A 50,201-nucleotide genomic window follows, 5' to 3' on the forward strand; every position below is an offset into this window, starting at 1 on the left:
GGCATGCCGGAAGTTCATCGAGGACCTCGCCACCCGACTTGCGGCGTGACAGGAGGGGCGGTTTCGATGGCGTTTCTCTTCAATTCCGATGCAGCACGCAGCGCTGTTTTTCGCGATGTCTTCGCGAGAGAGCTGCCGGATTTGGAGTTCTTCCATTGCAGCGAAGAGGTTGACCCCGAGAAGATCCGCTATCTCATCACCTGGACCCTACCTGACGACATCTCACGCTACCGCAAACTGGAAGTGCTGTTTTCCATTGGTGCGGGCGTCGATCAGTTTAGGGCGGATATCGTGCCTGGCCACGTGAAAGTGGTTCGCATGGTCGAGGACGGCATCATCCGCATGATGCAGGAGTACGTCGCTCTCGGCGTATTGGCACTTCACCGCCACCTTCCAGCCTACCTCGACCAACAGAAAAGGCAGGCCTGGACGGGTATTTCGGCGCGCCAAGCCCATGAATGTCGAGTTGGCGTTCTGGGGCTCGGCATGCTGGCACAGGCGGCCTTCGAGCGCCTCAAGCCCTTCCAGTTCCAGCTTGCCGGGTGGAGCCGCAGCGAAAAGCGGATCGAGGGCGTCACCTGCTTTCACGGCGAGGATCAGTTGGCCGCCCTTCTGAAGCAAACGGATATTCTCGTCTGTCTGCTGCCGCTGACGGAACAAACGCGCGGCATGCTCAATGCGCAGCTCTTCGCCCTGGTGCCCGCTGGGGCGCGTCTGCTGCATGTCGGCCGCGGCCAGCAACTCGACCAGATCGCGCTGATCGAGGCGCTCGACAGCGACCGACTTGCGGCGGCAATGCTCGACGTCACCGATCCGGAGCCACTGCCGAAAAACCATGCACTGTGGTCGCATCCTAAGGTGATCATCACCCCGCACATCGCGTCCGTGACCCAGCCGCACACGGCGGCGCAATCGGTCGTCGAAAACATCCGGCGCCACCGCGCCGGGGAAGAACTGATCGGCCTTGTCGATCGGACACTTGGCTACTAACAGGAACCTCACATGTCACTGCTCATCAAAATCGACACGAATCCCTCCTTCGCGCCCAAAGAGTCGCTGCCGCTGCCGGAGCGGCTGATCTCCGGCAATCCATCCTTCAAGAGCTGGCCTCAGGACGTCTCGAAGGCGGAGAAGGTGCTGAGCGGTGTGTGGGAAGCGACGCCCGGCGTGACGCATTCCATCAAAGGCACGACCTTCGAATTCTGCCACATCCTTTCAGGTGTGATCGAGATCGAGGAAAAGGGCGGAGAGACCACGACCTACGGCGCCGGCGACAGCTTCGTGATGAAACCCGGCTTCGTCGGCGTCTGGCGCACGATCGAGACGGTGCGCAAGATCTACGTCGTCGTGAACGACTGATCGCCGTGATCCGGGTCGGGCCGCCTCTGGCACGCCGTAGCCGCGGAACGATCGACTTCCAAAAGGTCGCTTCGCGCGATTCGACGCCGTCAGGCGGCTCATCCTCGATCAAAAATGCGGTGCGCGGCCCACTATCCTACCGGCAGGCCGGAGGAGACGGGACGCGGCTGGAACATTGGTGGCCCTGTGGCCGTCCGATCGCGCCCCGGGACCGAACTCACCTACCGAACTTATCAGTGCTTGCATGTCGATTCATAGGACGGCGTCGATGAAATCCTACCCCATAGCCCTCATTCCCGGTGACGGCATCGGCAAGGTCGTGACGGACGCCGCGTGGCAGGTGCTGCAGGCGGCCGCCGGTCGTGGCGGTTTCGCGCTGGAGGGCACAAGCTTCCCATGGTCGTGCGCCTATTACCTTGAGACGGGCGCAATGATGCCGCCGCACGGCATCGAGACACTGCGAAAATTCGATGCGATCCTCCTCGGCGCTGTAGGCTGGCCCGCGGAAGTGCCCGATTCGGTATCGCTGCATGGACTGCTGCTGCCCATCCGGAAAACCTTCACGCAATATGCCAACATAAGGCCGCACAGGTTGTTGCCGGGAGTCGAGGGCCCCCTCCGCTCGGAGGGCTTCGACATCCTTTGCATCCGCGAGAACACGGAAGGCGAATACTCAGGCGCCGGCGGACGCGTCCATTCCGGCACGGCCAACGAGGTCGCGATCGAGACGGCGATCTTCACGCGTGCGGGGGTCGAACGGATCCTCCGTTTCGGCTTCGAACAGGCGCGGGCGCGCCGGAAGAAGCTCGCATCGGTCACGAAATCCAATGCGCAGAAACATTCCATGGTGTTCTGGGATGAGGTCACGCGCGAGGTAGCGAAGGGCTATCCCGATGTGGAGGTCTCGCATTACCACATCGACGCCATGGCCGCACGCATGGTCCTGGCGCCGGAAAGCCTCGACGTGATCGTCGCCTCGAACTTGTTCGGCGACATCCTCACGGATGTCGGAGCAGCCATCCAGGGCGGGCTGGGTTATGCCGCCGCTGCCAACATCAATCCTGATCGCAACGCGCCTTCCATGTTCGAGCCGGTCCATGGTTCGGCGCCGGACATCGCGCATCTCGGCATCGCCAATCCGATCGCCGCAATCTGGTCCGGCGCGATGATGCTCGATCATCTGGGCGAAGGGCATGCGGCGTCCGAAATGATGTCGGCGATCGAGTCCGTGACCGAGCGGGGCATCGGGACGGTCGCTGGCAAGGATACCACGGAAACGATCACGCGCGCGGTACTAGCGTCATTGACGTGAAAGGACAGAGGAAAAGACCATGAACGTAATGACGAAGATTGGCGTCCTGAAGGACGCGGACCTGTTCCGCCAGCGCGCATTGATAGGTGACGTCTGGCAACATGCTCACAGCCAGGCAACGGTCGAGGTGATCGATCCTGCCAGTCTCGAAGTGCTGGGAACGGTCCCCGACATGGGCCGAAACGAGACCCGTGCTGCCATTGACGCGGCCGCCGAGGCGTTCAAGGGTTGGAGGGCGCGCACACACGCCGAACGCGCCACCCTTCTGGAGCGCTGGCACGACCTGATGCTGGAGAACGCAGAAGATCTGGCGCACCTCCTGACATTGGAACAAGGCAAACCGCTTGCCGAGGCACGTGGCGAAATCCGCTATGGCGCCTCCTTCGTCAAATGGTTCGCGGAAGAGGCACGCCGGATCGGCGGCTCGACCATACCATCACCAACCGCCGATCGCCGCATTCTTGTACTGAAGGAACCGGTCGGCGTCTGCGCTATCATCACCCCGTGGAATTTTCCGAACGCGATGATCACCCGTAAGGTTGCGCCGGCCCTTGCCGCCGGCTGCACCGTGGTCATCAAGCCGTCGGAATTCACGCCGTTCTCGGCGCTGGCGCTCGGCGTTCTGGCGGAGCGAGCAGGCATTCCGGCAGGCGCGATCAACATCGTCACCGGCATGCCGGCAGAGATAGGCAAGGAACTGATGGCCAACGAGACGGTGCGCAAGATTTCCTTCACCGGCTCCACGCGCGTCGGCGCTCTGCTGATGAAGGGCGCGGCCGATAGCATTAAGCGGCTCAGCCTTGAGCTCGGCGGCAACGCGCCGTTCATTGTCTTCGATGACGCGGATCTCGATCTCGCCGTCGAAGGTGCGGTAAACTCGAAGTTCCGCAATGGCGGCCAGACCTGCGTCTGCGCCAACCGGATTCTCGTGCAGGCTGGCGTCTATGAGGCGTTTGCCGCAAAGCTAGCCAGCCGGGTCGCAGATATGAAGGTTGGCCCCGGAACTGATGAAGGCGTTGCCATCGGGCCGATGATCAACCGTGCCGCCATCGAGAAGATCGAGCGGCACGTTGCCGATGCCCTCGAGAAAGGCGCAAGGATCATCGGCCAGAGGGATATGGTGCCAGAGGGCCGGCAGTACGCCCGTCCCATTTTGCTCGGCGACGCGACAACCGAAATGCTCCTGGCATCGGAAGAGACGTTCGGCCCCGTCGCCCCGCTCTTCCGTTTCCAGACCGAGGACGAAGCCATCGCGATCGCGAACGGCACACCCTTTGGCCTGGCCGCCTACTTTTACACGGAAAACCTCAAGCGGTCTTGGCGTGTCGCCGAAGCGCTGGAGTTCGGCATGATCGGACTCAACACCGGGCTGATCTCGACAGAAGTCGCGCCATTCGGCGGGGTGAAGCAGTCGGGGCTCGGACGCGAGGGTTCCCAGCTCGGTATTGAAGAGTATCTCGAGGTCAAGGCACTTCACGTCGGCGGGCTGAACTAGAGACTTTGCCCAGCATCAACAGCGCGATTACCAATGAGAAAGGGGCGGTTCGACCGCCCCTTTCTCATTTCGAAATTTCAGATGCTGCGACAGGCGGAAGACCAGCCTCAAGCGATCTTACGAATGGGCTCCAGGCCGACGGCGGCGGCGAGCCCGCCGATATCCTTGACCTCGGTGTATTCGTAGAACGGGTTAGCCGGCTCGTGGCCGCGGTTCACCCAGACCTTGCTCTTGATGCCCAGATCGTAGGCGGTCATCAGGTCGTAGCGGAACGAGGAGGAGACATGGGTGATGTCCTCCGGTCCGCAGCCAAGTTTGTCGAGCATGTATTCGAAGCCCTTCATCTGTGGCTTGTAGGCACCGGTCTCCTCAGCGGTGATGACCATGTGAAACGGCGCGCCCAGCTTCTCGACATTGGACATGATCTGGCTCTTCATCGCGTTCGACAGGATCACCAGCGGGATCTCCTTGGCGACTTTGGCCAAGCCAGCCGGCACATCCGGATGCGGGCCCCATGTCGGTACTTCTTCATAGATACGCTGGGCGTCTTCCGGGCGGAATGGAACAGCGTTGCGCTTGCACGTACGCTCGATGGCATTGTGCACGACCTCGGCGTAGGGCTTCCAGGCACCTAGAACCTCGTCCAGGCGATACGCAGCGAAGTCCTTGATGAACTGCGTCATTGCAACCGCGGATAGTTGCGAGCCGTAGACGCGCTTCGCGGCACCTGCCATGTCGAAATTGGTCAACGTACCGTAGCAGTCGAAGGTGATGTATTTCGGTCTGAACTTGGTCATAGCGACCATCCTCCTATCTCTCGGCACAGCGTGCCTGTACCGCAAGCACCATAGTTAGCCGCGTGGAAGACTAGTCGCCGCATTTCACGCGATCCGAAGCAGATCGTTTTGTATTCCATCGCTGCTTTGGCAGAGAGTTGCGCTGGGTATTTCTTCGAGCTTTTGGCGGCACACAGCCTGTCGGCCGCCGGTCGGCAGAAGATGCGGCGGGAGCGGCAAACCCTAGTGAAAACGCGTAGCGCATGGCCCCGCGTCGGGAGCAACTGCTGTCTTCGGCGGCTTAGCCTATGCACCTCAGGCTTTCGGTTGATCTGGAGGAAGAAATGCTTGCGAATTCGCTGATCGAACTTGATCGCGCGCATCTGGTGCACCCGGTCGCGTCCTATCGCAGTCATGAGGCGATGGGTGTGCGGGTGCTGAAATCAGCCAGGGGTGCGACGGTGACCGACGCAACGGGACACACGCTCCTCGATGGCTTCGCTGGGCTGTGGTGCGTCAATGTCGGGTACGGGCAGGACAGCATCGTCGAGGCCGCGACGAAACAGCTGCGGGAGCTTCCTTACGCGACGGGCTATTTCGGGCTGGGCTCAGAACCGGCCATTCGTCTCGCCGCCAGGCTCGCCGAACTGGCGCCCGGCGACTTGAACCACATCTATTTCACGCTCGGCGGCTCCGACGCGGTCGATAGCACGATCCGCTTCATCCGCTACTACTATCACGCCAAGGGAACGCCGCAGAAGGACCAGTTCATCTCGGTCGAGAACGGCTACCACGGCTCTTCGACGGCGGGTTCCGGCCTCACCGCGCTGCCGGTCTTCCATGCAGGTTTCGGGGTGCCTTACGACTGGCAGCATAAGATCCCGTCGCATTATGCCTATCGCAATCCGGTCGGCTCCGATCCTCAGGCCGTCATTGACGCTTCGGTCGCGGCCCTTCGGGCCAAGATCGCGGATATCGGCGCGGATCGCGTGGCCGCCTTCTATGTGGAGCCGATCCAGGGCTCGGGCGGTGTGCTTGTTCCGCCGGCGGGCTGGCTGAAGGCCATGCGCGCGGTCTGCACGGAAAACGGCGTTTTGTTCGTCGCCGACGAGGTCATCACCGGCTTCGGCCGCACCGGTCCGCTATTCGCCTGCGAGGAGGACGATGTGGTTCCGGATCTTATGACGACCGCGAAGGGGTTGACCTCTGGCTACGTTCCGATGGGAGCAGTCTTCATGTCCGACCACGTATACAACGCCATCGCGGACGGGGCCGGCAAGGCGCTGGTCGGCCATGGCTACACCTATTCCGCTCACCCCGTGAGCGCAGCGGTCGCCCTCGAATGCCTGCGCCTCTACGAGGAAGGTCTGCTGGACAACGGGCGAAAGGCCGGAAAGCGACTGATGGCGGGTCTTCGCTCGCTCGATGACCACCCGCTGGTCGGCGACGTACGCGGTCGCGGCATGCTGGCCGCGGTCGAACTGGTCACCGACAAGGAGCGTAAGACGCCCTTGCCTCCGGAGGCCGATCCGGCGCGCCGCATATTCGACCGTGCGTGGGAGAACGGCCTTGTTATCCGCGCCTTCGCCAACGGCGTCCTGGGTTATGCGCCGCCGCTCTGCTGCACGGATGAGGATATTGACGGGATCATCGAACGCACGCGGCAGACGCTCAACCAGACGCTCGAAGACAAGGACCTGCGGGCAGTGATGAGAGAATGACTGGTCGCGCGGCTGCCCTTAGGCGGGGCAGCCACTCCCTCATTGGTCGAATATTGCATCAAGCGGCAGGTGCGCCTTCACAACTGGCGACTTCAGCACGACAAAGCTGAAGTACTTGTCGATGCCGATATCCATCTCAATCAGCCGCTCCATGATCGTCTGGTACTCCGTGATTCCCGCCGTGATGAACTTAACGAGATAGTCGTAGCCGCCTGAAACGAGATGGCATTCGATAACGGAATCGATCTTTTCGACCGTCGCAAGAAACCGTGCGAAGTCGTTCTGGCGATGGTTCCTGAGCGTGATCTCAGTGAAGACGGTTAGTGTTTGCCCAAGCTTGGAGACATCGATCTGGGCTGAATAGCCGATGATGAAGCCCTCCGCCTGAAGCTTCTTCATCCGCATTAGGCAGGGACTCGGTGAAAGGTGGACGAGTTCAGCCAGCTCGACATTGGATATGCGCCCGTTCTTTTGCAATTCGGACAGGATCCTGACGTCGATCTTGTCGAGCTTCATCTCAGACCTCAAACGTTCGAGCCGTGGATCGCCCGGCACACGGCATGCGTCACTTCCTGCGTGGTGGCATCGCCACCTACGTCCCGTGTCAGCACATCTTTGGCCGTTACAGCTTCCACGGCTCGCATCAATCGGGCGGCTGCTTCATCCTCGCCCAGGTGCTCGAGCATTTGGGCGGCGGTCCAGAATGTGGCGACAGGGTTGGCAATCACCTTGCCGGTAATATCGAATGCAGAGCCATGGATGGGCTCGAACATCGAGGGATAACGCCGCTCCGGATCAATGTTGGCTGTCGGCGCCACGCCGAGGCTGCCCGCGAGGGCGCCGGCCAGATCGGACAGAATATCCGCGTGGAGATTGGTAGCGACGATAGTGTCGAGGCTCTGCGGCTTAAGTGTCATGCGCACTGTCATAGCATCAACCAACATCTTGTCCCACGTGACATCGGGGAACTCCCGCGCGACCTCGGCGGCGATTTCGTCCCACATTACCATGCCGTGTCGTTGCGCGTTCGATTTGGTGACGACGGTCAAAAGCTTTCGCGGCCGACACTGGGCGAGCCGGAACGCGTAGCGCATGATGCGCGTCACACCGGCACGGGTGAAGATCGCGACCTCGGTCCCGACCTCCTCAGGTAGACCCCGGTGAGCTCGCCCGCCGTGGCCGGAGTATTCGCCCTCGGAATTTTCGCGTACGATCACCCAATCCAGATCGCCGGGGCCGACGGCGGCGAGCGGCGAGGAAATCCCAGGCAGGATCCTGGTCGGCCGCACATTCGCGTATTGGTCGAAGCCCTGGCAGATCGGCAGCCTCAAACCCCAAAGCGTGATGTCGTCGGGCACATCCGGAGCGCCGACGGCACCGAAGAAAATCGCATCAAAACATTTCAGTTGTGCCACCCCGTTTTCGGGCATCATGCGGCCGTGGGTCTTGTAGTAGTCCGAGCCCCAGTCGAAGTGCTCGACCCGAAGCTTGAATTCCCCGCAGCGTTGCTCGAGCGCCTCGAGCACCTGGAGGCCGGCGGTTATGACTTCCGGGCCGATCCCGTCGGCTGGAATGGCGGCGATGTTATATTCGCGCATAAAGACGCCTCCGTGGTATGGTTCAGAATTCCGCGACCTTGCCCCAGGCGGCCGTCTTCAGACGCTCTGGCCGGTACGGACGCGGATCGACGATCGGCCTGCTGCCTGTGATAGTGTCAGCAATCCTATGTCCCGCGCCAGGCTAATGGTGACGCGTCGAAACTCGGGGATCAACGCGCAGGCGCGCCTGCGCGCAAAGTCGCTCCACTTCAACCAGTCTGCCAGCTCGCTCTCATCCTGCGAGAGATAAAAGAGCCCGCAGCGCCGGAAGCCGGTGTCCTCGCCTGTCTCGTACGCCGCCTTCTCCCAGAGATCGACGCTCTTCGTCATCGGCAGTTCGCGCGCGTCGCGATTCTGCTGGCGGCACCAGCCCCAATTACGGCTGGGCTTTTCGGAGGCCACGCGCCCCTTCTCCAGCAGGGCGACGCCGCCGCCGCGACGCGCGAGATAGTATGCCGCAAACACGCCCACCACGCCGCCGCCGATGACGACGACGTCCGCCTCCCGGGGCAAGGACGGAGTGGACTTAATGGCCATGAGCGGCGCGGGCATGAAGGGGCTCCGATGTTGAAGCATCCTAACCTGTGGTCAGAAGTGGCAGGCTCCGGAGTTTGTGCCTGGACGAAAATATCCTGCCGTTAGCCGCCTACGTGACAGGCATTTGTTTCGCGAAAAGCTTCCGCCTGACCGGTCCAAGCAGGTCACACTTCGTGCAGCCGCGTCACCTGCATAGGCTTTCGCGGCACAACTGTCCCTTAGTCCAGTACCTTTGCCGACGCTGCGATGGGCGGCAGGGATACCAACCAATCAATGGCATTACGATGCCAGGCGCGAACTTCCAGATGAACGACATAGAGGTATGATCCAGGTTTCTGTGCTGGAACAGGTCCAGAGTGAAATGCCGATCTGGACGGCTCATTCAGAAGTTCCTGCTGCCAGGGGGCCAAGTTTCGATGACTCTGCGGAACCAGAACATTCAGACTGGCTAAAGAACGGAGCAACCCATCCCTGATGGTGGGACAGGCTCCAGAGGGCTTCCAATAGGCGGGCTTTGCCTCGAGGAGTTCTCCAAGAAAAGGGAACAGCGTCCGCTCTGCGTACTGAATCACGGCAAGGGAGCCGCAAGGATGAAAAGGATCCGCCTTTCGCAGTCGCAGGCCAGCGAGCGCCGAGACGCCGAACGATGGCCGCTGTGGTGACCTTCTGCTCAAAGGGCGATGATGCGGTCAGAAACAGAGTAGGCCCACTCCGTTGAAAAGGGAGGTGATCGCAATGGCCGCAAGCATCCAACCTGCAGCAGCCCTCGATGTGGTGCTTTCGGTGCGGGACCTCACGGTGACCTTGCCGCAAGGCATGGAGCGGCCCCACGCCGTCAAGAACATCTCCTTTGACCTGAAGCGCGGCCAGATTCTGTGCATCATCGGCGAGTCCGGGTCGGGCAAGTCGGTAACCGCCAACGCCATCATGGGGCTTCTTCCCCGAGTGATCCGCGTCGCCTCCGGTGCCATCTATGTGGATGGTACGAACATCATAGGAATGCCGTCCGAAAAGCTGCGCAGCATGCGCGGCCGGGTCGTTTCGATGATTTTTCAAGATCCGCTCTCGGCCCTCAATCCACTGATGACTGTGGGTGCGCAGATCGACGAGGTCATGGCGGCGCATGACGTCGGCACCCCGAAGTCCCGCCGCGCCCGCGCTCTCGGGTTGCTGACCGAGGTGGGGCTGCCCGACCCGGAACTCATGTACCACCAGTATCCGTTCCGCCTTTCCGGCGGGCAGCGGCAGCGTGTGATGATTGCGATGGCGCTCGCACTTGAGCCGACGGTCTTGATCGCGGACGAACCGACGACTGCGCTTGACGTGACCACCCAGGCGCAGATCCTGGAACTGATCCGCGAGATTCAGCGCCGCAAGGGAATGAGCGTGATGTTCATCACCCACGATTTCGGCGTGGTGGCCGAAATCGCGGACAGCGTGGTGGTGATGGAGAAGGGCCACATTGTCGAGCACGGCAGCGCCCAACAGGTCCTGAAATCGCCCAGCCATCCCTACACGCGTCGCCTCATCGCGGCCGTCCCGCATCTTACCGGCGAGGACCGTGTTCCTCTGGCGCCAGCCGATAAAGTGCCGATCCTCAAGGTCGAAGGCCTGGTGAAAACGTATCGCAGCGGCAGTGCGCTGTTCGGGTCGCAGCGGATCGTCCCGGCGGTGAACGAGGTATCGTTCGATCTGGCGCCGGGGCGCACGTTGGGGATCGTCGGCGAGAGCGGTTCCGGCAAATCGTCGCTGGGCCGGCTTCTGATCAAGCTGCTGGGTAGCGACGGCGGCGGTATTCTCTTTGAGGGTCGAGATATCGCGGCGCTTTCCGAAACCGAGTTTCGCCCGCTGCGCCCGCGGATCCAGATGATCTTCCAGGATCCGTTCGCGTCGCTCAACCCGCGCGCGACTGTCGGTCACATCCTTACTGTTGGCCCAGTTGCGCACGGCACGCCCTATGCGCAAGTGCGTGAGGAGGCCAAGGCGCTGTTAGCTCATGTCGGGCTCGATGCCGGCGCCTTCAGCCGGTACCCGCATGAATTTTCCGGTGGTCAGCGCCAGCGCATAGGCATCGCGCGGGCGCTGATGTTCAAGCCAAGGCTGCTGATCGCCGATGAGGCGGTCTCGGCCCTCGATGTATCGATTCAGGCGCAGATCCTGCAGCTTCTGGACCAGATCCAGAGGGAGACCGGCGTATCGATGATCTTCATCACACACGATCTGCGCGTCGCCAGCCAGATTTGCGATGAGATCGCGGTGATGCAGAAAGGGCGCATCGTGGAACGCGGACCGCCCTCGCAAATCTTCCTGGACCCGCAATCGGCCTACACGCGCGAGCTGGTGGCCGCGATTCCGGGGGAGCAGCCTGGCAAAACCTGCCCGGCCGCAGCAAACGGATGAGAAGTAACGGCGCCTGTCGCCACAATGGAGGAACCCACCATGAGACAACCGACCACCACATCTAACTACTCGCGCCGCGACGCGCTACGCATGATGGCGATAGGCGGGGCTGCGAGTCTCATTGCGCCTAACCTGCTCGGTAAGCCTGCGTTCGCGGGCACCACCACCAAGCCAACCGGTCGCGTTGTCGTCGGCCTTTCGCAGGAGCCGACCGTCTTCAATCCTTTGATGGCACATATCGAAGTAGACGACGCCGTGCATTTCTCCGTGTTCGACGCGCTGGTCCGCATGGACCCTGAAGGCGTGCTTCAGCCGAATCTTGCGGCCGAGGTACCAAGCCAGAAGAACGGCGGTATTTCGGAGGACGGGCTCAACTGGCGCGTGCGTCTGCGCGACAATGTCCGATGGCATGACGGAGAGCCCTTCACGGCCGAGGACGTGAAATTCACCCTTGAACTCATCACGAATCCGAAATTTCGGGCTTGGCGTACGAGCGGCCATTCGCTCGTAGAGGACATCAAAGTGGTTTCGCCTACCGAGATCACCTGGAGGATGAAAGAGGCTTTCGCGCCCTATCTTTCGTTCCTGGCCGAAACCTTCATGGTGCCCAAGCACATTCTGGAGAAGGAGGCCGATCCCAATACAGCTGCGTTCAACCAGGTGCCGATCGGCACCGGCGCGTTCAAATGGAATCAGCGCGTTGCCGGCGACCATATCGAACTCGTCGCCAACCCCGATTATGTCGGCGATGGCCCTTATGTCGAGCAGCTCGTTTTCAAGTATATCCCCGATATGACCGTGCTCTACACGCAGTTCAAGAGCGGCGACGTAGACCTGGTCGATCAGTCCTACATCACTGCCGACCACTACGCTGAAGCCCGCGAACTTCCCGACCGCGTTGTGACGCTGGAGACCGGGGCATCCCTGGAGTCCATCTATCTCAATTTGGGCCGTCCGCAGTTCAAGGACCTGGCAGTGCGCCAGGCGCTCTACGCCGCAATGGACAGGAAAGCCATCGTCGACACGATCTACTACGGCGTGGGCACGCTCACCGAGACCTTCATGCCGAAGGAGTCCTATTACTACAATCCGAACCTTCCGGTGCAGGAGTTCAATCTCGACCGCGCGCGCCAGATTCTAGATGAGGCCGGCTGGGTTCCGGGACCGGATGGAATTCGAGCCAAGGACGGAGTGCGACTGTCCTTCACCAACTCAACCACGTCTGGCAACAATCTGCGCGAGCAGACGCAGCAATTCCTACAGCAGACGTTCGCCGAGATCGGTGTGGAAATGAAGATCTCGAACCTGCCGCCCGCAGTCATGTGGGGCGAATTCTGGCTGAAGTCGCAATTCGACACAGCTATGGTGGGGGTCACCTATCTGATTGCCGCGGACCCGGATGCCACTAATCGCCTTCATACGAAGGCAATCGCCGCTCAAGGCGGGCACGGCTCGAACACCGGCCAATATTCCAATCCTGAGGTCGATGCCCTTCTCGAAAAGGGTGCTCGCATCTTCGATCCTGAGGAGCGGCGCGGGATCTATAACCGCGTGCAGGAAATAGTGCGTCATGATCTGCCCTTCCTGCCGCTGTCGGCCCTTACGAACGTGCTCGGACGCAAGAAGGGACTGGACGGTTTCGAGCCCAATGCCAATACGCGCACCGCGTCGTGGCATGCCGCAAGCTGGCGGTGGAAGGCTTAATCGCGCCCTTGCCGCCGCCCGATTTTCGCGCGGGCGGCGGTAACAGACCGAACTGCAAATGCATCATGGAGGACTGGAATGCGCGGCTTCCTGCTCAATCGCCTCTCGCAGAGCCTGGTGCTGCTTGTGATCGTTTCGATCATCGGCTTCGGCATTTTGAACCTCCTTCCTGGGGGCCCGCTGGCGCAATTTGGGCTTGATCCTGGAATGACCCAGCAGGATATCGAGCGCCTCAAGGGGCTGCTGGGCCTTGATCGCCCAATATGGATTCAATATCTGGACTGGGCATGGCGACTGGTGCATGGCGATTGGGGTCACTCCTTCCGCGACGGGGCGCCGGTATTGCAAGTCATTGGCAGCCACCTGTTTGCGACGCTGCTGCTGATGGGGTCCTCAACGGTGATTGCTATCTCCGTTGGCGCCTGGATCGGAATCCGTGGCGCCACGCGCCGCTATTCACTATTCGATTATCTCGCAACTGTCGGCGCCATGGTGGCACTGTCGGTCCCTACCTTCTGGTTTGGACTGGTCGGTATCTACGTCTTTTCCCTGAAGTTGGGCTGGCTGCCAGCGGGCAATATGTCCGAGATCGGCGATGACTCGATCCTTGGCTACCTCCACCATCTGATCCTGCCAAGTGTCGTGCTGTCGCTGGTCCATGTCGCGATCTGGAGCCGCTACATGAGGACGGCGACCCTCGACGCCATTAGCCAGGACTTCGTCAAGACGGCTCGGGCCAAGGGGTTGAGTGAACGCCGGATTCTGATGAAGCATGTCGTCGGGAACGCACTCTTGCCGATGATTACGCTGGCGGGGATGCAGCTTCCCAGCATCCTGACTGGCGCGCTGGTGACCGAAACCGTCTTTACCTGGCCAGGAATGGGAAGGTTGTTCCTCGATAGCCTGGGTTACAGCGACTATCCGGTTGTCATGGGGCTGCTGATGTTCTCCGCTCTCCTGGTCATCCTGTGCAACCTGATCGCTGACGTCGTGGTCGCCCTCGTCGACCCGCGCATCCGTCTCGCGTAAGCGGCGCCCCAAGAGGAGATCGCCAAAATGACCGCTCTCTCCATGAATGCAGGACCGAGCCGCTGGTGGCACAGCCGCGCCGCACGTCGCTTCATGAGCCATCACCTGGCCTTGCTGGGACTGGCCCTCATCACCCTGCTGACGCTGGCCTGCGTCCTCGGGCCCCATCTCCTGCCCTACGATTCGTTGTATATCGACCTGCGAGCCCGCTTTTCTCCCCCGCTGACCGGTTACCACTTTCTAGGCACCGACCCCCTCGGCCGCGATCTTGCGGCAAGACTTCTAATGGCGGGGCGAATCTCACTGCTGGTGGGCTTCTTCGCCATGCTGTTGTCGACAGTCATCGGTACTCTGGTGGGGGTCATTGCGGGTTATCGTGGCGGGTGGATCGGCGCCTCGCTGATGCGTACGGTCGACGGCTTCCTGTCCTTCCCTTCGATCTTCATACTGCTGGCCTTGGCAGCCGCCCTGAAGCCAAGCCCCGCCATGATCACCGTCGTCATCGCCCTCACAAGCTGGATGGAAGTGGCCAGGATCGTGGAGGCCGAGGTCCATTCACTGCGTGAGCGCGAGTTTGTGCTGGCTGGGCGGATGCTGGGATTGAGCGGAACCCACATCATGTTCCGCGAGATCCTCCCCAACGCCATGGGTCCTATCATTGTCGCCGCCACCCTCACGGTCGCCCGCGCGATTCTCATGGAGTCCTACATCAGCTTTCTTGGCTACGGAATCCAGCCGCCTCTGCCGAGCTGGGGTAACATGCTGAACGGCGCCCAGCAGTATCTGGCAAGCGCGCCGTGGCTGGCGATCATCCCTGGGGCCGCCATCACCATAGCGGTGACCAGCTTCAATTTCATCGGCGACGGCCTGCGAGATGCCCTCGACGTGAGGGACGATCGTGTCTGATCTCATCGCCGCACGCGGCCCAATGCCGATCCTTACGAAACGGAAAGCTACTCAGATGCAATGGTCCAAAGTCGCGGACAAGAACACGCCATACTGGTGGGAAGCCGCGCCCGTCGGGGCGCTGCCCTCACAGCCCCTGGCCAGGAGGCTGGACGTGGCGATTGTGGGCGCCGGCTACGCTGGTCTCTCGGCCGGGCTCGTGCTGGCCCGAGAAGGGCGTTCGGTTGCAGCTTTCGATGCCATGAACCCTGGCGAAGGAGCCTCGTCGCGCAACGGAGGGATCACCAGCGGATCGATCCGACCGGACCATGCCACGATCACCAGGCGTTTTGGCGAGGCCAAAGCCAAGGCGATTGAGGCCGAAGGCAAGCTCGCGCGCGAGTTCCTCTATGACTTGATCAAGACCGAGGCGCTCGACTGCGATTTCAAGCTGGTCGGCCGGTTCACGGGTGCTATCGGATATGACCAGTACGAGAAGATGGCCCGCGGCGCCGAGGCGCTGGCGAAGAGGCTAGGGATCGAATCTTACGCTGTTCCGCATGGCGAGCAGGGCAACTACATCGGCACCGACTTCTACCGAGGCGGGACGGTTCGGATGGACATTGGCGGTTTGCACCCGGCTAAGTTGCACGCCGAGCTCCTACGGATTGCCTTGGCTTCCGGGCTGACAGTCCACTCACGAACGCCCGTGATTTCCATCGAGAAAGATGGGTCCGGGTTCCGTGTCGCGACATCGGCCGGGACTGTTCAGGCTCGGCAGGTGCTGGTCTGCACCAACGGCTATACCGACGCCGCCGATCCATTCCTTCGCCGACGGCTGGTGCCGGTTCGCAGCCGAATTATCGCCACCGAGGAACTACCGCCTGAATTGATGGCGCGGCTGATGCCCAGGCTGATGATGATGGGCGAGAACCGGGAGCTGGGCTTCTACTATCGTCCTTCGCCTGACGGCACGCGCATTCTGCTCGGTGGGCGAGACAGTTCCCGCGGCAACAGCGATCCGACCGCCCCGACCGTCCGCCTTCGCAATGGTCTGGTAGAGCTCTTCCCAGAGCTGGAGAAGGTTCGCTTTTCGCACAGCTGGTTCGGCAACGTGGCCATGAATCGCGACATGCTGCCCCGCATCTTCGAGAAGGATGGCGTCGTTTATGCCACCGGCTTTTGCGGTTCCGGGGTGGTCTGGGCACCGTGGGTCGGTACGCGTGCCGCCTACAAGCTGATCGGCCGCGCGCCGGAAGCCAGCACGGCTTTCGATTTCCGACCGCCGGCTTCCATCCCTTTCTACAGGGGCGATCCCTGGTTCTTGCCGGCGATCATCAAAGGTTATGGCTTGCAGGACAAGATCGCCTGGTGGCGGGCCCGCCGCTGAAAGCCGAGGCGACGATCGTGGGCATGAGGAAAAGCATCACATGCACTACATCTCAACGCGCGGCCATCCCGAACGCAGGTCGTTCCGCGACATCCTGCTGGAAGGTCTGGCGCCCGATGGCGGGCTCTATGTGCCCGAGACTTACCCGATTGTGGACAATGCCATGCTGGATCGGTGGCGGGGCTTGTCGTATTCCGAGCTCGCCTTCGAAATCCTGTCGCTCTACATCGACGATATTCCACCTGGGGATCTGAAGGCCATCTGCGCGAAGACCTATACGCCCGAGCTTTTCAGGAGCGATCGGATCACACCCGTGCGCGCGCTCGGGATGGGGCCTTCACGTCGCGGCACTGTCGAACGGCCCAACCCTGGCGTTCAAGGACATGGCCATGCAGTTGCTTGGCAACCTGCTTGAATATGAACTAGCCCGTCGGGGCGAGGAATTGAACATCCTCGGGGCGACCAGCGGCGACACGGGAAGCGCGGCGGAATATGCCATGCGCGGCAAGACGGGCATCCGTGTCTTCATGATGTCGCCGCACGGACGCATGAGCGCCTTCCAGCAGGCCCAGATGTTCAGCCTGCTTGACGAAAACATCTACAACATCGCCATCGAAGGAGTGTTCGACGATTGCCAGGACATCGTAAAAGCGGTGTCTGGCGATGCCGGCTTCAAGAGGCGCCACCGGATCGGCGCCGTCAATTCGATCAACTGGGCCCGGCTGGTGGCTCAAGTGGTCTATTACTTCTCCGCCTATTTTCAGGTGACCGAAGAGAATTCCTCACAGGTCGACTTCGCCGTTCCCTCGGGCAATTTCGGGAACGTCTGCGCCGGGCATGTCGCACGCATGATGGGTCTTCCCATATCCCGTCTCGTGGTTGCGACCAATGAGAACGATGTGCTCGATGAATTCTTCCGCACCGGCGTTTATCGGTTGCGAGGCCCTGCGGACACCTATGAAACCTCAAGCCCTTCGATGGATATCTCGAAAGCGTCGAACCTCGAGCGTTTCGTGTTCGACCTGCTCGGTCGCGATGCCGGCCGGACGAAATCGCTGTTTGACGATCAATTGCGGAAATGCGGCTCGTTCGATTTAAGCGGGGGCTCCGCCTTTGCGCAGGCGGAGGATCGTTTCGGTTTCCGCAGCGGGAAAAGCAGCCATGCCGACCGGTTGGAGACGATCCGTGATGTTTGGCAGCGTTTCAATACGCTGATCGATCCGCATACGGCAGATGGGGTGAAGGTCGCGAGCCGACATTCCGTGGCGGGCGTGCCAATGATCGTGCTCGAGACAGCTCTGCCGGCCAAATTTGCCACGACTATCCGGGAGGCTTTGGGCCGGGAGCCCGATCGTCCGGACCGGTTCGATGGCATCGAGCAATTGGCCAGGCGGTTCAAACTGCTTCCCGCCGATGTGCAGACCGTAAAGACCTTTATCGCCGAAGCACTGCAGGCTGCGGCCCGCTGAACAGCCGCTTCGGCAATCCAGAACCGCTTTTTCGCCATGGCTGTGTATACCGAGCTGTCAGTTGACGAAGTCGTAGCGTTCTTTCGGGCGCTGGGTCTGGGCTGGCCGCATTCAGTTCGCGGCATCACGACCGGAATTGAAAACACGAACCACTTCAAGGCCCTCAAGCGCGACCCAACACACTTGCTAGCAGATTGCGGCGGCTTCTGCCTAACAGGGACTCGCCCGGGCTTGAGCAGATCGGATCAATCAAGCGGTCAAAAACCCGATCATGTCACGAAATCCCAGATGATTTCGGCACATTCTGTCGAGCGAACGATGGGATGAAAGGCTGATCGGAACTTTGCTTCCGCATTCTTGGCAGCCGAGGCTGGTTAGAACATGTCGCCCCGAGTCGAACGCATTCACAGCGATGAGCGTCTTCCGGCCGCCGCCGACGTCGTCATCGTCGGCGGCGGCATCCTCGGCTCTACGGCCGCCTATTTCCTGGCGAAGCGTGGCCTCTCCGTGGCGCTGCTCGAGAAGGGCCACATCGCCTGTGAACAATCGAGCCGAAATTGGGGTTGGTGCCGCCAGCAGAACCGCGACCGGCGCGAACTGCCGCTCTCAGTGATCTCCATGAGATTGTGGGACGAGCTCACGCGCGATATCAATCGGGACCTCGGATTTCGACGCTGCGGTCTTGTCTATGCCACCCAAGACGAGGCTGTGCTCGCCGGCTGGGAAAGGTGGCGCGAGGCCGCCAGGGAGTACGAGGTCGACACCCGCGTGCTGAGCCGGGCGGAGGTGGCCGAGCGCGTCCCCGAAGCGCGCGGCAAATGGGTCGGCGGGACCTATTCGGAACGGGACGGCAAGGCCGAACCTGCGCTCGCGGCGCCGGCTATCGCCGATGGGGCCAGAGCTCTGGGCGCCACGATCCACCAGGGATGCGCCGCGCGGGCGTTCGACTTGGCCACTGGCAAGATTGCGGGCGTGCACACGGAGAAAGGCTACATCAGAACCAGCGCGGTGCTGTGCGCCGCCGGCGCCTGGTCCTCGCGCTTCCTGAGACCGCTCGGAATCACTTTTCCCCAAGCGAGCATCCGACAGACCGCGTTGCGTTCCACCCCGACAATCAACATAGGCGAGGCAGTCTCCACACCCTACTGCACGATTACGCGCCGACTTGACGGTAGCTATACGCTTGCGATCAGCGGCAAGGCGAACCTCGAAATCACGCCACAGGCTATCCGGTATGGACGGGAATTCATGCCGCAGTTCTTGCGCCGACTGAAGAACGTCAGGCTCGGCATCGGCAGATCGTTCCTTTCGGGGCCGGATTCGATGCCGGCGCTCCTGACCAAAGACGATCGGATCTTTGAAAGGAATCGCGTGCTGGATCCACCGCCCTTGAAGTGGCTGGTGAGCCAAGTGGTCGAGAGTGTGCGAAAAACCTTCCCGCAACTCGGCGAAATAGAGATCGATAGCGCCTGGGGCGGTTTCGTCGATTGCACGCCGGACGCGGTGCCTGTGGTGTCGCAGGTGGACTCGGTGAAAGGCCTCGTCCTCGCGGCGGGCTGCTCGGGCCACGGCTTCGGTTTGGGCCCCGGGCTTGGCTATCTGGCCGCAGAGCTTGTCGTAAACAGCACGCCTTGCGTCGATCCTACACCGTTCCGCCTGTCGCGTCTGATAGACGGCTCAAAGCTGGATATTGCCGCCATCTGAAGGCCGGCCGAAAGTCCCGATGCGCACCCAGCAAAGCCAAGGTGTCCGCAGACGGTTGAGCGGAATCGCCAAGTCCCGCACTGTCAGGCCTGCCGACGCATGGGTAGTGTCTCAGTTTGAAATTTTGACCAGGTACCGTCATCGCCGACCCAGCATCGCGCCGCAGGTCAAACTCCTATATGCTTACCCGAAAGCATGTGGAGTGCGATGTCAACCAAGTTGGTAACGGCGGAAACGGGTTCGATGCGTTCGTATTTGTCGCGCTCGCTGTTTTCGTTGTGGGCGTCGCGCTGACCCGATTCTTCACAGGATTCTACTGAATGCCAACCGGTCGCCCGGCATGTCCGGCGGCTCTTTCCCGAGAAGGTGGGGCCAGTCATGAGCCCTCAGCTGATGCCCGCGTTTGCATCAGGAGAATATGTCGCCCTGGGTTCAAAGACCCGGCCAGACGCTTGGTCGCATTGGCTCTCTATCCACTCCTCGGCGCCGCGCCCCAGGGAAATCCGGTTCTACGACCACCACTTCCTAATTATTGAAGCCGCAGCGGCGGGGTTGGGCGTCGCCCTCAGCCCCATGGTCCTTGCAACCGACGACATAGAGAGAGAACGGCTCATCGCACCGGCCGGCTTCGATCCCGACGGAAGCCACTACGGGCTCATATGGATAGGCCCGACTGAACTGTCTGGCAAAGCTGACGATCTTGCTCGATGCTGGACGCAGAACGCAATATTTCGTTTGGCTGAAAAGGTATGTGGTCGACGTCGGTCAAAGCCCCAGGCGAGATCACCGGCGCAGCTTAGCGCGGATCAGAGCGCCGGCCATGTAGAGGTCCTGCAGTGAGATACCAGAACTGTCAAAGACCGTGATTTCGTCTTGGAAGCGACGTCCGGGTGCACGCTCTTCAATGACGTCGCCGATAGATGTTACGCTAAGCACGCCGGCGCCGATGTCGTCACGGACGTGCTGGAACTCGCCAATCTGGAGGGACTGCGAGGGCAGGTCGCAGAACAGGCTTGCCCTCGCCAGCAGTTCGCCCGGCAATTCGCGCTTGCCGGGCGCGTCCGAGCCCATGCTGACGACATGGGTTCCGGGTTTCACCCAGGCGGCATCGAACAGAGGTTCGCGTGAGGGTGTCGCCGTCACGACAATGTCAGCTGCACGCACGGCTTCTTCGGCCGGTCCGGCGCGTGCAGTCAGCCCGTGATCCCCGATCCGGTCTACGAACGCGTCGCGGCGTGGCGAGGGAGTGGCCACGACCAACACGGTCTCGATGGGGCGGATGCGAGCAAGGGCTGTCACCTCGAAACCCGCCTGATTGCCTGCGCCGAAGATCGCTAGGACCTTAGCTTGCCTCCGCGCGAGAAGGTCCGCCGCAACCGCGTCGGCGGCGGCGGTCCTATAGGCATTGACCTTACCCGCCTCGACCACCGCGCTGAGGCGTCCTGTCTCCTGATCGAGCAGCACGATAGTGGAGTTGTGACGGGGAAGGCCACGTGCCGGATTGCGCGACCAGAAGGAGCCAATTTTTGCGCCGGTAAGGTCGTTCGACGAACCGGATTTGATTGAGAAGGTATTGGTCCCCTCCGGGGTACGTCCGAGAACTGCGGGGAAGACCAGGCTCTGTTTCGAAGCGGCAGCAACAAGCGCCCTCCGCACGGCGTCGAAAGCCAGTTCATGGGTGACCAGGGCGGCTGTTTCCTCCTCGTTGATGTAGATCATCCCGAATACCTCCTTAGGAATAAGCGGTTCATCGTTGGGGCGTGTTGCGACTGTGCGCTTGTGAGCGCTTGGATCGGGTCCGGCGCAGGCGCAATACGGACCGCCGAACGATGAAAGCGAGGCGGTACGAGGCACCGGATATACTTCGCCGCTTTGCGCAGTTTGGTATGCCGAGAAATGGTCCAAAACGAATAATCTCGCTGATCTGAACGGGCAAAACAGCGGCGAAATCTGCGCGCCGGACGTCACCTTGAGGTTTGGTCTCTGGGTAAATCGAAGGCGTCTTGCGCATGGCTGTTGGGATTAATAGTGACATCGTCGGCGATCCAAGCGAGCTGACCCCGTTCGCGAACAGCCATGTGCCGGGCGCACTGAAGCTGTCGCAGGAAATGGGCTGGCCTTACCGCAGCGAGGACTGGGAGTTTGCCGCCAAGGTGGGCGAGGGCCTTGTCCTTGAGCGTGCAGGCGAGGTGATCGGTACGGCCATGTGGTGGAACTACGGGCGGGCCTATGCTTCAGCCGGGATGATCATCGTCACCCGCTCCGCGCAAGGTGGCGGCAATGGCTCGCGGCTCTTCAACGCGTTGCTTGAGGCGACGGAAGGTCGCAATGTGCTGCTAAATTCGACCGAAGAGGGGCTTTCGCTATACAGGCGACGCGGCTTCACCGTGTGGGGTACCGTGCTTCAGCACCAGGGCCAACTAAACGTCCCCGTCTCCGCGAACACTTCCCCCGACGTCAGGCCGGCGACGGCATCAGACCTGCCGGCACTCCGCGCCTTCGACGAACGGGCCACCGGAATGCCCCGTGGGGCAATGGTGGTTGCGCTTGCCGACGCGGGCGACGTGGTGGTGATTGACCGCCGTGGACGGATCACTGGTTACGCTATCGCCAGGAGGTTCGGGCGCGGCTACGTTGTCGGCCCAGTGGCCGCCGAAACCGCCAAGGACGCACAACGCCTGATCCTAGATCAGCTTTCGAGGCTCAATGGCCAGTTTGTGCGCATCGACGTCTATGCCGAGCATGGCTTAGGCGACTGGCTGGAAGGCCTTGGCCTTGTTAGGGCCGGCGGAGCCACCGCCATGGTCAAGGGGCGGCGACCAATGCCCGACGGTGCGGCCTGCATGTTCGCCTTGGCGAACCAGTCCTTCGGCTAGTGATCAGGAACGTCGAGAACATTGGAAATGAACGCGAAATCGCTCGAACCGGTCCAACAGATCGATGGCCTTGTCACACCGTCGCTGCTGCTTGATCGCGGGAAGCTCGTGCGCAACATAAACCGCCTTGCCGACCGCGCCAGGAAGCTTGGCGTTGAATTGCGCCCCCACATGAAGACGGCCAAAAGCATTGACGTCGCCAGGCAGGTTTTCCCCACTGAACCCGGCCCGATCACGGTCTCGACCATCGCCGAGGCGGAATACTTCGCCAGCCACGGCTATCGCGACATGACCTATGCGGTCGGCCTGTCGCCGGCCTCGGCTCTGCGTGCCGCTGAGCTCTGCCGTCGCACCGGCGTCGACCTGAAGCTGCTGCTTGATACCATTGAACAGGCCGATGCGCTGGCCGATGTGCGCAAGGCCACAGGCGTTGCTCCATCCGTATTCATCGAACTCGATTGCGACGACCATCGCGGTGGACTGAAGCCGGACGATCCCAAGCTTATCGAGGTCGCCGATCGGGTGGTCGCGGCCGGCGCCCACGTCGTCGGCGTCCTGGCCCATGCGGGCGAGTCCTACGGTTTGAGCACGCGCGATGCTTTGGTGAAGGCAGCCGAGAACGAGCGTTCGGTCACGGTGCGCGCAGCGGAAATCCTGCGCGCTCAAGGACATGTCTGCCCGATCGTCAGCCTCGGCTCGACGCCTACCGCGCACTTTGCTGAAAATCTGGAAGGCGTCACCGAGTTGCGCGCCGGGGTCTACATGTTCTTCGACCTCGTTCAGCACGGGGTGGGGGTCTGTACCATCGACGATATCGCGATCTCCATTTTGGCCACTGTGATAGGCGCCAAACCGGAAAAGGGCTGGGTGCTGGTCGATGCGGGGTGGATGGCCCTCTCGCGCGACCGCGGAAGAGCGAACCAGCGTGTCGACCAGGGCTACGGCGTGGTCTGCGACGAAAGTGGGCGCGTGCTCGATGATGTCGTGGTGGCACAAGCCAGCCAGGAGCACGGCATCCTCGCGATGCGTAGCGGTTCCAGCAAGAGCATACCGGATCTCCCGGTTGGTACACGTATCCGGATCCTGCCCAACCACGCCTGCGCGATGGCCGCCCAGCATGACTTCTACAACGTCGTCGATGGAACGAGCCCTAAAATCGAGGCGCGGTGGGAGCGGCTCCGCGGCTGGTAGGGCCTTCAATCTCAAAGCATTGCAAGGCTCCCATGCAAACTGATGCACTGCTGGCAGAAGAATGAAACTGACCTCCGACTGCTGCTGGGGTGGGCTGGTCTACATGACTCGCGACCTCCTGCCGGGCGCGGGAAGCGCGACGGTATCTACTACTCCATGGCTCCAGCGGGCAGCCGCGCATGCGTCGACGCTTGGAAGGATCTAGCCAGTCATCTTGGGATGTTCGGAATCCGTCGCTCCTGCCGATCCTCGGTGCTTATTATTCCAAAGGAACTTGTGACATGACCGCACCCCTCGATCACCTGTCTCGTAACGGCCGCGTGGATAGGTTCTTTATTGGCGGCGAATGGCGTGAGCCGAAGGGCAGCGCTACGGGCGACGTGATCAATCCGGCCACGGAAAAGGTCGTGACCAGGTTCGCGCTCGGAAACGGGGAGGACGTGGACGCGGCCGTTTCCGCAGCCCGACGGGCATTTTCCACCTGGAACCGGACCAAGCCGGAATATCGCGCAGGGTTGCTCGATCGTCTGCAGGCACTGCTCGAAGCGCGCAGCGAACTCATTGCGCAATGCCTCACCCTCGAAATGGGCGCGGCGATCGTGTATGCGCGGACCGCGCAGGTTCCGCTGGCAATCGCTCATGTGAAGGCCGCACGCGATGTCCTGACAGCCTTCACCTTCGTCGAGCAGCGCGGCCACACCGCCGTCACCCGAGAACCGGTCGGTGTCTGCGCGCTGATCACACCGTGGAACTGGCCGCTCTACCAGATCACCGCCAAGGTAGCGCCGGCGCTCGCCGCAGGCTGCACGATCGTCTTGAAGCCAAGCGAGCTTTCTCCCTTGAGTGCCCTTCTGTTTGCCGAGGCTATCGAGGAAGCTGGCTTCCCTGCCGGTGTCTTCAACCTGGTGAATGGGGACGGCCCAGGCGTAGGTATGGCACTTGCCTCCCATCCAGATGTGGACATGGTCTCCATCACCGGGTCCACGCGCGCTGGTATTGCAGTGGCCCAGGCAGCGGCGCCGACGGTGAAGCGCGTCGCGCAGGAGCTCGGCGGCAAGTCGCCGAACGTGATCCTGCCGGACGCCGATCTCGATCGCGGCGTCTCTTTGGGCGTAGCCGCCGGCTTCCGCAATCTCGGGCAGTCGTGCAGCGCGCCGACGCGCATGATTGTGCCGCGGACGCGGCTTGCCGAGATCGAGTTAATCGCCGAGCGCGCCGCAGATGAAATTGTCGTCGGCGATCCTCTCTTGGGGACCACAACCCATGGTGCAATCGCCAACCGTGCCCAGTTCGACCGGATCCAGGCCATGATTGGCGTCGGCATTTCGGAAGGCGCGAAGCTTCTCGCCGGCGGAGAGGGACGTCCGGGCGGCATGACCGTCGGGCTCTACGTCAAACCGACGATTTTTTCCGAGGTGCGCACTGACATGCGCATCGCCCAGGAGGAGATTTTCGGGCCAGTTCTCTGCATCATCCCCTACGACACCGTGGACGAGGCTGTCGCCATCGCCAACGACACCGTCTATGGCCTCGGGGCGCATGTGCAGGGCAGAGATATGGACCGTGCCAAAGACGTCGCGTCACGGATCCGCGCCGGTCAGGTGCATCTCAACTATCCGGCCTGGGATCCCCATGCGCCGTTCGGAGGCTTCAAGCAATCTGGAAACGGACGCGAGTACGGTCTCGAGGGCATTTTGGAGTATCTCGAGGTCAAATCCATCCTCGGCTATGTCTAGGCGTCATCTTCGTCCAGGAGGCAACGAGACCGAGGATAGACGGCCACAAAAGGTGATCTTCACCGCATCAATGATAGCCGATGTCCGCCTTCACCTTGCCGCGGAACACCCAGTAGGACCAGCCGGTGTACATGAGGATAACTGGCAGAAGAAACAGCGTGCCCACTGCGAGGAATGCCTGTGTGCTCGGAGCCGATGCGGCATCCCACAACGTGTAGACATGCGGCACGATCATCGGCCACAGGCTTATTGCGATGCCGAGATAGGAGATCAGGAAGAGGCCCATGGCGGCGGCGAACGGAACCACTTCAGAGTTGTTGTTGAGCGAGCGCCATTCGAGCCAGCCGAGCAGGGCCGTTAGAACTGGAACGGGCGCGAGCAACAGAATATTGGGCCAGGAAAACCAGCGAGAGGCGATCCCGGTATTCATCAGAGGGGTCCAAACGCTGACGACCACGATGGCGGCGAAAACGCCGAGGAAGCACCAGCGGCCGTGACGGCGCGCCCGCGCCTGTAACTCACCTTCCGTTTTCAGCACCAGCCATCCGGCGCCCAGCAGCCCGTAGCCGAACACCAGTGCGACACCCGTCACGACGGAGAAGGGTGTGATAAAATCCCACGACGATCCGGCGAAATGCCGGCCGTCGACCTGAAAGCCCTGGATGAAGGCCCCCAGAACCATGCCTTGGGCAAAGGTAGCGACGGTCGAGCCCCAGCTGAAGCCATGGTCCCAAAAAGTCTTGTGGTCGGCATCGCGATAGCGGAATTCGAAGGAGACGCCGCGGAAGATCAGCGCCAGGAGCATGACAAGGATCGGGAAATAGACGGCCGGAATGATAATGGCGAAGGCCAGCGGAAAGGCGGCCAGGAGCGCGAGCCCGCCCAGCACTAGCCAGGTTTCGTTGCCGTCCCAGATCGGCGCGATCGAGTTCATGACCAAATTGCGAGATGCCGTGTCCGGCTGGAAGCCGAAGAGGATGCCGACGCCAAGGTCGAAGCCATCCAGGATCACGTAGAAGCATACGCCGATCCCGAGGATCAGCGTCCATAGTGGCACGAAGTCGAGAACCAGTGGCGCCATGGCTCAGCCAGCCTTTCCATCTCGCTGCGCTTGGCCGGGCAGGGCGCGCACGGGGCCGCCCGGGCGACCGCTTTCGATCTCTTCCGGCTCGCGGTTGGCCCCTTCCAGGCCCTTGCGCACGAAGCGCGCCATGATGATCAGCCCGGCCGGGAAGATCACGAGATAGGCGATCATGTAGCCGACAAGCGAGATCAATACGTCACTGCCCGTCAATGACGGGGAAACGGAATCAGCAGTTCTGAGAAGCCCGTAAACCGTCCAAGGCTGACGCCCGACCTCGGTCGTGGTCCAGCCTGCCAGCACCGCCACGAAGCCAAGCGGAGCGACCCATTGACAGGCCTGCAGGTACCAAGCGGTATCGAAGAGCCTGCCTTTCCAGCGCAGCCACCAGCTAGCCGCCACCATCGCAAGCATCAGGAGGCCGATCCCGACCATTATGCGGAAGGCAAAGAACGGAATGGCCACCGGTGGCCTCTGGTCGCGCGGCCATTCCTTCAGGCCTCGGATCTCGCCATTGAGATCGTGAGCAAGGATGAGACTGCCAAGCAGGGGCACCTCGATCGTATAATGGTTCGTTTCATTTCCTGCATCGGGTAGAGCGAACAGCACCAGCGGCACGCGCCGTCCAGTATCCCAATGCGCCTCGATTGCCGCCAGTTTCGCCGGTTGATGCTCAAGTGTGTTCAGCCCGTGCTCGTCGCCGAGCAGGATCTGCAGCGGAACTAGGATCGTCAGCAGCCAGAGTGTCATCGACAGCATGCGCGATCCCTCGGCCACCGAGCGGCGGCGCCGGACCAGCCAGGCGGCCACGCCCACGACGACGAAGGCCGTGGTGACATAGAAGCCGATCACCGTGTGGCCGAGGCGGTAAGGGAAGGAGGGATTGAAGACGATCGCAAACCAGTCCTTCGGATAGAAGCGGCCGTCGGACAGTTCGTAACCAGCCGGCGTCTGCATCCAGCTGTTGGCGGACAGTATCCAAAAAGATGACAGCAGCGTGCCGAAAGCCACCATCAGCGCCGCCACGAAGTGCGCCCAGCGCGGAACCAGATTCCGGCCGAATAACAACACTCCGAGAAACGCAGCCTCGAGGAAGAAGGCGGTCAGCCCTTCATAGGCGAAAAGGGGCGATAAGACATTTGCCGTGGCATCGGAATAACGGCTCCAGTTGGTGCCGAGCTGGAAGGGCATGACGATGCCTGAGACTACGCCCATGCCGAAGGCGACGGAAAAAATCTTGATCCAAAAGCCCGAAATACGGAAGTAGATCTCCTGTCCGGTGAAGAAATGCAGGCCTTCCAGGAGGGCGATATAGGACGCGAGGCCAACTGTGAAGGCTGGCAGCAGGATGTGCCAGGCGATGACCCATACGAACTGAAGCCGGGAAAGGAGCAGGGGATCGAGTTCCATCGATGGCCTTGCGTGCGCTCGGCCCCGTTCGAAAGGACCACGTGGGGAAGATAGCACGGGGACTGCGGGGAACAAGTCGGAAAACGGTGCGGCGATGGGCTTTGAGCGGGTTGACCACCACCTCACGCCTGCTCGTGCCTTTCCTTCAGCAGCTGCCAGTCCACGACACTCATCCTCGATCGCATCGCTGCGGGCGAGACGAACAGATTCCACAACTCGGCCAAACCGGCCTCACCTCCACCAACACGACGACCCTTGCTTCGAATATCCCGCGAAACGGTGTCAAGGCTCGCAGCGCCGGGGACTGTCCGGGCTCTGGGGAGGCGGTGACAAGCTCGCGATCAGGCAATCGTGGATGCGCGTGCCTCCCGCCGGAGGCCCATGGAGCCCGTTAACCCAGCCTTCAAAGGATTGCCGTTGGCTGGCTCAGCGACTCTGCCTCGAAAGATGCCATCCAAGCGAGAGCCTCAGCGGGCGTTCCTGAAGCACGAATGCGGTCGCGGAGCTCGGGATGGCGCAGAAGACGACAAAAATGAGTCAAAGCGGGCAAGAAGCCCGCGCCATCGGATTTCGGCCACAAGACGGCCAGCAGCAGATCGACCGGATAGCTATCGGGCGCGTCGAACCAGACAGGCCGTTGTAGCGTCGCGACCATCGCCGCCGGCGTAAATATCCCGTCAAGTTGTGCGTGAGGGATCGCGACTCCGCGCCCGATCGCCGTCGAGCCGAGGCGCTCGCGGCGAAGCAGGGCCGCAAGAACGGCACTTTGGCTCATGCCCGCTCTTTCCCCGAGTCGAGCCGTGATTCTGGCTAGGGCTGACCGCTTTCCCTTGGCGTGCATGCCGAGCAGGATGTCCTGTTCCTCAAGCAGGCCGGTCACCGTCATTGTGGGCTGTGCTTCATCGCCCGGCTGATGTCGCAAGAAACGGTGCGATTCATCGAGGGCAACAGAGTCGCCAAGATAGGCGGCCGTCGCGGCCGTCCCGGACCCAATGTCGGTGTGAGGATCGCGCGCGCGCCGACGAGCGGCAGTGTGGTCGGAGGCGATGCTCGCCGAGGCACTGCGTTGAAACGGCAAAGTCAACAGGGGGTTCATAGCATCACCTGATGCGATGCGACGGGGCCGGCGGCGGGCGGTGCGGCAGCGAGTGGTCCGCCAACGTGGCCGGCACCACTATGGAGGTGATGCACCAGGGGCAGCGGGCGGCTGCTCTTGGCAAAGACCGACCGCAGGAAAGGCAAATGCGCCTCGAACGGAAAATTTTCATGTAACGCTCCATCGATGCGGCCCCAAGAAGGCCGCAGAATGAACCGCAGGTTTTGTGCGATGTCCCGGAGCAGAATTACGTGCGGGATCGAGGGATGGAGGGTCTGCTCCGGGAAAGGATCCGTCCTTGCCCGGCAAGCCTCGAAATTCTGACGAAACTCTCCATGTACATAGTCCCTTTCTACCTACTAAGCCTCTTCTCTCCCAAGCGACGCAGTCCCGTGAGTCCGGAACGCGAGGTTCAGATTGCCAGGAAAGCGGCGAGCATCAGGACGAGAAGGCCCACCCCGACGATTGTTCTTGTTGTTGTGTCCATTGCCCATGCCCTTGTTAGACAGGTCGTTGAAATTGACGATCGATTGGCGGATGCGTTGCGACGGAACTCCACCTTCCATGTTCCGACCGCCTAAAGAAGCTTTCTGCCAGCTGCGGGATTTCGTTTCGCGCTATCCCGATATCTTCAAGGGTCCTGTCGTCCAGGCCTTCAAGCGCGGCCATGGCACGGTTTCGTTGCCAGCGTTGAACGGCCCGTAAGATCAATCGCGCGACGGTAGTTCGCCGTTGTCGAAGCGCAGGAGCCTGCCTTCGAAAGGTGCTTGAGAAATGCTTGGATATGCACATGTCGTCCTCCTTTCACCTTCGCCAGGTCCGTTCCACGCGCCTTCGAATGGGTTGCGGCGAACGGACTCGACGTAAGGCACGGGCGCGCTTCTCTGACGCTCGCCGCATCGCTAGAAAGCAGCGTCGTGCCAACCTGTCTGATTGTGGGTGAAGGTTCCCGAGACGGCTAACGGAAGCGTTCGAGCCGCTCGGGCTACGAACGCGTCAGGAGGGACGCCGAGACGACCAGGTACTTCTTGCGACTGCTCGGAATATCCATGCTACGGATATGGCCATTGGATGCAGTCCATTCAACGGGTTGGGAGGTGCGGCCTTCGGACGCTGGCAGTTCCATGCGCTGGCGATAATCGCGCGCAACGCCGCAAGCGAACCGCGGCGCGTGCGGCATTCCATCCATTTGACTTCGAGCGCAGCCTGGCCATGATGTGTCTGTGAACAGAATTTCAACACACGGACTTCCCTTCCGGAAGCGGCCCAAGACAGGCCGCTAGCCCTGGCCTAGCGGATCAACTCCGTCAGGTCAGGGAGCTTCCTATCGACTCAAATTCTGAGCGTTGCGCGTCCGCCTCGGTGGACCGCTCAACCGTGCACGAAGGAAACCGGAAATGGCCAAGAGAAACGGCAATCGAGAAGTCCGCAAGCCTAAGCAGGACAAGGACAGGAAAATTCAAGAGGCAGCCACGGTATCGGAACTTGGCGCCAAGGCGGCCGGAGCCGGGCGACGGCGCTAGGCTGACCGCACCGGTGGCGGCGACCTCATTGGCCGCCGCCGCTTTCCCCCTGCTGGCTTCCGCTACGCGGCGGTCGCAAGATCGATCGGGCAGGCACGCCAGAGTTTCCTTCCGCCCGGTCGCGATACAGGGCTGCGCGTGCGAGCAGCATCAGCGTGACCGGGGTTGTGATGGTGATGAAAACGCCGATCAGGAGTTCGTGCGCGACGAGCCGCGAAGCCAGCGCCGAGAAGCAGACGATCGAGGCGAGCACGATGGCGCCTGTTCCCCAGCTTGTACCCAGCGTTGGAGCGTGCACGCGCTCGAAGAAGCTGCCAAACCTCAGGGTTCCGATTGCGCCGAGGAGGGTCAGTCCGGCGCCCAGCAGAACGAGGAAAGATGTCAGCAGCGCCGCCCAGGCGGGTAGTGCTCCAGCGTGTGTCATTCAATCACCTCGCCGCGCATGAGAAACTTCGCCAGAGCCACGCTCGAGGCGAAGCCCAGCACTGCGATGATCAGGGCCGCCTCGAAATAGATCGGGTTTCCGGCGCGGATGCCGAACGTCAGCACCAGAAGCATGGCGCTCACATAGAGGGCATCGAGGCAGAGGACCCGGTCCTGCGCGCGAGGGCCGCGGATCAAGCGGTAGGTGTAGCAGCCCATGGCCGCCACCAGCATGGCCTGTGCGGCCGTCGCGGACCAAAGGAGTATGATGGCGGTCATTCGAATATCTCCATGAGAAGACTTTCGTAGCGGCTCTTGATCAAAGTGACCCATCCCTGTTCGTCGACGAGGTCGAGAACATGGATCAGAAGGATGTTCGACTCCTGGACGTGCTCGATCCAGGCGGTGCCAGGCGTACTGGTGACGATGCAGGCGAGCACGGCGAGCCCCGTCCTGTCGCGAAGATCGAGCGGTATGGCCACGAAGCCGGATTTGCGTTTGCGGTCGCGACGCTGGAGCACAATGAGCGCAACAGCGATGTTCGAGCGCAGGATGTCCAGCGCCACGATCCCGGCAAGGCGGGGGATCAGCTGCCACCGTCTCAGCCTTGGCTTCGACGGCTGCAGCGCCGCCATCGCACGCGAGGCAGCGGCAGCGATCAGCCCTCCGAGGATGAACTGCCCGGGCGAGAATGACGTAAGCAGCAGCCAGGTCAGCAGCAACGCCGCGGTCAGGATGGGGTAGGGCAGCGCACGGGTCATCTTGCGATGGCCTTTGCTTGCCCCGGGCCTAAGACCCCGTGGATGTAGCTCGAAGGATCGTGCAGCGAGAGGGCCGCCGCTTCGGTGTACTCGATCATTGCGCCTCCCTTGACCGTCAGGAACAGGCAGACCGCCAGCAGCCCGACGACCGGCGCAATCTCCACCACCAGCACGCGCGGAATGACGGCTTCGAGAGGCGCCCAAAAAGTGCCGATGCCACTGCGCATCATGGCGAGCAGCGCCGCCAAGCCGGACAGAATGACCAGTGCGACCAGCAGCCAGGTTCTCGGCGGGATGCCGGCGGGAGTTCCCAGCCCGTCCAGGTTCATCATGCCCGTCAGCATGGCGAACTTGGCGACGAAACCCGAAAGCGGCGGCAACCCAGCAAGCAAAAGAGCGACGCATCCGAAGCACACGCCGAGGATTGCGAGCGCGCCCGGCATGACGACGCCGACTTCCTCGTCGTCACGTTCCTCGTCCTCGCCGCCGTCTTCGCCATAGGCTTCCCTGGTGACGGCGAGCAGGTCGGCGCCCGGTTCACGCGCGCGCTCCACCAGTTCAATCAGCATGAAGAAAGCCGCTGTCGTCAGGGTCGAGCTGACGAGGTAGAACAGCGCTCCCGACACGACCGCCGCGTCGCCCATGCCGACAGCGGCCAGCAACGTCCCCGAAGAAACAAGCACGCTGTAGCCGGCAAGCCTGCCCATCGCCTGCGAGGCGAGCACGCCGGATGTCGCGAAGGCGACCGTCGCCATGCCGCCCCAAAGCATGACCGCCCCGCCGAAGCCTGTCAGTTCGCCTGCCTGGCTGCCGAAGAGCAGCAGGCTCAGGCGCAGGAGCACGTATACGCCGACTTTGGTGAGAACGACGAAGATGGCGGAGACTGGGGCAGCAGCAGCCATGTAAGCAGAAGGAAGCCAGAAGCAGAGCGGCCAAACGCCAGCCTTGACCAGGAAGGCGATCCCCAGGATCGCCGCACCCGCCTGCAGCAGCATCCGGTCGCCGGCCGGAATGGCGTGCAGGCGAACCGCGAGATCAGCCATATTGAGCGTGCCGGTGACGCCGTAGATCAGGCTGACGCCGATGAGGAAAAGAAGCGACGCCGCCAGGTTGATCGCAATGTAGTGCAGTCCCGATCGGACACGGAATGCTCCGGAGCCGTGCAGCAGCAGGCCGTAGGACGCCGCCAGCGTTACCTCGAAGAAGACGAAGAGATTGAAGAGGTCTCCCGTCAGGAACGCGCCTGCAAGTCCCATCAGCAGGAATTGGAAGAGGCTGTGGAAGTGCGGTCCGGCCCTGTGCCAGCGAGCCAGCGAAAACACCAGCGACGCCAATCCGATGACGGCGACAAGGACGAGCATGAGGGCCGATAGCCGGTCGAGCACGAGCACGATGGCGAACGGCGCGGGCCAACTCGCGATCGCGTAGGACAAGGAAACGATATCGCTTTCGACCGGAACGCTATCCGCCATGCGCGTCAGAACCACGCTCGCCACGAGGAGGAGCGCCGTTGAAGCGAGGCTGACCAGCGCCTTCAATGTGTGGCGCGACTCGTCGATCAGAAGCAGCAAAGCCCCGGCCACCAGCGGGAGCAGGATCGGAACGACCAGAAGATGTCGCGTCCACTCCATCAGCGCGACTCCCGCCCGTCGACGTGGTCGCTGCCGGTGAGGCCGCGGGCGGCGATCAAGACCACCAGCAGCAGAGCGGTCGTTGCGAAGCCGATCACGATTGCAGTGAGCACCAGCGCCTGCGGAACCGGGTCCGCGAAGTCGGCAGGATTTCCCGAGCCGTCCGCACCCAGCACGGGAGCTGCCCCTACGCGCAGGCGACCCATGCTGAAGATGAAGAGGTTCACCGCGTAGGAAAGCAACGAAAGGCCTATGACGAGCTGGTAGGTGCGCGGTCGCAGGACCAACCAGACGCCCGATCCGGTAAGAACCCCGATGGCGAGTGCAAGCGTCAATTCCATTGCCGGTGCTCCTCCGCGACCTGGCGTTCCTCCAAAACCTGGCGCTCCTCCACGAGGCGAGCCGCCCGTAGGCGACGGATCGACTGGTGGGCAATCGCGATCAGCATCAGCACCGTGGCGCCGACGACGAGACTGAACACGCCGAGATCGAACATGGTGGCGCTCGCCATCGGGAGTTTTCCCACGAGCGGCAGGCTCAGGTAGCGAAAATATGAAGTGAGGAAGGCGTCGCCGAGCAGCATGGAGGCGGCGCCCGTCAAGGCCGCCACCAGAAGGCCGCCGCCGATCCATCTGACCGGCAGAATGCGCAGCCGGTCTTCCACCCAGACCGTCCCGCCGACCATGTACTGCAGGACGAAGCCCGCCGCCATCGCCACACCCGCGGCGAAGCCTCCCCCCGGGGCGTCATGACCGCGCAGGAAGAGATAGGCCGCCAGCACAATCACCACCGGGAACATCCATTGCATGATCACCGAGGGCACATAGAGGTATTCTGCGGGCGTCGCGCCAGCCGCCCGGTCCGGCTCTGACTCGTCAAAGGACAATTGGACACGCTGCTGCTCCGGTCGCTCGATGCTGTCCGGGGCAGGGCGGAAGCGCCGCAGCAGGGCAAACACGGTCAGCGCGACGATGCCAAGCACGGTGATCTCACCTAGTGTGTCGAAGCCCCGGAAGTCGACGAGGATCACGTTGACGATGTTGCGTCCCCCGCCTTCGCTGTAAGCCTTTTCAATGAAGAAGTGCGCGATGGTGTCGGGCGGCTTGCGCGTCATGACGGCGTAGGACATCGCCGCCATCCCGGCGCCCGCCACGACGGCGATGACCAGGTCGCGGAAATGCCGGGCACGGGCGAGCGGGCCGCTTGGCTCGCGCAGCGCTTCGGAGCGTTTCGGCAGCCAGCGCAGGCCGAGCAATATGAGAACAGTCGTCACGATCTCGACGAGGAGTTGTGTCGCGGCAAGGTCCGGCGCCGACAGCCAGACGAAAGACAAGCAGGTGACGAGCCCAGTTCCCCCGAGCAGCATCAGAGCCGCGAGACGGTGGAACTTGGCCCGCTGCGCGGCCCCGACCGCGCAGACCATGCCAATGGCCCACAGACCGGCGAACGCGAAATCATCCTGCCCGCCGCTATAGCTTCCGAAACTAAGCCCGGAGGCGAAAAGAGGGATTGCGGCGGCGGCGACCCCGGCGGCGACGAGCAGGCGCATCTGCGGCTGCAAACGCCTCGTGCCGAAGGCCTGCTCGACAAGACGCGCGCCTCGCCAGGAGATCGCGACCATGATCCGCTCGAAGATGCGTTGTCCCTGTATCCGGCCGAAAAGAAGGGGGCTTTCGGCCCGTTCGAGGTAGTCGCCGGCAAATAGGTAGAGCAGCGCGCCGGCCGCCAGCGCGACCGCGCTCATCGCCAGTGGCAGGGTGAAGCCGTGCCATACCGCCAGACTGTATTGGGGCGTCGCGGCGCCAAGCACCGAGGACACCGCGACCTGCAGGAACGGTCCGATTGTCAGCCCCGGAATGATGCCGACGACGAGGCAGGCCACGACCAGGAGCATCACGGGGAAGCGCATCCAGAAGGGTGGTTCATGCGGCTCGCGCGGAAAGCTCTCGGGGGGCGCCCCGAGGAAGATCGAGTGGATGAGCCGTATGGAATACGTAACGGCGAGCGCGCTGCCGAGAACGGCCGCGTATGGCGCCGCCGTGTCGAGCCAGGCGTCGGCATGAGTCTCGACCGTCTCGGCGAAGAACATCTCCTTTGACAGGAAACCGTTCAACAGCGGCACGCCGGCCATGGCGGCGCTAGCGACCATGGCCAGGGTGCCCGTAATCGGCATGTAGCGGAACAGGCCTGAGAGTCGCCGCAGGTCGCGCGTGCCGGTCTCATGGTCAATGATGCCGGCGGCCATGAATAGAGATGCCTTGAAAGTGGCGTGATTAAGCATGTGGAAGATCGCGGCGACAGCGGCGAGCGGACTGCCGAGACTGAGCAAGAGCGTGATCAACCCCAGATGGCTGATCGTGGAATAAGCCAGCAGTCCTTTGAGGTCCTGCTGGAACATCGCCAGATAGGCGCCGAGCACCAGCGAGATCATTCCCGCCAGACCAACGATGAGGAACCATTCAGGCGTACCTGAAAGCACCGGCCACAAGCGGGCCATGAGGAACACGCCCGCCTTGACCATGGTTGCCGAATGCAGAAACGCCGAGACGGGCGTGGGCGCGGCCATGGCGTTGGGCAGCCAGAACTGGAAGGGGAACTGCGCGCTCTTGGTGAGCGTGCCTAGCAGGATCAAGAAAAGCGCCGGGACATACAGATTGTGCTTCCGGATAGCGTCACCGGACGCCAGCACAGCGTCGAGATCGTAGCTGCCCACGATATGACCGACCACCAGAACTCCGGCCAGCAGCGCAAGGCCGCCGATCGCCGTGATCGTCAGCGCCATGCGGGCGCCGTCGCGCGCGGCCTGGTTATGATGCCAGTAGCCGATCAGCAGGAAGGAGAAGATGCTTGTGAGTTCCCAGAACACGACCAGCAGGATCAGGTTGCCGGCGAGCACGACCCCCAGCATCGACCCCATGAAGGCAAGGAAGAAAAGATGGAAGCGGCGGACGGGATCCTCTGGCGAGATGTAGTAGCGCGTATAGACGACGACGAGAAGCCCGATCCCACTGACAAGCGTCGCGAAGATCCACGCGAACCCGTCCATGCGCAGGGTAAAGTCGAGGCCCAGCGAGGGAACCCATTCGAACCTTTGCCGGACAATCCCTCCGCCCTGGATGGAAGGGTAGAGCGAGAGCGTCAACGCCAGACAGGCCAGCGTCGTTGCGCCTGCCAACCAGGTCGCGGGTGCGCGCGAGTCCGACGGAAGCAAGGTGGCCGCGAGGCCTGCCACAAACGGCAGAGCGATGATCAGAGGCAGCGAATAAAGCTCCATCACTCTCCTTGAAGCTGGGCGGGCGGTCTGACTGTGCGTTATCCTGCACTTCTACGCTATCGATGATTGTCCGCCAACGACAGGCCAGATGCTCGCGTCGCGGTCTTCCCAAACTGTTTAGTGGACTTACCGCTGCCTGCTGGGTACCACCAGGACATCGCAGGGAACCGCCGCGAGAATGCGCGATGCCACGCTGCCGACGACCGCGTGAAGCAGCCCTGTCCTGCCATGGGTTCCGACGATCACAAGGTGGGTGTCGGCGTCGTTGGTCAACACCTGCAGGCCCGTCACCGGATCGCCGCGGCGGGCAACGATGTCGAACTTCGTGATGGCTTCCTCGCCGGCGACCTCCCGGAGGAAGTCGCGGCATTGGTCAAGAAATATCGTTTCGAACTGTCGATCATAGTCCTCGCTATCATGAGCGAAGCCGCGGTAAGGCGGCTCGAACCCATGGAAGAGACCCAGCCGCCTCAGTCCAAACCATCGCAGGGCAACCATCAGGGCAGGCTTGGAAGACTCTGACAGATCGGTAGCGACGAAAGCGCGTTCGTCGGTGTCTAGCACTCTCTTTTTCACGACCAACAGCGGGATAGGGGACTTTCGGGCTAGAGCTGTGACATTGCTTCCCACCAGCACCTGCGCCAGCGGCCCTGACCGGGCGATTCCAGTCACGATCAACTCGGCCCGTTCCCTTGCCGCTATCTCGAGAACCACCCAGTCGACGGGCCCTTCCTCCACCAGCACGGACGAACGCAGACCGTCAACGCAGGCAAGCTCCTCGCGGAGGGAGGCGGCATTGCGCTTTGCCGCGCGCCTGTACGCGTCGCGCACAGAAGTGTCCTCGGTCAGCGCCATGTCAGTGAGAGCGTGCACTGCGGTAAGGCTCGCATTCCACTGGATCGCAAGCTGCACCGCCCGGTCCTGCGCCCGATCGCACCGCGCGCTGAAGTCTGTCGCAAGGATGACGTGGCTCGGTGCGCGCCGAGCGATCGCAGCAAGTGAGCCGTCGTCTTGTGAAGCGTTTGACATGAGTGACTCCGACAATCGCACAACGATATAGCATCCGCGATCTCGAAGAAATGCTTCCGCCGTTGGACGACGGTGCAGGGAGGCGTTCGCCTTCCTGAAGAGCGGCAGACTATCGGTGCTTTCCGCCATCATATCAAAGGACAACGAGGCAGTTTTCCCGAGCAGCCGGACGCGGGAGTTTGGCAACCCAGATCGAACCAACGCCCACCAGGCGCTGGTTTTGGGCGACTCTGCTAGACAAAATTCATGACGATGATCGCGCCGATCACGATCAGGACAAGGCCGCCGATCAGCATCGGCAACAGGCTGTTTTCTGGATCGATCCCAGACTCAAATTTGCTTTTCTAACGGCGTGTTATTCTTCCCTGGCTGAGCCATGGCTCGTCTCCTGCGAAAAGATAGGCTTGCGTTCGCTCAGTGAGCGACCCTCTGCGCTGAGTTGGGATCTTGGCACCCGGACGCGAAGCGTATTTCGCGTCCGGGTAAAGGCCTGCTTTGAGCGCCGCGGATCTAGTCGGAAATTTTGCAGAAGAATATGCATAGCAACAGAAATGTAGTGAAGGTCTATTCGAAATCAAGCGACGCCGATAGCGGCGGTCGTTTCGGAGTTTTCGGTGTTATCTTCGACAATCTGACGCAAAAATAATGCACTGAAATGACATTTAATTTCGTTTGACGAATGTGGGCGTCTCCGTCTTGCTTGGGCGAGCCCAAAGGGCCGTGTCAGAGCGATAGCGAATTTAGGCCTTCCAAATTGTCGGCTGTCGCGTCGCATTCTATCCAAGCAGGGAGTACCGTGATGAAAAAGCTTGCCCTCGCAGTCGCAGTGACAATGGCCACTTTGTTTTGCGCCATGGCGGCCAGCGATGTCACCCAGTCGCCGCCAACTGCTCCCTACGCACAGGTCAGCAAGCTTGTGAAATTGCCCGACTTCCTCCCCGGCATGGGGCAACTCTTCGTCGATCCGGCGACCTTGCCGGCCGGTCCGTTCCTCGCTTACGACCACGATGGCAAGCTTGTCAGCACCATCTACATGCTTCCGATCAAGGAGCTCAATCCGGACAAACGTTTCGATAACCTCCCGGCTCCGGGTGACAACGTCGACCATGTCGACGTTTACTACAATGCCGGGCACCCGGGCGTTCCGGAACCACATGTCCACGTCGTGCTGTGGCATGTCTCGGCAAGCGACGAAGCGCGGGTCACCAAATGACACTCACGCGCCGTGAGATACTTGGCGCGGGCGGCAGTTTCGCCGCCCTGACGCTTTCGCCTTTGGCTGTTTGGGCCGACGAGATCGTGGAAATCGCAATGAAGGGTCGCGACGATGGCTCGGACGTCTGGTTCAACCCTATCGGCGTTCTGATCAAGCCAGGTCAGATGGTCCGCTGGACAAATCTCAATCCTGGCAGCTCGCACACGACGACGGCGTACAGCCCAAAGAATTTCGGGCGGCCGCTGCGGATGCCCAAGGCGGCAATACCGTGGGCCTCCGACTACCTCCTGCCTAACGAGACCTTTTCCGTGACCTTCACCGAACAGGGGGTCTATGACTATTTCTGCATTCCGCACGAGCATGCCGGAATGGTCGGCCGCATCATCGTCGGCGAACCCTTGAAAAACGGCTGGACCCAACTTGACGGAGCGAACGGCAACCTCCCGGAGGACGCACTCAAGGCGTTTCCGACAGTCGAGGAGATCATGGCGAGAGGCATCGTGCTGCGCGCTTAGGCATGCATGAGGGAGACGACCGCCAGCAACAAGGAGAATGGAATACGACGATGGGAGCGGGAGCGCCAGATTCCTCGCCGTCGTCGGTAGTCAATCAATTTGGGGGCGATCATCATGACAGCCAATATTCCTCGGTGCGGCGTTCAATCACGATCCGAACCGAAGCGCGACGACGGCGCTCATGTATCGGACATGCCTCTCGACGCGCCGACCGCAGCCCAACAGCGTGAACGTGCGAGGAACCGACTCGCAGCCCTGGGCGAGATGACGAGCGGCATTGCTCACGACTTCAGAAACCTCTTGGCTGTCATTGAATCCGGCCTTCGGCTTGCTGCAAAGCGAGCCGACGAACCCGAAAGTGTGCGAGCCTACATTGCGGCGGCGCGGCAAGGAATCGATCGAGGGATCGAGCTGACCTCGCAGTTGCTTGCCTTCGCAAAGCATCAGGAGCTCGATGTTCATGCGGGCGATCTGAACGAGTTCCTCATGTCTTTCGAGCCTTTCCTTAGGTATGGCGCGGGACCCGATGTCAGGGTCAAGCTCGAACTCGGTTCCGATGTCCCGCTCTGCATGGTCGATCCCGCGTTCTTCGATGCAGCCGTGCTTAACCTCGTCATCAACGCGCGCGATGCCGTCCCAAATGACGCCGAAGTCCGGGTCACTACCGGACGACTGGTGCAGACCACCCCCTCACCCGATCCGCCCGGGCCGGGAAGCTACGCCTACGTGCGGGTCGAGGACCGCGGCTGCGGCATGGCCCCGGAGGTGTTGCAGAAAGCTTTCGATCCCTTCTTCACGACGAAGGGAGAACAGGGCACAGGGATAGGACTGTCGCAGGTGCAGGCATGGATGGATATGGTGGGTGGCCGGATCCGCATTGCAAGCGAGCAAGGCATCGGAACGACGGTCGACCTGCTGTTCCCGTCGATCCAGGTGGAGGCGTAAGCCTACTACGCCTCCTGCACTTCCATCTCACCGCGTGCCACGGAGTGCAATCCCGCCAGAGCCGGGCCGACTACGCTCTCATCCGCATTTGCGGACTGCACCGCATAGACCGGGTAGGAGAACTGGGGCATGTCAGGAACAAGATGAAGCCGTCCGGCCGCCACGTGAGGTTGCACTGAGCTCATTCTGAAATATCCGGCGCCGCCGGCGGCCAGGACGTAGTTCAGTGCAAGCGGGCCGAGGTCGAAAGACAGATCCGGCGCGGAGCTCGGGAAATTCACGCCGTGATGAACCCCGAAATCCGGCCCCCAATCCATGTAGACATAATCGGATCCGCTCAGGAGTTGCGCTTCCGGGTTGGTGGTAGCGAGAACCAGCTTCTCCTCGAGAAGCAGATCGATCTTCAAACCTGGTCTGTGCTGCGGCGCATACATGATAGCTATGTCGACCATCCCCGAGGCGACCTGGTTGATGAGATCCTGTGGCACGTCGACGTGCACTCTAAGCGCAATATCCTGAAGCGATTGGCGCATCCAGCGGACCCAATCGAGCAGAAGAGGTTGCGCAAGGCTAACTTCGCTGCCGACCGTCAGGACGGCCCGTCGTCCCGGAGGCACGGCAACCTGGTGAAGGGTGCGTTGCCATAGTTGGACGAACATCGGGGCGTGGCGCAGAAATTGCTCACCCGCGGGAGTGAGCGAAGCGCCGCCTTTATGCCGAACGAAGAGTGGTCGGCCCAATTGTTGCTCGAGGTTGCGGATTCGGGCGCTGACGGTCGTCTGGGCGACATTCAAGCGCTCCGAGGCGCGAATGAAGCTCCCCGTCGAGACGATCTCGATAAACGTGCGGGCCAGTTCAATATCCATGACCGCTAATAGCATAAAAATTGCGCTTAAATGTCAATGAATTTCGTTTGCCACATAGCAAAGGCGAACATTAGGCTGTCTGAATAATCACAGGATTGAGCGCTGAAAGCGGCGCAGCGCCGGGATGGGGCGGGAGTAGGTCTCTCCATCCTCACCCTTCGTTTGCCCGCGGTGTCATAGGAGCGATCATGTCGACGAGAGAAAAGAACGGCCAAGGCGATGTCGGACGTCGTGACTTTCTAAAACTGTTCGGCGCGGCCGGCGCGGCGGCGGGCACCATGCCGTTTGGCGGAACCGCTTCGGCGGATGATATCATGGCAGCTGCCGGCACGGACACGAAGCATCATCACGCCGCCGAACCTCATGCTCGAGCCGGCGGCTACGAATTCTTCAATGTGAACGAATCCGCCTTCATCGAAGCGGCGGTCGACACGCTCATCCCAAACGATTCAACCGGTCCCGGCGCCAAGGAAATCGGCGTTGCGACCTACATCGACCGGCAGATGGCCAGCGGATACGGCAAGGGCGACCGGCTGTATCTGGAAGGGCCGTTTGGCGAAGGTACGCCAGAGCAAGGCTATCAATTGCCGATGACACCGTCGGAACTGCTCCGGGCCGGCATCGCGGACGTCAGCGCCTTCGTGCAGAAAAACCACAAGAGCACCTTCGAGGGCTTGTCGGCAAAAGATCGTGCCGAGGTCATGGCCGACCTCGAGAGCAAGAAGATCGAGCTTCCGACGGTCCCGACGGCGACATTTTTCGGGCTCCTGCTGCAGCTCACGATCGAGGGTTATTTCGCGGACCCGATGTATGGCGGAAACAAGGACGCGGCGACCTGGAAGATGATCGGCTTCCCTGGCGCGGATGCCATGTACGCGGACAAGATCGAGCCGTTTCGGAACAAGCCCTACCAGGCTGAACCGAAGGGCATCCAGGACCTCATTTGATCGCCGGAAGAAGAAGGAGATTTTGACATGGCCACCAAACTGAACGCGGTCGATGTCCTGATTGTCGGTCTTGGGTGGACTGGAGGCATCATTGCCAAGGAGCTTGCATCCACCAAGCTGAAGATCGTCGCCCTCGAGCGGGGAGGCCCGCGTGACACCAATCCGGACTTCATCGATCCTGAAATCCATGACGAGCTGCGCTACGCCGCCCGCTACGACCTCATGCAGAACGTGCGGCGGGAGACCATCACATTCCGCAATGGTGAATCGCAAACCGCGCTGCCGATGCGCCAACTCGGCTCGTTCCTGCCCGGCCAGGGCGTCGGCGGCGCCGGGGTGCACTGGAACGGCGTGACCTGGCGCTGGCTCGAATGGGATCACCAAGCGCGCACCCGTACCGTCGACAAGTACGGCGAAAAGATCATCCCTTCGGACATGCACCTTCAGGACTGGCCGATCACCTACGACGATCTCGAACCCTATTACGACAAGTTCGAAAAAACCTGCGGCACCTCCGGCAAGGCCGGCAATCTCAACGGCCGGAAAATCGACGGCGGCAACATCTTCGAGGGGTCGCGAAAGGAAGAGTACCCCAATCCGCCAATGATTGCCGCGCAGAGCATGGTGATGTTCGAGAAGGCGGCCCGTGATCTTGGCTACCATCCTTTCCCCAATCCCTCGTCCAACGCGTCGCGCGACTACGTCAATCCCGATGGCGTAGCCTTCGGCCAATGCCACTATTGTGGCTTCTGCGAGCGCTTCGGTTGCGAGGCCAACGCCAAGGCGAGTCCGCATTTCACCGTCATTCCGCTGGCGCTGAAGAACCCGAATTTCGAACTGCGCACAAATTCGATCGTGCTGAAGGTCAATCTCGACTCGACCCGCAAGAAGGCGGTCAGCGTCTCCTATCTCGACGCACGCGGGCGCGAATTCGAACAGCCTGCCGATCTCATCATCCTGTCGGCTTACGCGCTCGGCAATGTCAATCTGTTGCTGCAGTCCGGCGTCGGCGTGCCCTATAATCCGACAACGGGGAAGGGCGTGGTCGGCCGCAACTATGCCTATCAGTGCGGTGGCGGGGCCACCGCCTTCTTCGACAAGAAAACCATCCTGAACCGCTACATGGGCGCCGGTGCGCTCGGCACCTGCATGGATGATTTCAACGGCGACAACTACGATTTCGTGAAGGCCGGTTACATCGGCGGCGGCGGTATCAGCTGCAGCAACTCGGGCGCCCGGCCTATCCAGTCACATCCGACACCCCACGGCACGCCGCGCTGGGGCTCGGACTGGAAGAAAGCAGTGGTCGACAACTATGACCACGCAGCCAGCGTTGGCAATCAAGGCGCCGTGATGGCCTACCGACAGAACTACCTGAGCCTCGATCCGACCTATACCGACGTCTTTGGACGTCCGCTGATGAGGATGACGTTCGATTTCCAGGACAACGAGATAAAGCAGATGAACGGTCAGGCCGACATCTGCGTGAAAATCGCCAATGAGATGGGAGCGACCAGGGTCGATCGGAGCATCCCCCCCGTGCCTTATTCGATCGTGCCTTATCAGAGCACGCACAACACAGGCGGGGCGGTCTTCGGGGCCGATCCGAGCACCAGCGTTCTGAACAAATATCTTCAGGTCTGGGATGTACCGAATGTATTCGTCACCGGCGCTTGCGTGTTTCCGCAAAACGCCGGGAAGAATCCGACCGGGCCGGTAGGCGCTCTTGCCTACTGGGCGGTGGACGCGATCAAGAACCAGTATCTGAAGAGCCCAGGCCCGTTGGTTCCCTCCTGAGGCAACGTCTGCCGGACCCGGATCCGCGGTTCGGGTCCGGCAGGCTGGGTGTGTTTCGAACCTCATATTGCCGGGTGCCGGTTCGACTGGAACCAACCCGTAACTCATTGAAAGTGGCAAACATGAAATCGACCATGCTTGGATTAGCGACCGCGCTTCTCACCGCAGTCGGTTCGGCCCATGCGCAGGACACATCTCCTGGTAATGCTGAAGCCGGCGCCGTCGTCTTCAAGAGATGCATGGCCTGCCACCAGGTCGGCCCTGATGCCAAGAACGGAGTAGGGCCCGTATTGAATGGCGTCGTCGGCCGTGCGGCAGGCACTTACCCGGATTACAACTATTCCGCCGCGAACAAGGATTCGGGCCTGACCTGGGATGAACCGACGCTGACCACATATTTGCACGCGCCGCGCAAGTTGGTGCCAGGCACAAAGATGACATTCGCCGGTCTCAGCAAGGACCAGGAGATCGCCGATGTGATCGCCTACCTGAAACAGTTCAACGCTCAAGGACAAAAGGTCTCCCCCTGAATCAGGAGCGACCTGTCCCGGCTTGCAAGCAAGCACAACCTTATGAAATTCCTCCTGCATCAGGGTCTGGGGTATTCCACGGTTCATCATATCGGTGACCACCTGCGAAGCCATGGAACTGGCCATCACTGGATCGAGCGATATCGCGGCAGCATCTTCGTGATCGTATCCGATCAAGCCGACGAGAAGAGCCTTCGAAAGGAGTTCTCAGGGCTTCTCGATGCCGTCAACGAAAAGGAGACGGACGGATGAGCGGAAAAGTCTTCGGCGAGAGAGTAAAACTGAAGCGGGCCTATGAGAGGTCTGCTGCCGACGATGGCACCAGGGTGCTGATTGACCGGCTTTGGCCTCGCGGGGTCAAGAAGACCGACGCCGGCATCGACTGCTGGATTAAAGAACTCGCGCCAAGCACCGAGCTTCGGAAATGGTTCGGACACGATCCCGGCCGCTGGGAGGAATTCCGTCGGCGATATGCGGCGGAAATCCATGCGCACCGCCCCGAGCTCGACCGTCTGCGCGACCTGATACGGCAGGGCCCCGTCACGCTCGTCTATTCGGCTCACGACGAGGCCCACAACGATGCCGTCGTCCTGCGAGAGATTTTGCTGGGACATCGGTAGAGACGCCGCGCGGCTGCTATGCCCTTCGAAGACATTTTGCGTGCGATCACGGCAGCGAGACCAAACTCACCTTTCTGGAACCAAACTGGGGATGCCTCATCAAAGCACCGAAGGGCACTTTCACATCGAGGAGAAACACAATGAAATTCTTTGTCGATACCGCCGACATATCTGAAATTCGTGAGCTTGCTGCGGCTGGCTTTGTTGACGGGGTAACTACGAACCCATCGCTTATCTCGAAGACCGGTCGCCCGTTCGGGGACGTGATCAAGGAAATTTGCCAGACTGTCGAGGGTCCGGTTTCAGCGGAAGTCACTGCGCCCGACTTCGACGGCATGATCGCCGAGGGAGAGCGTTTGGCCGGCATTGCGGCCAATGTGGCCGTCAAGGTCCCCTCCACCTGGGAGGGATTCAGGGCCTGCCGGGCCCTCAGTCGGCTCGGACACAGGGTCAATGTCACACTGTGCTTTTCGGCCAACCAGGCATTGCTCGCAGCCAAGGCGGGCGCATCCTTCATTTCGCCGTTTGTCGGCAGGCTTGACGATCTCGGGCTGGACGGCATGGAAGTGGTCCGGGAAATCCGCGCGATCTACGACAATGACAAATCCTTCACGACGGAAATCCTGGCGTCTTCAATTCGCACGCCTCTTCATGTCAAGCAGGCGGCGATGGCAGGCGCCGATATCGCAACCGTGCCACCGGCAGTGCTTAGAAATCTTGCCAAGCACCCGCTCACCGACAAGGGTCTCGAGTCCTTTCTTGCCGATTGGCGTAAGACAGGGCAAGCGATCCTGTGACCGCCAGCATTGGGTCGATGATCCCGCATAAAAATTGCACACAATTGCAGATTAAATTCGTTTGCATGATACCAGAGATGGCGGGAAACTGACGCACAAGAGCTGCGCAAGTCCACATCCAAGTGGGCAAATCAGCCCTTTCCAGACTGTGATGCCCGCGAGATTCCTGCTTCTCGGCCATAGCAAGCGATTTTACACAGGATCGCTAAGGGAGAGGAAGATGGTTGAAGGACATACCAAATTAGCTGGACCTGATCTGGCTCGGGGCGTCGCGGTGTCCGACCTTCCCGAGGGCGGAAAGCTTGTCGGTCATTGCGGCGACGAGCAGGTGTTGCTGGTGCGCCGAGTAGCCGAAATCTTCGCCACCGCGGCGACATGCACGCATTACGGCGGTCCGCTCGTTGAAGGTCTTCTGGTGGGAGACACCGTCCGGTGTCCCTGGCATCACGCATGCTTCGATCTGCGGACGGGCGAGGCCTTGCGCGCGCCCGCCTTTACCCCGCTCGCCTGCTGGTCGGTGGAACAGCGGGAAGCGCAAACGAACGGCAGCCAAGCTGCGAGAAGGCAATGCGGCTTCGGACAAGGTTGTCATCGTCGGCGGTGGCGCGGCCGGTTTCGCCGCCGCCGAGACACTGCGGCGCGAGCAATACCAGGGCAGCATCGTCATGATCATCGATGACCAGGCGCCGCCCGTCGACAGGCCGAATCTCTCCAAGGACTATCTCGCCGGAAAGGCGCCGGAGGATTGGATTCCACTGCGCGGCGAGAAGTTCTATTCGAAAAACAACATCGACCTGCGTCTCGATACGAAGGCCGATCGCATCGACCTGCATTCACGCGAGGTTGTCCTCGCGGAGGGCGGCAGGATTACCTACGAAAGGCTGCTGCTGGCCACGGGGGCCGAACCAATTCGGCTTGCTATCCCCGGAGCCGAGCAGTCACCCTTCCACACGCTGCGCTCTCTCGCGGACTGCAAGGCGATTATCGAGCTGGCCGCGAATGCGCGACGCTGCGTCGTGCTCGGCGCCAGTTTCATCGGCCTGGAGGTTGCGGCGGCGCTGCGCTCGCGCGGCATCGACGTCCACGTCGTAGCGCCGGACAGACGGCCTATGGAGCGGGTGCTGGGTCCGCAGATGGGAGATTTTATCCGCGCCCTCCATGAGGAGAAGGGTGTTGTCTTCCATCTCGAGGCGACCGCGGCCAGCATCGACGGCGGCAAGATGAAGCTCAGCAGCGGCGGCACGTTGGCGGCGGATTTCGTCGTGGCCGGCGTCGGCGTCAGGCCACGTACCGGGCTCGCCGAAAGAGCCGGACTCAAACTCGATCGCGGCGTCGCGGTGAACGCGTTTTTGGAAACAAGCGCGCCCGAAATTTTCGCGGCCGGCGACATTGCCGGATGGCCCGATCCTCCATAGTGGCGAGAATATTCGGGTAGAACATTGGGTGGTTGCGGAGAGACAAGGTCGCACCGCCGCACTCAACATGCTTGGCCATCGCGAGAAGTTCGCGGCGGTGCCGTTCTTCTGGAGCCAGCATTACGATGTGCCCATCAACTATGTCGGCCATGCCGAGCGGTGGGATGAGATCTCGGTCGATGGAGCCGTCGCGGCCAGGGATTGCCTGCTCCGATTCAAACGGGAGGGGCGCACGCTCGCTGTCGCCTCGATCTTCCGCGACCTGGAAAGTCTGCAGGCCGAGTTGGAAATGGAGCGCCAGACGGCAAGCTAGAACGCGCTCGCGAGCACGGGTGGGAGCGCATCGAGAATGACGCAGCCGAACATGCCGCCGTGACTGAAAGGAGATCGATCTATGTCCGCATTGCAACAGAACGTTGCCAGGGATTTGCAAATCATTGCGCCCACTCAGCATCATTCAAAGATCGTCGAGTTCGCAAAGGAGGTTGCCGGACAAGAGTCCCATCAGATGCCGACGTCGGTCGAAATCTTCTCCGAGAGCGGCCGTTGGTACTGCCAGGTCCGTCGCGGCAATGAAAAGACGCGGCCGATGGGCCCCTATACCAAGCAACAGGCTGAACGGGTTCAGGAAGTTCGCAGAGCCTTGATCGCCAAAAGGGCACCGCTCGGATTATGTTCGAGTAGGCGGGGACCTGACGATCGCGCCGGCCAGCGTACGCTTCACCGCAACGATCGTCTTTATCGAGTTTACAGGAACGCACGAGGTAGGCCTCCGGCCATTGCCGCATTGCGAACCAGGTCTCGCGACGGGACCTGTCGACGTTCCCGCTCGCCGAGCCGGCATCGTCTTCAGCCAACGGAAGGAAAGCCGATATGGAATACAGATCGATCGTTCTCAACCTCGACATCGACGGGATGGTTGAACCTGTCGTCAAGCTCGGAGTCGATCTCGCCCAGCGCTTCGACGCGCGCCTGATAGCTCTGTCGGCGGCCGACGTCGCGCCGCCGGTTGCCATGGAAGGTGGAATGGCCTTCGAAGGGGAGAGCATGATGCGCCAGCGCAAGGACATCAAGCGACGGCTCGAGGATTTCCATGCGCAGTTCGAAAGCATTGCTGGCGCGACGGTTCATACGCAATGGCGTGGGGCCGTGGGCAATCCGACCCGCTTGCTGATTGAATCGGCGCGGTTAGCCGATCTCATCGTCACAGCCTCGCCGGAGGGTGTCAGTTTCGGCAACGCCTATCGTTCCACCGACCTCGGCAATCTGATCCTGCAGGCCGGTCGGCCTGTGCTTGTGGCATCGACCAACCAGGAGGATTTCCGCATCAACAAGGTTCTGGTCGGATGGAAGGACACGAGTGAAGTCAGGCGCGCGGTTCTAGATGCCATGCCCTTTTTGCAGATGGCACAGGAAGTTCGTGTCATTACGATCGATGATGAGGCAACCGACGAAACCTGGAACGGCCTGGACGATCTTGTCGCCTTCCTGGACGTGCACGGCGTAGAGGCCAGGGCGGAGGTGTTTCCGGAAAAATCCAATGGCGGAACGATCGCCGACCTCGCCGGCGCAATGAACGCGGATCTGGTCATATCGGGCGCCTACGGCCACAGCAGGTTCAGGGAGTGGATCTTCGGCGGCGCTACCCGCGCGCTACTTGAAGCTGATCGGCTGAACCGGCTCATGTCGAACTGATCGCCGGCACCGACAGCGGAGTGCATCCCCACCGGCTGACAGATTTCGAACGCATACTTAGCCCGCTGGGTTGGCTGCTCGTTAGCCGCGACAAGCCTGCTGGCCGGACCCTATCGCAAGAACTCAGGCTTGTTGTTGTTCGCCCTCTGTGGCGATCAACATCCAGTTCCGCTTCCTTGACTGGGTTTGACAGGCAAACGTCCATGTATCGATCACCTCGACGATCTCCCGGGGATCGCCGGCGACGATCGCATCGTTGGCCGAGCGTGTAACACTGACCACGCCGGAAACGAAGCGAACGGCAATCTCAGCGGTGCTGTTCTCCGCAAGAGCGTCGACGACCTTTGCTTCCTTCGTGCCGATGAAGGTGAGTTGCAGCATCTCCCCCCGATCCCGGCGGCCGGCAATCGCTCGTTCGAAGATATCGAGCACTTCCGGCCCGACGAGGCGCTTCAACGTTGGGATGTCGCTGTCGGCATACGCGCGCAGGATAGCTTCATAAGCCATCTTGGCGCCGGTCAGAAACGCGGCAAGGTCGAAAGTTGGGTCGATCTCTCGGATCGCATCCAAGCGTGTGTCCGCGTAGGATATGTCGTCGATACTGCCGGTTCGCTGCTCTGTCGGCGCATCGTCCCGCTTGGCCGTGTCGCTGTCTGAGCGCGGCAGAGTTTGGCCCCAGCTGCCCAGCAATGCCCAATAAAACGCTATGATCGCCACGAGCAGGATCTGGTTGTTTGGATCTGTGGTTTCGTTCATGACGTTCTCCCGACAGAATGTCGAAACAGGCGCCGGTTCGGAACCGGAGCGAACACTAGGCAATGCGCGGCAGCTTCTCCCATTGATGGAAGGGCGGCGGCGATGGCAGCTGCCATTCCAGCGTCGTCGCCCCTTCGCCCCAAGGATTGGCGCTAGCCTGGCGTCTGCGGCTGAAGGCCTCCGCAACCGCGATGAAGAAGACGACAAGCCCGGCCGTTGAGATATAGGAACCGATCGACGAGACGAAATTCCAGCCGGCAAAAGCATCGGGATAGTCGGCGTAACGTCGCGGCATGCCAGCCACGCCCAGAAAATGCTGAGGGAAAAAGACGAGGTTGACGCCGATGAACATCAGCCAGAAATGCAGCTTGCCGAGCATTTCGCTGTACATATAGCCGGTCATCTTCGGGAACCAGTAGTAGAAGCCGGCGAAGATCGCGAAGACCGCCCCCAAAGACAGCACATAGTGGAAGTGAGCGATCACGAAATAAGTGTCGTGGTACACGCGGTCGATACCGGGGTTCGCAACCATGATGCCAGTGACGCCACCAATGGTGAACAGTAGGACGAAACCGAGAGCCCACATCATGGGTGTCTTGAACTCTATCGATCCTCCCCACATGGTCGCCAGCCACGAAAACACCTTCACGCCGGTTGGAACGGCGATGACCATCGAGGCGAAGGCGAAGTAG

Annotated in this window: 47 protein-coding genes and 3 pseudogenes (1 of these 50 only partly in view); 30 read left to right on the forward strand and 20 right to left on the reverse strand. The window is 61.3% G+C overall.

Annotated elements, in window-relative coordinates; translation table 11 throughout:
- The 5 genes from argE to LB532_RS24420 all read left to right on the forward strand — a co-directional run.
- On the forward strand, window positions 1-49 hold the end of the coding sequence (gene argE, locus LB532_RS24400) for an acetylornithine deacetylase (RefSeq protein ID WP_140641039.1). 1,076 nt of this gene lie to the left of the window's left edge; 49 of the gene's 1,125 nt are visible here — the last part of the coding sequence; the start codon falls outside the window, past its left edge; the stop codon is at window positions 47-49.
- 17 nt (window positions 50-66) lie between these two features.
- On the forward strand, window positions 67-990 hold the full coding sequence (locus LB532_RS24405; RefSeq protein WP_140640924.1) for a 2-hydroxyacid dehydrogenase: 924 nt from the start codon (window positions 67-69) through the stop codon (window positions 988-990).
- Window positions 991-1,002: 12 nt separating this feature from the next.
- Window positions 1,003-1,359 carry a cupin domain-containing protein gene (locus tag LB532_RS24410; protein WP_140640926.1) on the forward strand — a complete coding sequence of 119 codons (357 nt, stop codon included), beginning with the start codon at window positions 1,003-1,005 and terminating at the stop codon, window positions 1,357-1,359.
- A gap of 268 nt (window positions 1,360-1,627) precedes the next feature.
- On the forward strand, window positions 1,628-2,671 hold the full coding sequence (locus LB532_RS24415; RefSeq protein WP_140640928.1) for a tartrate dehydrogenase: 1,044 nt from the start codon (window positions 1,628-1,630) through the stop codon (window positions 2,669-2,671).
- A 19-nt stretch (window positions 2,672-2,690) separates the two neighbouring features.
- Window positions 2,691-4,166: an NAD-dependent succinate-semialdehyde dehydrogenase gene (locus tag LB532_RS24420; protein ID WP_411908894.1), complete on the forward strand. Its 1,476-nt coding sequence runs from the start codon at window positions 2,691-2,693 to the stop codon at window positions 4,164-4,166.
- 107 nt (window positions 4,167-4,273) lie between these two features.
- On the opposite strand, the gene LB532_RS24425 is transcribed toward LB532_RS24420, so the two are convergent.
- Complete coding sequence (locus LB532_RS24425; protein ID WP_140640930.1) at window positions 4,274-4,963, reverse strand: haloacid dehalogenase type II; 690 nt, start codon at window positions 4,961-4,963, stop codon at window positions 4,274-4,276.
- A 323-nt stretch (window positions 4,964-5,286) separates the two neighbouring features.
- Between LB532_RS24425 and LB532_RS24430 the strand changes: the two genes are divergently transcribed.
- The gene (locus tag LB532_RS24430) at window positions 5,287-6,663 is read left to right on the forward strand and encodes an aspartate aminotransferase family protein (RefSeq protein ID WP_140640932.1); all 1,377 of its coding nucleotides are present in this window, start codon (window positions 5,287-5,289) and stop codon (window positions 6,661-6,663) included.
- 39 nt (window positions 6,664-6,702) lie between these two features.
- Here LB532_RS24430 and LB532_RS24435 read toward each other — a convergent pair whose 3' ends face one another.
- From LB532_RS24435 to LB532_RS24445, 3 genes and pseudogenes are all read right to left on the reverse strand, one after another.
- Window positions 6,703-7,179 carry an Lrp/AsnC family transcriptional regulator gene (locus LB532_RS24435; RefSeq protein ID WP_140640934.1) on the reverse strand — a complete coding sequence of 159 codons (477 nt, stop codon included), beginning with the start codon at window positions 7,177-7,179 and terminating at the stop codon, window positions 6,703-6,705.
- An 8-nt stretch (window positions 7,180-7,187) separates the two neighbouring features.
- Window positions 7,188-8,261: a tartrate dehydrogenase gene (locus tag LB532_RS24440; protein WP_224557303.1), complete on the reverse strand. Its 1,074-nt coding sequence runs from the start codon at window positions 8,259-8,261 to the stop codon at window positions 7,188-7,190.
- 189 nt (window positions 8,262-8,450) lie between these two features.
- Window positions 8,451-8,813: pseudogene (locus tag LB532_RS24445) on the reverse strand (FAD-dependent oxidoreductase); the annotation flags it as partial.
- Between the two features lie 720 nt (window positions 8,814-9,533).
- Between LB532_RS24445 and LB532_RS24450 the strand changes: the two are divergent.
- The 9 genes and pseudogenes from LB532_RS24450 to LB532_RS24490 all read left to right on the forward strand — a co-directional run.
- Window positions 9,534-11,198, forward strand: coding sequence for an ABC transporter ATP-binding protein (locus LB532_RS24450; protein WP_140640938.1), 1,665 nt, complete (start codon window positions 9,534-9,536; stop codon window positions 11,196-11,198).
- Between the two features lie 93 nt (window positions 11,199-11,291).
- Window positions 11,292-12,902: a peptide ABC transporter substrate-binding protein gene (locus LB532_RS24455; RefSeq protein WP_181169413.1), complete on the forward strand. Its 1,611-nt coding sequence runs from the start codon at window positions 11,292-11,294 to the stop codon at window positions 12,900-12,902.
- Between the two features lie 78 nt (window positions 12,903-12,980).
- Entirely contained in the window at window positions 12,981-13,931 is a 951-nt protein-coding gene (locus LB532_RS24460) for an ABC transporter permease (RefSeq protein ID WP_140640940.1), read from the forward strand.
- 27 nt (window positions 13,932-13,958) lie between these two features.
- Entirely contained in the window at window positions 13,959-14,837 is an 879-nt protein-coding gene (locus LB532_RS24465; protein ID WP_140640942.1) for an ABC transporter permease, read from the forward strand.
- Window positions 14,838-14,892: 55 nt separating this feature from the next.
- A complete protein-coding gene (locus LB532_RS24470; protein WP_140641047.1) occupies window positions 14,893-16,206 on the forward strand; it encodes an NAD(P)/FAD-dependent oxidoreductase in 1,314 nt (437 codons plus the stop codon).
- Window positions 16,207-16,246: 40 nt separating this feature from the next.
- Complete coding sequence (locus LB532_RS24475) at window positions 16,247-16,621, forward strand: hypothetical protein (protein WP_224557306.1); 375 nt, start codon at window positions 16,247-16,249, stop codon at window positions 16,619-16,621.
- Complete coding sequence (thrC, locus tag LB532_RS24480; RefSeq protein ID WP_246674448.1) at window positions 16,596-17,675, forward strand: threonine synthase; 1,080 nt, start codon at window positions 16,596-16,598, stop codon at window positions 17,673-17,675. Before LB532_RS24475 ends, thrC begins: the two co-directional genes overlap by 26 nt.
- Window positions 17,676-18,056: 381 nt before the next feature.
- On the forward strand, window positions 18,057-19,379 hold the full coding sequence (locus LB532_RS24485) for an NAD(P)/FAD-dependent oxidoreductase (RefSeq protein WP_140640944.1): 1,323 nt from the start codon (window positions 18,057-18,059) through the stop codon (window positions 19,377-19,379).
- A gap of 351 nt (window positions 19,380-19,730) precedes the next feature.
- Window positions 19,731-20,219 (forward strand): annotated as a pseudogene (locus tag LB532_RS24490) (LysR substrate-binding domain-containing protein); the annotation flags it as partial.
- Here LB532_RS24490 and LB532_RS24495 read toward each other — a convergent pair.
- Window positions 20,163-21,098, reverse strand: a complete 936-nt coding sequence (locus tag LB532_RS24495; protein WP_140640946.1) for an ornithine cyclodeaminase family protein — start codon at window positions 21,096-21,098, stop codon at window positions 20,163-20,165. The pseudogene LB532_RS24490 and the gene LB532_RS24495 overlap by 57 nt on opposite strands.
- Window positions 21,099-21,388: 290 nt before the next feature.
- On the opposite strand from LB532_RS24495, the gene LB532_RS24500 reads away from it, so the two are divergent.
- The 3 genes from LB532_RS24500 to LB532_RS24510 all read left to right on the forward strand — a co-directional run bounded on the left by LB532_RS24500 (window position 21,389) and on the right by LB532_RS24510 (window position 25,182).
- Window positions 21,389-22,255 carry a GNAT family N-acetyltransferase gene (locus LB532_RS24500; protein WP_140640948.1) on the forward strand — a complete coding sequence of 289 codons (867 nt, stop codon included), beginning with the start codon at window positions 21,389-21,391 and terminating at the stop codon, window positions 22,253-22,255.
- 27 nt (window positions 22,256-22,282) lie between these two features.
- Entirely contained in the window at window positions 22,283-23,446 is a 1,164-nt protein-coding gene (locus tag LB532_RS24505; protein ID WP_140640950.1) for an alanine racemase, read from the forward strand.
- 281 nt (window positions 23,447-23,727) lie between these two features.
- Complete coding sequence (locus LB532_RS24510; protein ID WP_140640952.1) at window positions 23,728-25,182, forward strand: aldehyde dehydrogenase family protein; 1,455 nt, start codon at window positions 23,728-23,730, stop codon at window positions 25,180-25,182.
- 67 nt (window positions 25,183-25,249) lie between these two features.
- On the opposite strand, the gene cydB is transcribed toward LB532_RS24510, so the two are convergent.
- The 4 genes from cydB to LB532_RS24530 all read right to left on the reverse strand — a co-directional run bounded on the left by cydB (window position 25,250) and on the right by LB532_RS24530 (window position 29,561).
- Window positions 25,250-26,263: a cytochrome d ubiquinol oxidase subunit II gene (cydB, locus tag LB532_RS24515; RefSeq protein WP_140640954.1), complete on the reverse strand. Its 1,014-nt coding sequence runs from the start codon at window positions 26,261-26,263 to the stop codon at window positions 25,250-25,252.
- Window positions 26,264-26,266: 3 nt separating this feature from the next.
- Entirely contained in the window at window positions 26,267-27,886 is a 1,620-nt protein-coding gene (locus LB532_RS24520) for a cytochrome ubiquinol oxidase subunit I (RefSeq protein WP_224557308.1), read from the reverse strand.
- A gap of 190 nt (window positions 27,887-28,076) precedes the next feature.
- Window positions 28,077-28,769, reverse strand: a complete 693-nt coding sequence (locus tag LB532_RS24525; protein WP_140640956.1) for a PTS sugar transporter subunit IIA — start codon at window positions 28,767-28,769, stop codon at window positions 28,077-28,079.
- 501 nt (window positions 28,770-29,270) lie between these two features.
- A complete protein-coding gene (locus LB532_RS24530) occupies window positions 29,271-29,561 on the reverse strand; it encodes a DUF1127 domain-containing protein (RefSeq protein ID WP_140640958.1) in 291 nt (96 codons plus the stop codon).
- A gap of 605 nt (window positions 29,562-30,166) precedes the next feature.
- Here LB532_RS24530 and LB532_RS30125 point away from each other — a divergent pair.
- Window positions 30,167-30,292 carry a hypothetical protein gene (locus tag LB532_RS30125; RefSeq protein WP_263492281.1) on the forward strand — a complete coding sequence of 42 codons (126 nt, stop codon included), beginning with the start codon at window positions 30,167-30,169 and terminating at the stop codon, window positions 30,290-30,292.
- Window positions 30,293-30,317: 25 nt separating this feature from the next.
- Here LB532_RS30125 and mnhG read toward each other — a convergent pair whose 3' ends face one another.
- From mnhG to LB532_RS24565, 7 genes are all read right to left on the reverse strand, one after another.
- A complete protein-coding gene (gene mnhG, locus LB532_RS24535; RefSeq protein ID WP_140640960.1) occupies window positions 30,318-30,716 on the reverse strand; it encodes a monovalent cation/H(+) antiporter subunit G in 399 nt (132 codons plus the stop codon).
- Complete coding sequence (locus LB532_RS24540) at window positions 30,713-30,994, reverse strand: K+/H+ antiporter subunit F (RefSeq protein WP_140640962.1); 282 nt, start codon at window positions 30,992-30,994, stop codon at window positions 30,713-30,715. The genes mnhG and LB532_RS24540 overlap by 4 nt, the downstream gene beginning before the upstream one ends.
- On the reverse strand, window positions 30,991-31,476 hold the full coding sequence (locus tag LB532_RS24545; RefSeq protein WP_140640964.1) for a Na+/H+ antiporter subunit E: 486 nt from the start codon (window positions 31,474-31,476) through the stop codon (window positions 30,991-30,993). The genes LB532_RS24540 and LB532_RS24545 overlap by 4 nt, the downstream gene beginning before the upstream one ends.
- Window positions 31,473-33,107, reverse strand: coding sequence for a monovalent cation/H+ antiporter subunit D (locus LB532_RS24550; RefSeq protein ID WP_140640966.1), 1,635 nt, complete (start codon window positions 33,105-33,107; stop codon window positions 31,473-31,475). Before LB532_RS24550 ends, LB532_RS24545 begins: the two co-directional genes overlap by 4 nt.
- Window positions 33,107-33,448: a Na+/H+ antiporter subunit C gene (locus LB532_RS24555; RefSeq protein ID WP_140640968.1), complete on the reverse strand. Its 342-nt coding sequence runs from the start codon at window positions 33,446-33,448 to the stop codon at window positions 33,107-33,109. The genes LB532_RS24550 and LB532_RS24555 overlap by 1 nt, the downstream gene beginning before the upstream one ends.
- Window positions 33,439-36,381 (reverse strand): monovalent cation/H+ antiporter subunit A, encoded by a 2,943-nt coding sequence (locus tag LB532_RS24560; protein WP_140640970.1) that lies wholly within the window; start codon window positions 36,379-36,381, stop codon window positions 33,439-33,441. The genes LB532_RS24555 and LB532_RS24560 overlap by 10 nt, the downstream gene beginning before the upstream one ends.
- Window positions 36,382-36,507: 126 nt before the next feature.
- Complete coding sequence (locus tag LB532_RS24565) at window positions 36,508-37,410, reverse strand: universal stress protein (protein WP_140640972.1); 903 nt, start codon at window positions 37,408-37,410, stop codon at window positions 36,508-36,510.
- Between the two features lie 799 nt (window positions 37,411-38,209).
- Here LB532_RS24565 and LB532_RS24570 point away from each other — a divergent pair.
- The 3 genes from LB532_RS24570 to LB532_RS24580 all read left to right on the forward strand — a co-directional run bounded on the left by LB532_RS24570 (window position 38,210) and on the right by LB532_RS24580 (window position 40,086).
- Window positions 38,210-38,623 (forward strand): DUF5602 domain-containing protein, encoded by a 414-nt coding sequence (locus tag LB532_RS24570; protein WP_140640974.1) that lies wholly within the window; start codon window positions 38,210-38,212, stop codon window positions 38,621-38,623.
- On the forward strand, window positions 38,620-39,141 hold the full coding sequence (locus LB532_RS24575; RefSeq protein ID WP_181169410.1) for a plastocyanin/azurin family copper-binding protein: 522 nt from the start codon (window positions 38,620-38,622) through the stop codon (window positions 39,139-39,141). The genes LB532_RS24570 and LB532_RS24575 overlap by 4 nt, the downstream gene beginning before the upstream one ends.
- Window positions 39,142-39,255: 114 nt before the next feature.
- Complete coding sequence (locus LB532_RS24580) at window positions 39,256-40,086, forward strand: sensor histidine kinase (protein ID WP_224557311.1); 831 nt, start codon at window positions 39,256-39,258, stop codon at window positions 40,084-40,086.
- 5 nt (window positions 40,087-40,091) lie between these two features.
- Here LB532_RS24580 and LB532_RS24585 read toward each other — a convergent pair whose 3' ends face one another.
- The gene (locus tag LB532_RS24585; protein ID WP_140640976.1) at window positions 40,092-40,952 is read right to left on the reverse strand and encodes a LysR family transcriptional regulator; all 861 of its coding nucleotides are present in this window, start codon (window positions 40,950-40,952) and stop codon (window positions 40,092-40,094) included.
- A 188-nt stretch (window positions 40,953-41,140) separates the two neighbouring features.
- Here LB532_RS24585 and LB532_RS24590 point away from each other — a divergent pair, with 188 nt between their 5' ends.
- The 7 genes and pseudogenes from LB532_RS24590 (at window position 41,141) to LB532_RS24620 (ending at window position 47,371) form a co-directional block, all read left to right on the forward strand.
- Window positions 41,141-41,899, forward strand: a complete 759-nt coding sequence (locus tag LB532_RS24590) for a gluconate 2-dehydrogenase subunit 3 family protein (protein ID WP_140641055.1) — start codon at window positions 41,141-41,143, stop codon at window positions 41,897-41,899.
- 27 nt (window positions 41,900-41,926) lie between these two features.
- A complete protein-coding gene (locus LB532_RS24595; RefSeq protein ID WP_140640978.1) occupies window positions 41,927-43,696 on the forward strand; it encodes a GMC family oxidoreductase in 1,770 nt (589 codons plus the stop codon).
- Window positions 43,697-43,818: 122 nt separating this feature from the next.
- Window positions 43,819-44,226, forward strand: a complete 408-nt coding sequence (locus tag LB532_RS24600; protein WP_140640980.1) for a c-type cytochrome — start codon at window positions 43,819-43,821, stop codon at window positions 44,224-44,226.
- Window positions 44,227-44,268: 42 nt separating this feature from the next.
- A complete protein-coding gene (locus tag LB532_RS24605; protein WP_140640982.1) occupies window positions 44,269-44,478 on the forward strand; it encodes a hypothetical protein in 210 nt (69 codons plus the stop codon).
- Window positions 44,475-44,846, forward strand: a complete 372-nt coding sequence (locus tag LB532_RS24610; RefSeq protein ID WP_140640983.1) for a DUF488 domain-containing protein — start codon at window positions 44,475-44,477, stop codon at window positions 44,844-44,846. Before LB532_RS24605 ends, LB532_RS24610 begins: the two co-directional genes overlap by 4 nt.
- A gap of 140 nt (window positions 44,847-44,986) precedes the next feature.
- Window positions 44,987-45,643, forward strand: coding sequence for a fructose-6-phosphate aldolase (fsa, locus tag LB532_RS24615; RefSeq protein WP_140640985.1), 657 nt, complete (start codon window positions 44,987-44,989; stop codon window positions 45,641-45,643).
- A gap of 220 nt (window positions 45,644-45,863) precedes the next feature.
- Window positions 45,864-47,371 (forward strand): annotated as a pseudogene (locus LB532_RS24620) (FAD-dependent oxidoreductase).
- A gap of 536 nt (window positions 47,372-47,907) precedes the next feature.
- On the opposite strand, the gene LB532_RS24625 reads toward LB532_RS24620, so the two are convergent.
- Window positions 47,908-48,153 (reverse strand): hypothetical protein, encoded by a 246-nt coding sequence (locus LB532_RS24625; RefSeq protein WP_224557313.1) that lies wholly within the window; start codon window positions 48,151-48,153, stop codon window positions 47,908-47,910.
- Between LB532_RS24625 and LB532_RS24630 the strand changes: the two genes are divergently transcribed.
- Window positions 48,109-48,753: a universal stress protein gene (locus tag LB532_RS24630; RefSeq protein ID WP_224557315.1), complete on the forward strand. Its 645-nt coding sequence runs from the start codon at window positions 48,109-48,111 to the stop codon at window positions 48,751-48,753. The genes LB532_RS24625 and LB532_RS24630 overlap by 45 nt on opposite strands.
- A 123-nt stretch (window positions 48,754-48,876) precedes the next feature.
- Here the strand turns inward: LB532_RS24630 and LB532_RS24635 are convergent, their stop codons facing one another.
- Together LB532_RS24635 and LB532_RS24640 are read right to left on the reverse strand one after the other, a co-directional pair.
- On the reverse strand, window positions 48,877-49,509 hold the full coding sequence (locus LB532_RS24635) for a Tim44/TimA family putative adaptor protein (RefSeq protein ID WP_224557317.1): 633 nt from the start codon (window positions 49,507-49,509) through the stop codon (window positions 48,877-48,879).
- A 55-nt stretch (window positions 49,510-49,564) separates the two neighbouring features.
- A partial coding sequence (locus LB532_RS24640) for a cbb3-type cytochrome c oxidase subunit I (RefSeq protein ID WP_224557318.1) occupies window positions 49,565-50,201 on the reverse strand: 637 nt, incomplete at its 5' end.

The organism is Mesorhizobium sp. ESP-6-2, from assembly GCF_020164675.1.
In the GTDB taxonomy this organism is placed as follows: domain Bacteria; phylum Pseudomonadota; class Alphaproteobacteria; order Rhizobiales; family Rhizobiaceae; genus Mesorhizobium.

What these genes read in the sequence shown, in the direction of transcription:
- LB532_RS24545 (WP_140640964.1), bottom strand. Translation starts at nt 31,476, where the DNA reads ATGACCCGTGCGCTGCCCTACCCCATCCTGACCGCGGCGTTGCTGCTG.
- LB532_RS24590 (WP_140641055.1), top strand. Translation starts at nt 41,141, where the DNA reads ATGTCGACGAGAGAAAAGAACGGCCAAGGCGATGTCGGACGTCGTGAC.
- LB532_RS24565 (WP_140640972.1), bottom strand. Translation starts at nt 37,410, where the DNA reads ATGTCAAACGCTTCACAAGACGACGGCTCACTTGCTGCGATCGCTCGG.
- LB532_RS24530 (WP_140640958.1), bottom strand. Translation starts at nt 29,561, where the DNA reads ATGTGCATATCCAAGCATTTCTCAAGCACCTTTCGAAGGCAGGCTCCT.
- LB532_RS24460 (WP_140640940.1), top strand. Translation starts at nt 12,981, where the DNA reads ATGCGCGGCTTCCTGCTCAATCGCCTCTCGCAGAGCCTGGTGCTGCTT.
- LB532_RS24510 (WP_140640952.1), top strand. Translation starts at nt 23,728, where the DNA reads ATGACCGCACCCCTCGATCACCTGTCTCGTAACGGCCGCGTGGATAGG.
- LB532_RS24585 (WP_140640976.1), bottom strand. Translation starts at nt 40,952, where the DNA reads ATGGATATTGAACTGGCCCGCACGTTTATCGAGATCGTCTCGACGGGG.
- LB532_RS24605 (WP_140640982.1), top strand. Translation starts at nt 44,269, where the DNA reads ATGAAATTCCTCCTGCATCAGGGTCTGGGGTATTCCACGGTTCATCAT.
- LB532_RS24495 (WP_140640946.1), bottom strand. Translation starts at nt 21,098, where the DNA reads ATGATCTACATCAACGAGGAGGAAACAGCCGCCCTGGTCACCCATGAA.
- LB532_RS24555 (WP_140640968.1), bottom strand. Translation starts at nt 33,448, where the DNA reads ATGGAATTGACGCTTGCACTCGCCATCGGGGTTCTTACCGGATCGGGC.
- LB532_RS24540 (WP_140640962.1), bottom strand. Translation starts at nt 30,994, where the DNA reads ATGACCGCCATCATACTCCTTTGGTCCGCGACGGCCGCACAGGCCATG.
- mnhG (WP_140640960.1), bottom strand. Translation starts at nt 30,716, where the DNA reads ATGACACACGCTGGAGCACTACCCGCCTGGGCGGCGCTGCTGACATCT.
- LB532_RS24430 (WP_140640932.1), top strand. Translation starts at nt 5,287, where the DNA reads ATGCTTGCGAATTCGCTGATCGAACTTGATCGCGCGCATCTGGTGCAC.
- LB532_RS24405 (WP_140640924.1), top strand. Translation starts at nt 67, where the DNA reads ATGGCGTTTCTCTTCAATTCCGATGCAGCACGCAGCGCTGTTTTTCGC.
- LB532_RS24580 (WP_224557311.1), top strand. Translation starts at nt 39,256, where the DNA reads ATGACAGCCAATATTCCTCGGTGCGGCGTTCAATCACGATCCGAACCG.
- LB532_RS24470 (WP_140641047.1), top strand. Translation starts at nt 14,893, where the DNA reads ATGCAATGGTCCAAAGTCGCGGACAAGAACACGCCATACTGGTGGGAA.
- LB532_RS24550 (WP_140640966.1), bottom strand. Translation starts at nt 33,107, where the DNA reads ATGGAGTGGACGCGACATCTTCTGGTCGTTCCGATCCTGCTCCCGCTG.
- LB532_RS24440 (WP_224557303.1), bottom strand. Translation starts at nt 8,261, where the DNA reads ATGCGCGAATATAACATCGCCGCCATTCCAGCCGACGGGATCGGCCCG.
- LB532_RS24610 (WP_140640983.1), top strand. Translation starts at nt 44,475, where the DNA reads ATGAGCGGAAAAGTCTTCGGCGAGAGAGTAAAACTGAAGCGGGCCTAT.
- LB532_RS24425 (WP_140640930.1), bottom strand. Translation starts at nt 4,963, where the DNA reads ATGACCAAGTTCAGACCGAAATACATCACCTTCGACTGCTACGGTACG.
- LB532_RS24575 (WP_181169410.1), top strand. Translation starts at nt 38,620, where the DNA reads ATGACACTCACGCGCCGTGAGATACTTGGCGCGGGCGGCAGTTTCGCC.
- cydB (WP_140640954.1), bottom strand. Translation starts at nt 26,263, where the DNA reads ATGGCGCCACTGGTTCTCGACTTCGTGCCACTATGGACGCTGATCCTC.
- LB532_RS24600 (WP_140640980.1), top strand. Translation starts at nt 43,819, where the DNA reads ATGAAATCGACCATGCTTGGATTAGCGACCGCGCTTCTCACCGCAGTC.
- LB532_RS24570 (WP_140640974.1), top strand. Translation starts at nt 38,210, where the DNA reads ATGAAAAAGCTTGCCCTCGCAGTCGCAGTGACAATGGCCACTTTGTTT.
- LB532_RS24450 (WP_140640938.1), top strand. Translation starts at nt 9,534, where the DNA reads ATGGCCGCAAGCATCCAACCTGCAGCAGCCCTCGATGTGGTGCTTTCG.
- LB532_RS24525 (WP_140640956.1), bottom strand. Translation starts at nt 28,769, where the DNA reads ATGAACCCCCTGTTGACTTTGCCGTTTCAACGCAGTGCCTCGGCGAGC.
- LB532_RS24485 (WP_140640944.1), top strand. Translation starts at nt 18,057, where the DNA reads ATGTCGCCCCGAGTCGAACGCATTCACAGCGATGAGCGTCTTCCGGCC.
- thrC (WP_246674448.1), top strand. Translation starts at nt 16,596, where the DNA reads ATGCAGTTGCTTGGCAACCTGCTTGAATATGAACTAGCCCGTCGGGGC.
- LB532_RS24475 (WP_224557306.1), top strand. Translation starts at nt 16,247, where the DNA reads ATGCACTACATCTCAACGCGCGGCCATCCCGAACGCAGGTCGTTCCGC.
- LB532_RS24625 (WP_224557313.1), bottom strand. Translation starts at nt 48,153, where the DNA reads ATGGAAATCCTCGAGCCGTCGCTTGATGTCCTTGCGCTGGCGCATCAT.
- fsa (WP_140640985.1), top strand. Translation starts at nt 44,987, where the DNA reads ATGAAATTCTTTGTCGATACCGCCGACATATCTGAAATTCGTGAGCTT.
- LB532_RS24415 (WP_140640928.1), top strand. Translation starts at nt 1,628, where the DNA reads ATGAAATCCTACCCCATAGCCCTCATTCCCGGTGACGGCATCGGCAAG.
- LB532_RS24500 (WP_140640948.1), top strand. Translation starts at nt 21,389, where the DNA reads ATGGCTGTTGGGATTAATAGTGACATCGTCGGCGATCCAAGCGAGCTG.
- LB532_RS24410 (WP_140640926.1), top strand. Translation starts at nt 1,003, where the DNA reads ATGTCACTGCTCATCAAAATCGACACGAATCCCTCCTTCGCGCCCAAA.
- LB532_RS24635 (WP_224557317.1), bottom strand. Translation starts at nt 49,509, where the DNA reads ATGAACGAAACCACAGATCCAAACAACCAGATCCTGCTCGTGGCGATC.
- LB532_RS24505 (WP_140640950.1), top strand. Translation starts at nt 22,283, where the DNA reads ATGAACGCGAAATCGCTCGAACCGGTCCAACAGATCGATGGCCTTGTC.
- LB532_RS24560 (WP_140640970.1), bottom strand. Translation starts at nt 36,381, where the DNA reads ATGGAGCTTTATTCGCTGCCTCTGATCATCGCTCTGCCGTTTGTGGCA.
- LB532_RS30125 (WP_263492281.1), top strand. Translation starts at nt 30,167, where the DNA reads ATGGCCAAGAGAAACGGCAATCGAGAAGTCCGCAAGCCTAAGCAGGAC.
- LB532_RS24630 (WP_224557315.1), top strand. Translation starts at nt 48,109, where the DNA reads ATGCGCCAGCGCAAGGACATCAAGCGACGGCTCGAGGATTTCCATGCG.
- LB532_RS24465 (WP_140640942.1), top strand. Translation starts at nt 13,959, where the DNA reads ATGACCGCTCTCTCCATGAATGCAGGACCGAGCCGCTGGTGGCACAGC.
- LB532_RS24595 (WP_140640978.1), top strand. Translation starts at nt 41,927, where the DNA reads ATGGCCACCAAACTGAACGCGGTCGATGTCCTGATTGTCGGTCTTGGG.
- LB532_RS24435 (WP_140640934.1), bottom strand. Translation starts at nt 7,179, where the DNA reads ATGAAGCTCGACAAGATCGACGTCAGGATCCTGTCCGAATTGCAAAAG.
- LB532_RS24455 (WP_181169413.1), top strand. Translation starts at nt 11,292, where the DNA reads ATGGCGATAGGCGGGGCTGCGAGTCTCATTGCGCCTAACCTGCTCGGT.
- LB532_RS24420 (WP_411908894.1), top strand. Translation starts at nt 2,691, where the DNA reads ATGAACGTAATGACGAAGATTGGCGTCCTGAAGGACGCGGACCTGTTC.